The sequence below is a fragment of the Microbacterium sp. UBA1612 genome (assembly GCF_002321605.1).
Classification (GTDB): domain Bacteria; phylum Actinomycetota; class Actinomycetes; order Actinomycetales; family Microbacteriaceae; genus Microbacterium; species Microbacterium luteum.
On record NZ_DCMW01000011.1, the window covers coordinates 23,151 to 79,530 of the forward strand.

The following is a 56,380-nucleotide window of genomic DNA, read 5'->3' on the forward strand; positions in this document are numbered from 1 at the left end:
GAGCCCGCGCCTCTCGGCACCGTCCTCGCGATGCACCACCCGCCGGTTCCCGCGGTGCTCGATCTCGCCGCCAGTGTGGAGCTGCGCGAACAGCGCCGGTTGGCGAAGGTGCTGCGCGGCACCGACGTGCGGGCCGTCATCGCCGGCCACCTGCACTACTCGACCTTCGCGACCTTCGCCGGCATCCCGGTCTCCGTCGCCTCGTCGACCTGTTACGCACAGGACCTCACGGTTCCCGTCGGCGGCACCCGACCGCAGGACGGCGCACAGTCGTACAACCTGGTGCACCTCTACGATGACACCGTCGTGCACTCGGTCGTCCCCGTCGACGTGCCCCGGGTGCTCGAGTACATCGATCCGGCGGAGTCGCAGCGCCGACTCGTCGCGGCCGACGTGCGGCCGTTCAGCTCGCCGTCGCGTGCGGCGTCGCCGTCGGACCGCGTCGCCCTGAGTCGGCGCTGAGCTCGACGCGCTCCCACGGGGCGGGCACCGGGAACATCCTCTCGAGCGTGGTCCGGACCGTGTGGGCCCGCACCTCCTCGGGCACCTCGACCTCGCCGCCGTCGTTGAGGCAGAACATGTCGACCGCCTCACGGCCGGCCAGCCGCTCCATCCGACGCAGGCCGCTGCGCATCGTCGTCTGCACGTAGCGCGTGCGCGGACGGCTGGTCGGCACGGCACGGCCGGTCATCAGCGCGTAGTAGTGGTACAGGCTGTTGGTCACCGAGATGTCCGTCGCTGCGCGGAAGCGCGAGCCGGCCGTGCGGGCGAAATCTTCGGGGAACTCCTGCTCGAGCTCGGCCATGACGCTGCGACGCAGCGGGGTCGCGCAGTGCTCGAGGTCGCGTGTGATGGTGCGGCCGAAGCGCTCCTTCAGGAGGGCCCGGTTCACGCGCAGTCCGTTGTCGTGCCCACTGCGGTGCGGCTCCGGGGCGCCTGAGCCGATCCGCACGCCGCACTCGACGAACTTCGTCACCCCTGCCGGCGTGAAGAACATCTCCGGGTGCACGCGCCGTCCGAAGAACATGTCGTCGTTGGAATAGAGGAAGTGCTCGGCGAGCCCGGGGATGCGGTGCAGCTGCGCCTCGACGGCGTGCGAATTGTGCGTGGGAAGCGTCGCCGGGTCGGCGAAGAAGTCCTCGCTGCGCACGATCGTCACCTTCGGGTGGTCGAGCAGCCACGACGGCGCGGGGGAGTCGGTGGCGATGAAGATGCGACGTACCCAGGGTGCATACATGTGCACGCTCCGCAGGGCGTAGCGAAGCTCGTCGACGTGCCGGTACCGCGCCGGGCCGTCGTCGCCGGCGCCGACGACGTATCCCGCCATGCGTGCCGCACGCTGGCGCTGGAAGTCGGTCGAGGAGCCGTCCACCCAGGAGAAGACGATGTCGATCTCGTCGGTGACCTCATCCGGCTGCGGATCGAACATCCCCTCCCACGTCCGCCACGACCGGCCATGGCGCTCGACCGTCGTCGCCACGAGGTCCGTCGCCGCGGTGCGGCGGCGCGAGAAGGTGTTGTCCGACGGTGCGTCCACGACATCGCTCGCGAAGCGCCAGAACTGCACGCGGACGCCGGTGGCGGCACCGTACCGCAGCCCGCCCGTGCGAGCGATCCGCGGACGATAGACGCGCACGGCCGTCGGCGCGTCTGGGAGAGGGGCCGCATCCACCGCGAGCACCGCGGCGCTCTGCTTGAGCTTGACGTGCAGAGGCTCGTGCGCGCAGGCGCCCGCCAGGGCCGCGTGCGCCGCGGCGCGCTCGGCGAGGTCGACCACGAGGGCGAGGGTGTGACGGTCGTGCCGGATCAGCCGGACGCCGACGCCGGCATCCTCCAGCACATCGCTCACGAAGATCAGGTCCTCGGCATGCGCCTGGTCGGGTGTGAGGCGATCGTGCACGAGGTGGAGCAGCCCGCGGTCGACGACGACATCGTCACGCTGGAGCAGCGATGACCAGGGGTGCCGATCGAGCGGCAGAGAGGACACGACGGTCATGGTGGTTCCTTCACACTGATGCAGGGGCGCTCTCGCCGCCGGCGGCGCAACCCTACGAGGAAACTATTACAGCACTGTTTCCCCCGTGTTCATGCGGGATGCGCGGCGGCTTCCGTCAGACGCTGTGAACCATCCGAGCGCCGCGCGCGTCGCCGTCCGACGGCGCGCGCTAGCCTCGGATCATGAGCGACGATTCCCGCTTCCGCCCCGACATCCCCGACCTCCACCGTCCGTACGCGGCGGCGCCGGAGCGCTACGACAGACGCGGGTACCGCCAGGTCGGGGCATCGGGTCTGTACCTGCCGGCCATCTCACTCGGACTCTGGTGGAACTTCGGGGACAACATCCCCCTCGACAACCAGCGGGAGCTGCTGCGTCACGCCTTCGATCGCGGTATCACGCACTTCGATCTGGCGAACAACTACGGGCCTCCCTACGGCTCCGCGGAGAAGAACTTCGGGCGCATCTTCGCCGAAGACCTCCGCCCGTACCGCGACGAACTCATCATCTCGTCGAAGGCCGGATGGGACATGTGGCCCGGTCCCTATGGCGACTACGGTTCGCGAAAGTACATCCTCGCCAGTGCCGAGCAGTCGCTGCGGCGCATGGGACTGGACTACGTCGACATCTTCTACTCCCACCGAGCCGACCCCGTGACGCCGGTGGCCGAGACGATCGCGGCGCTGGACACCCTCGTCCGCCAGGGCAAGGCGCTCTACGTGGGCATCTCGTCGTACAGCGCCGAGCGCACCGTCGAGGCCGCGGCGGTCGCGCGCTCGCTCGGGACCCCGCTGGTGATCCACCAGCCGTCCTACTCCATGCTCAACCGATGGGTCGAAGACGGCCTCACCAGGGCGCTGACCCAGGAGGGCATGGGTGCGATCGCCTTCACCCCGCTCGCGCAGGGGCTCCTCACCGACAAGTACCTCGGCGACGGCACCGCGGATCGCGCGCAGCAGCGATCGTCGCTGCCGGGCGGGGCGCTGTCGGAGGACGGGATCGCGACGCTGCGAGGTCTCAACGTGATCGCGACCGAGCGTGGTCAGTCGCTCGCGCAGATGGCCCTGCAGTGGGTGCTGCGCGATCGCGTGGTCGCGTCGGCCCTCATCGGCGCTTCGCGCACCTCGCAGCTCGATGAGAACCTCGCCGCCCTCGACGGTCCCGCCTTCACAATGGAGGAGATCGAGCAGATCGACACCCTCGCCGGCGGGATCGACGTGGATCTCTGGGCGGACTCCGCGAAGCTGTGAGCATCATGGCCGTCTCCGATCGCGTGCACGTGCGCGCGCCGGGCAAGCTGAACCTCTTCTTCGAGGTGGGTGCGGCCCAGGATGACGGCTATCACGACGTCGCTTCCGCCTATCAGGCCGTGTCGCTCTGGGAGGACGTGTACGCCCAGCCCGCCGACGGCTTCACCCTCAGCGTCAGCGGCTCGGTCGACGTCTCGGGGGTGCCCGCCGACGACCGGAACCTCGCCCTGCGCGCGGCCCGCCTCATCGCGCGCCGGCTCGATCACGAGGGTGGCGTGCATCTCGACATCGTCAAGCACGTGCCGGTCGCCGGGGGGATGGGTGGCGGCTCGGCCGACGCCGCTGCCGCGCTCGTCGCGTGCGACGCGCTGTGGGGCGGTGATCTCGGCTCGGCCGAACTGCACCGCATGGCGGCACGTCTCGGCGCAGACGTGCCGTTCGCCCTCATGGGCGGCACGGCCGTCGGAACGGGTCGGGGCGATCAGCTCAGTCCTGCCCTCGCAAAGGGTCGCTTCGACTGGGTGCTCGTCACCGTCGACGGGGGATTGTCGACCCCGGATGTCTACGGTCGTCTCGACGAGATGCGGCGACGCCCCGACATCCGCCCCGCGCCCGGGTCGCCCGCCGTTGAGCCGGGCGTGCTCCACGCGCTTCGCGCGGGGGATCCGGTCGCGCTCGCCGAGCACGCTCGGAACGACCTGCAGGTCGCGGCTCTGAGCCTGCGCCCAGACCTTCGCGACCTGCTGGAGGACGGCGAGAGCGCGGGAGCGCTCACGGGGATGGTGTCGGGCTCCGGCCCGACCGTCGCCTTCCTCGCGGACGGGCCCGAGGCCGCGCTCGACCTGCAGGTGACGCTCTCGGCCGCCGGTCACCGCGCGCTTCATGTGCACGGTCCGGTGCACGGGGCCCGCATCGTCTGAGCGGCTCCCTAGCGCATGGGGCCGGACCGCGCAATGTTCCCGGCCGTCCGCCTTCGTGTCGTTGCCAGCCGCTACGGTGGTGAGCACGTCCTCGGGAGGAATCATGAAGGCACGACTGCACGGCTCGGTGATCGCCGAGGCCGACGAGAGCGACCTCGTCCGCATCGAAGGCAACTGGTACTGGCCGCCCGTCAGCGTCTCAGACGGTGTGCTTGCCGAGAGCCCCACCGCGTACACCTGCCCGTGGAAAGGCGCCGCGCAGTACTACAACGTGACCGCCGCGGGCCAGACGCTGGACGACGGCGCGTGGGCGTACCCGGATCTCCGCCCGGGCGCGGTGGACCGCGTCGGTGTCGACTTCGCCGGCTACATCGCCTTCGACCGGGGCATCGAGATCTCCTGACCCGCGGAGGCCGCCACCCGCGGCCGACGGTTCCCCGGGCGACCGCACGACGACAGAGAGCGACGATGGCCGACACGACTCCCGCAGCCTCGGCGGATGCCCCCGGCGGCATCGACTTCCGCGACGTGACCAAGGTCTTTCCCGACGGCACGCGTGCGGTGGGGGAGTTCCGTCTCCACGTTCCTCCGCACAAGACCACGGTCCTGGTCGGTTCGTCGGGTTCCGGCAAGACCACGCTTCTGCGCATGATCAACAGGATGGTCGAGCCCTCTTCGGGCTCGATCTCGATCGACGGCGACGACATCGCCGATCGAGACCCGGTGTCCCTGCGCCGGAGCATCGGCTACGTGATGCAGAACTCGGGCCTGATGCCCCATTTCACCGTGCTCGACAACATCACCACGGTTCCCGTGCTGCGGGGAACCCCGCGACGTGACGCTCGTGCCCGGGCGCTCGACCTCATGGATACCGTCGGCCTGGACCGCTCGATGGCCGACCGCTACCCGAGTCAGCTGTCGGGCGGGCAGCAGCAGCGCGTGGGTGTGGCGCGCGGCCTGGCGGCCGAGCCCAACATCCTCCTGATGGACGAGCCCTTCGGCGCGGTCGACCCGATCGTGCGGGCGGAGCTGCAGGAGGAGCTCCTGCGGCTTCAGCGCGAGATCGGGAAGACGATCGTGTTCGTCACGCACGACATCGACGAGGCGTTCCTGCTGGGCGACCAGGTGGTGATCCTCGAGAAGGGCGCCGAGGTCGCGCAGATCGGCACGCCGAACGAGATCACCGAGAACCCCGCGAGCGCGTTCGTGGAGAGCTTCATCGGGGCAGACAGGGGCAAGCGTGCGCTCCATCTGAAGAAGACCGACCGCGGCACCGTCGTCGTCGACGGCGAGGGGCGCGCGCAGGGGGCGCTCGTCGAGGAAGGCGGGTGACGTGGACTGGGTCCTCGACAACCTCGACCTCATCGGCGAGCTGACACTGATCCACCTGCGGCAGAGCATCCTCGCGATCGTCATCGGATTCGTGCTGTCGGTGCCGCTGGGGTGGGTGGCGTTCCGATTCCGGCTGCTGCGCAGCGGCATCATCACCGTGGTCGGGCTGCTCTACACGATCCCCTCGCTCGCGCTGCTGATGATCCTGCCCACGATCTTCGGGTACAGCGCGATCAGCGAGATCAACCTGATCGTGGCGCTCACCATCTACGCGCTCGCGATCATGGTGCGATCGGTGTCCGACGGTCTGCAGTCGGTCGACTCCGGGGTGCGGCAGGCCTCGACGGCCGTGGGGTTCGGCGGCGCGCGCAGATTCTGGGCCGTCGAGTTCCCCCTGGCCGGTCCCGTGATCCTGGCCGGCCTGCGGGTGACGGCGGTCAGCACGATCTCGCTTGCGACCGTCGGAATCCTGATCGGTGTCACCAACCTCGGGTACCTCTTCACGAACGGACTCCAGCGGCGGATCATCCCCGAGGTGCTCGCGGGGGTCGTCGCCGTGGTCGTCATCGCGCTTCTCATCGACTACCTCCTGGTGCTCACCGGTCGCGCCCTCATGCCGTGGTCACGGCAACCCTCGCGTCGTGAGCGTCGTCGGGCGCGGCGCGTGCTCGCCGGGGCGGAGGCTCCCGCGTGAACCTCATCATCAACGCCTTCGTGTGGCTGGCGAACCCCGAGCGGTGGAGCGGACCCACCGGCATACCGGTGGCACTCGCGCAGCACCTCGGGTTCACGTTCCTCTCGGTGCTCATCGCCGCCGTCGTCGCCGTCCCGGTCGGGTGGGCGATCGGCCATACCGGCCGCGGGCGCGAACTGGCTGTCGCCGTGTCGGGCGCGGCGCGCGCGATCCCGTCCTTCGGTCTCCTCGTGCTTCTCGTGCTGCTCCTCGGGGTGCTGCAGACGGGCCTCGCCGCCGTGGTGACCTTCGTGCTGCTGGGGATTCCGTCGATCCTCGCCGGCGCGTACACCGGGTTCGAGGCCGTCGACCGGCGCATCATCGACGCCGGGCGGGCCATGGGCATGACCGAGTGGCAGATCCTCTGGCGGATCGAGGTTCCGCTCGGCCTGCCGCTCCTGGTGTCCGGATTGCGTGCCGCGACCCTTCAGATCGTCGCGACGGTCACCATCGCCGCGTACGTCGGCCTCGGCGGGCTCGGCCAGTACATCATCCAGGGCATCAACCTCAATCGCTTCGACCAGGTGCTCGCCGGGGCGATCCTCGTCGCGGCGCTGGCGCTTCTGCTCGACGCGGTCTTCGCCGTTCTCGAGCGACTCGTCGTGCCGCGAGGCGTGCGCGCCGGTCGCGTGTCGAGCTCGGGTCCGACCGGCCGGCGCTCGCACGCCGCGGCGGCGCCGGCATCCTCCTGACCAACGAACCCCTACCATCCGGAGAAAAGGACAGCAGCATGTTCACAGCAAGCAAGAGATTCGCCTTCGGTGCGGCGCTCGCCACGAGCGCCGCCCTCGTGCTCGCCGCGTGCGGATCGAGCGATCCCCTCGCGGAGGACCCCGCCGACGGCGGGACTGCGGAAGGCGGCGACACGATCGTCGTCGGCTCGCAGGCCTACTACTCCAACGAGATCATCGCCGAGATCTACGCGCAGGCCCTGGAAGGGGCCGGCTTCGACGTCGAGCGCCAGTTCAACATCGGCCAGCGCGACGCGTACATGCCCGAGATCGAGTCGGGCAACATCACCGTCTTCCCGGAGTACAGCGGCAACCTGCTGCAGTACTTCGACCCTGAGACCGAGGCGCGCACGGCGGACGACGTGTACGCGGCGCTCGAGGAGGCCCTTCCGGAGAACCTCGCGGTCCTCGATCAGGCCGAGGCGAGCGACCAGGACTCCTACACCGTCACGGCGGAGTTCGCCGAGGAGAACGGACTCACCTCGATCGGTGATCTCGCCGGTGTGTCGGATGCCCTCACGCTCGGCGGACCGCCCGAGCTCGCTGAGCGTCCCTACGGCCCCGACGGACTCGCCGAGACGTACGGCGTGGAGGTCACGTTCTCGCCGACCGGCGACACCACCGTCGAGAGCCTCGTGGCCGGCCAGGTCGACGTGGCGAACGTGTTCACGGCGGATCCGCGCATCCAGACCCAGGATCTCGTCGTGCTGGAAGACCCCGAGGGGCTGTTCCTGGCTTCGAACGTCGTTCCCGTCGTGAGCGCGGATGTCGCCGACGAGATCGCCGAGACGATCGACGCGGTCAGCGCGGCGCTCACCGCCGACGCCCTCGTGGCCCTGAACGTGCAGAGCACCGAGGACCAGATGTCGCCGGAGGACATCGCGACGCAGTTCCTGTCGGAGAACGGTCTCGCCTGATCCGTCCCGCCAGAAAGGGCCTCACCGTCCGTAGACGGTGAGGCCCTTTTGTGCTCCCTCGAACCACCCCGATCTTGTCGAGACGACCCGTTGTCGCCGCGAACAGCGGGGTGGTTCGACGCGAAAGGGGTGGTTCGGTGGGGCGTCAGCGCAGGAACGCGTTCCAGAAGCCCTTCTTCGCGGGCGTGTCGTGGCCGGCGCAGCGCTGAGAGCGGGGGACGCCGGCGAGCGCCTGCTCGACGTGCTGTCCGCATCCGGCCCAGGTCGCCTTTCCGCAGGTCTTGCAGGTGGTCTGTCGGCACATGTGGTGCCCCTTTCTCGGTCGTTTCGTTCAGGCGAGGGTGAGGAAGAGCTTCTCGAGCTCGTCGGTGGTCAGCCCTTCGGCCGCCTCCGCCCCTTCGGGGTCGACGACGCAATCGCGCATCGCGGTCGAGACGATCGCGAATCCGGCGCGATCGAGTGCGCTGGTGACCGCGGCGAGCTGCGTGACGACCTCGCGGCAGCCCGCATCTGATTCGACCGCGGTGATGACCGCGTTCAGCTGACCCTGGGCCCGCCGCAGCCGGTTGAGGATCCTCTTGCGGGCCGCGGCCTGCTCCTCGGGGGTGCCGGTGATCATCATGCGAGTACTCCTTCGGTGACGAGGACGCGATCGACGTCGGCGCCGAACCACTGACGCAGCGTGCGGGTCCCACCGGAGAGCGACGAGGAGTCGAACCCGTGCGAGACCAGCACGCGGTGGGCGATGTTCGAGCGCACGCCCGCCGCGCAGAGCACCCGCACCGGTCGTCCCGCGGCGGCGTCCCGCACCTCTTCGATGCGATCGCGCAGCTCGGTGTGAGGGATGTTCACGGCGTTGCGCAGGTGCCCGGTGACGAATTCGCCGGGGGTGCGCACATCCACGACGAGCACGTCGGCGTCGTCCGTCGCGTCGGCCGCGTGCCACAGCCGGAGGCGTCCGGTGAGAAGGTTCTCGGCGATCATGCCGAGCATGTTCGCCGCGTCCTTCGCCGAGCCGTAGGGCGGGGAATAGCTGAGGTCGAGATCGATGAGGTCGGGGGCGACGAGCCCGCCGCGGATCGCGGTGGCGATCACGTCGATGCGCTTGTCCACACCTTCGACACCGGCCGCCTGGGCGCCGAGGATCGTGCCGTCGACCGGATCGATGTGCGCGATGAGGTGAATCGGCGCGGCGCCCGGGAAGTAGCCGGCGTGCTGGTTGGGATGCAGGTGGATCGTCTCGTACGCGAAACCCGCCTCGTCGAGGCTTCGCCGGTTCGCTCCGGTCATCGCCACGGTGAGGGATCCGACGCGCACGATCGCGGTGCCGAGGGTGCGGGGGATGCGGCGAGCGGCTTCGTCGCCCCCGACGATGTCGTCCGCGATGAGGCGTCCGGCACGGTTCGCGGGGCCGGCGAGAGCCACCGGCCGGACGGTGCCCGTGATCGCATCGACGCTGACCGTCGCGTCGCCGGCGGCCCAGATGCCGGGCGCGGAGGTGCGGCCGCGGTCGTCGACGACGATCGCACCGCGAGCCGTCTCGATGCCGGCACCTGCGGCGAACGCGGTGTCGGCACGCACGCCGACGGAGAGAACCACGAGGTCGGCGTCGATGACCGTGCCGTCGCCGAGACGAACGCGGTCGACGTCGGTGCCGGCCTCGATCGCCTCGGCGGCGACCCCGGCGTGCATCGCGATGCCGAGGGTCTGCAGCTCCTCGTGCACGAGCGTGGCGAGTTCGCGCTCGAGCGGGGGGAGGGCGTGCGGCGCGAGTTCGACGACGTCGACGGACAGTCCGGCGTGGCGCAGCGCCTCGGCTGCTTCGATCCCGATGAAGCCGGCACCGAGCACGACCGCGCGGCGAGCGCCCGAGGAGACTTCGTCGCGGAGCGCCACGGCGTCGGCGACGGTGCGGAGGGTGCGCACCCGGGCGGAGTCGAGCCCCGGCAGGGGCGGGCGGAGCGCCGCGGCACCGGGTGTGAGGACGAGAGCGTCGTAGGACAGCTCGATGACGCCGTCCGGTGTGTCGACGACGACGATCCGTGCCGCGGTGTCGATATCCGTCACCTCGTGATGCAGGCGCACGTCGAGGTCGAGTGCGGCGCGCAGCGACGACGGCGAGTGCAGCAGCAGGTCGGCTGCCTCGGAGATCTCTCCGCTGACGTGGTACGGAAGGCCGCAGTTGGCGAACGACACCTCGGAGCCCTTCTCGAGCACGATGATCTCGGCCGTCTCATCCAGGCGACGGGCGCGGGCGGCGGCGCTCATCCCCGCTGCGACGCCTCCGACGATCACGATTCGCATGACGACTCCTCTCCGATACCCCAGGGGGTATCAACATCAATATCGATCGTAACATACCCCCTGGGGTATCTCTGAAGACGCGACGGTGTCGCGGGGTCGGATGCGCGTAGCCTGGAACGCCTATGGCGCATCTGCTCGGGGCCGAGGCCCTGCACCTGGAGTTCCCGACCCGCGTGGTCTTCGACGCCGTCTCGCTCGGGATCGACGAGGGGGATCGGATCGGCATCGTCGGGCGGAACGGCGACGGCAAGTCGAGCCTGCTCGCGATGCTCGCCGGACGCCTCGAGCCGGACGGGGGACGCGTGACCGTGCGCGGCGGGGTGCGCGTGGGAGTCCTGGATCAGGCGGACACCCTCGACGACGATCTCACCATCGCCGAGGTCGTCGTCGGCTCCCGGCCCGAGCACGAGTGGGCCGGAGATGCCCGCGTTCGCGATGTCATCGGCGGGCTGCTGGGCGGGTTGTCGTGGGATGCGCCGCTGCGGGACCTCTCCGGCGGCCAGCGACGTCGCGTCGCCCTGGCGAAGCTGCTCTCCGAGGACTACGACGTGCTGTTCCTGGATGAGCCCACCAACCACCTGGACGTGGAGGCGATCTCCTGGCTCGCCGATCACGTCAAGCGACGCTGGGGGGTCGGCTCGGGCGCACTGCTGGTCGTCACGCACGACCGGTGGTTCCTCGACGAGGTGTGCACGAAGACCTGGGAGGTGCACGATCGCGTCGTCGAACCCTTCGAGGGCGGATACGCCGCCTACATCCTGCAGCGGGTCGAGCGCGACCGGCAGGCCGCCGCCATCGAGCAGCGCCGCCGCAATCTCGCGCGCAAGGAACTCGCCTGGCTGCGACGCGGCGCGCCCGCCCGCACATCCAAGCCGAAGTTCCGCATCGACGCCGCCAACGCGCTCATCGAAGACGTTCCCGAGATCCGTGACGCGCTCTCGCTGCAATCGCTGGCCGTCTCGCGCCTGGGGAAGGATGTCGTCGACCTGCTGGATGCCTCGGTGTCGTATCCCGATGTCGTGACGGGCGCCGACCGAACGGTGCTGCATCCCGTCGAGTGGCGCATCGCCCCTGGCGAGCGCACCGGGATCCTCGGTGTGAACGGCGCCGGCAAGTCGACGCTGCTCGGCCTCGTCTCCGGAGATGTCGAGGCGACCTCGGGCCGGATGAAGCGCGGCAAGACCGTTCAGGTCGCCACGCTCACCCAGCGCCTCGACGAGCTGGAGGAGTACCTCGACGAGCCCGTGCGGGTGGTCGTCGGCCGACTGCGGACGACCTACACGCTGGGCTCGGGCTCCAAGGCGCAGGAGCTCACTCCCGGCCAGCTGCTGGAGCGCATGGGCTTCTCCAGCGCACAGCTGTCGACGCCCGTGAAGGACCTCTCGGGAGGGCAGAAGCGCCGGCTGCAGCTGCTGCTGATCCTGCTCGAGCAGCCGAACGTGCTGATTCTGGACGAGCCCACGAACGATCTCGACACCGACATGCTCGCGGCCATGGAGGATCTGCTGGACACGTGGCCGGGCACGCTCCTGGTCGTCTCGCACGACCGGTACTTCCTCGAGCGCGTCACCGATCAGCAGTACGCGATCCTCGGCGGGCACCTGCGCCACCTGCCCGGGGGCGTCGACGAGTACCTGCGCCTGCGCGCGCTCGAGGAGCGCGAGGGGTCGTCGACGGGGCCCGGGTCGACGGGTGCTGCACCGGAACCCGGCCTGTCCGGTGCGCAGCTGCGTGCCGCGCAGAAGGAGATGGCGGCGCTGGAGCGGCGGCTGGAGAGGCTCGAGGGATCGATCGACGCCGCGCGCACGGGGCTGGCCGACCACGATCAGTCGGACTACGTCGGGCTGGGCGAGGAGATGGCGAAGATCACGGCGATGGAGGCCGAGCGCGACGACATCGAGCAGAAGTGGTTCGCCCTCACGGAGCAGGTGGGCTGACCGGAGCCGCGTCGAACCCGAGGCTCAGTTTGCGCAGCAACCCGGCGAGGCGGTCGCGGTCGGTGCGCGAGAGGGAATCGAGCAGGAGCGCCTCCGCGTCGACGAGCCGGGTGATGGCGGCGTCGACCCGGGTGCGCCCGTCGTCGGTGAGGGTGACGAGGATGCTGCGCCCGTCCGCCGGGTCGGACTCGCGATGCACGAGCCGGCGACCGACCAGCCGGTCGATGCGATTGGTCATCGTGCCGCTGGAGACGAGTGTCTGCTGCAGCAGCTGCTTGGGGCTGAGCTGGAAGGGCTCGCCCGCGCGGCGCAGCGCCGACAGCACATCCCACTCCCACGGTTCCAGCTCGCTGCGCCGGAATGCCTCGCGGCGAGCACGGTCCAGGTGGCGGGAGAGCCGATCGACGCGAGACAGCACCTCGAGGGGGGAGAAGTCCAGGTCGGGGCGCTGGACGCCCCACGCGCCGACGATGCGATCGACTTCGTCGGCGGCGGTGGTCATCGTTCCATTATCACCGGTCTTCTCGCCGCGCCACGAGATCCGTCACGCGCTCTCGCGGACGATGAGCTTCGTGGGGAGGATCATGGTCCGAGGCTCTCCGCCGGCGATCGCCTCCAGGAGCAGGCTCACCATGTGCTCGCTGAGCTCCCGCCATGGCTGGCGCATCGTGGTCAGGGGTGGATCGTGCTCCTCGGCGAGTCCGGAGTCGTCGAAGCCCGCCACCGCGATGTCGTCGGGCACGCGCAATCCCTCCTTCTTCAGCGTCGCCACCGCACCGGCGGCCATGAGGTCGGATGCGGCGAAGACGGCGTCGATGTCGCGCGTGCGCCCGAGCAGCGTCGACATCGCCACGGCGCCGGATTCTCGTGTGTAGTCGCCGGCGACGACGAGATCGGGATCGAACAGGTCGTCCATCTCGCTCCGGAATCCGCGCAGGCGGTAGCGCCCGCCGGGGGTGTCGTCGGGACCCGCGATCATCGCGATGCGGCGGTACCCTCGGGAGAGGAGGTAGCGCGTCATCTCGCGCGCCGATCCCTCCTCGTCCACGGCGACGGCCGGAAGGTTGCCGGCGAGCCCCAGCGGGTCGCCCGAGCACACGACCGGTACTCCGGCCGCGCGCAGGGAGCCGACGAGCGGGTCCTGCTCGTGCGAGGAGATCAGGAGGACGCCGTCGACGTGGCCGGCGCTCACGAACGAGGCGATGTTGGCGCGCTCCTGGGGTGTGCCGGCCACGAGCAGGACGAGGGTCATCGATCTCTGGGTGAGAGCTTCGGCCGCCCCGCGCAGCAGCAGGGCGTAGGTGGGGTCGGAGAAGAGGAGGTGCTGCGGCTCGGTGAGGAGGAACGCGAGTGAGTTGGCACGCCCTGTCGCCAAGCTCCGGGCGTGGTGGTTCGCCGTGTAGCCCGTCTCGGCGATGGCCCTCTCGACCGCGTCGCGCGCCTCGGGGGAGACCCAGTGGCCGCCGTTGATCACCCGCGACACCGTGCCGCGAGAGACCCCTGCCGTCGCAGCGACGTCGCGGATCGTCGGCTTGCGCATCGAGATCGGTGCCGTGTCCACGATTCCAGACTCTACTCTGGGACCGGTCACAGTCCGGTAACGGATCGCGGTCGGTCTTGACGGATCCCGCGGGTGCGGGGTGATACTGGGACCGGTCACAGTCGCCGGATCGATTCCCGGCAGCCGACGCGCGCGCTTCGGCCACGCGCTTCGGCAGACAGCATCGGTGACCGAGACGCGACGGAGGGTCATGGCGGGCGACATCGAGTGGCCGAAAGTGGACGGCATCGCCTACGGCGGTGATTACTCGCCCGAGCAGTGGCCGCGCGAGATCTGGCACGAGGACGTCGCGCTCATGCGCACCGCCGGCGTGAATCTCGTCAGCATCGGCATCTTCTCGTGGGCGCTGCTGGAGACATCCGAGGGGGTCTTCGACTTCGCCTGGCTCGACGACGTCATCGACCTGCTGCACGAAAACGGGATCCGCGTCGACCTGGGAACCCCGACCGCGGCACCGCCGGCGTGGTTCTACGCCGCCCATCCCGATGCTCGCGTCGTCACGCGGGACGGTGTCACCCTCACGCACGGCTCCCGGGGCATGGCCTCGCACTCGGCGCCGGCCTACCGTGAGGCGATCGTGCGGATCACCGACGCGCTGGCGGAGCGTTACGCGAACCACCCGGCCGTCGTCATGTGGCACGTCCACAACGAGTACGGCACGCCCGTCGGGGAGGACTACTCGGCGCACGCCGTCGCCGCGTTCCGTGTGTGGCTGCAGGAGCGCTACGGTTCCCTCGCCGCCCTGAACGCCGCCTGGGGGACCGCCTTCTGGGGCCAGTGGTACCACGCCTGGGAGGAGATCTCCGCCCCGGCGGCATCCGCATCCGTCGTCAACCCGGCCCAGCGGCTCGACTACGCCCGGTTCACCGACGACCAGCTGCGCGAATGCTTCATCCTCGAGCGCGACACCATCCGGCGGCACGCCACCCAGCCGGTCACGACCAACTTCATGGCCAACCAGAGCTGGACCACCGACCTGTGGGCGTGGGCGCGCGAGGTCGACATCGTCGCCGACGATCACTACCTCTGGGCAGCCGACCGCGAGGGCGAGATCGGACTCGCGATGGCGGCGGACCTGACCCGCTCGGTCGGCGCAGGTGCGCCGTGGATCCTCATGGAGCACTCCACCTCCGCCGTCAACTGGCAGCCGCGCAACGTCGCCAAGCGCCGCGGCGAGATGGCCCGCAACTCCCTCGCCCACCTCGGGCGCGGTGCCGACGCGATCCTCTTCTTCCAGTGGCGTGCCTCCCGTGGCGGTGCTGAGAAGTTCCACTCCGCGATGCTTCCCCACGCCGGCACGACTTCCCGGGTCTGGCGCGAAGTGACCGAACTGGGGGCGAGGCTGGCTCGACTCGGCGAGGTGCGCGGCTCGCGGGTGCGAGCCGACGTGGCGATCCTGTGGGACTTCGAGTCGTTCTGGGCGCAGGACCTCGAATGGCGGCCGTCGGTCGATGTGCGGCATGCCGAGCGCATCCGGCAGTTCTACGAGCAGTGCTGGAAGGACAACATCACCGTGGACTTCGCCCTCCCGGGCCACGACCTCGGCGGCTACCGGCTCGTCATCGCCCCGGCGCAGTACCTGCTGCGCGCGAGCGACGCCGACAATCTCACCCGCTACGTCGCCGCGGGGGGCACCCTCGTCTGGTCCTTCTTCTCGGGCATCGTCGACGAGAACGACGCCGTGCACGAGGGCGGATACGCCGCTCCGCTGCACGAGGTGCTGGGGCTGCAGATCGAAGAGTTCCTTCCGCTCCGGGAGGACGAGACGTGCCGCCTCGCCTGGAACGACGGACGCGACGGCCAGCTCGGCGCCGACGTCTGGCAGGACGCCGTGATCCCCACGACCGCCGAGGTCGTCGCCCGGTACCTCGATGGTCCCGCCGAGGGCGGCGCGGCCCTCACGCGCAATGCGCATGGCGACGGCGTGGCGTGGTATCTCAGCACCCGCCTCGACGCCGACGCGCTCGCCGCGGTCATGTCCGAGGTGTATCGCGACGCCGGCATCGAACGGAGCGACCTGCCCGATGGCGTCGAAGTGGTCACGCGTCACGGCGACGACGCCGACTACCTCGTGGCCGTCAATCACCGTGACGTCCCCGTGACCGTGCCGGCCACGGGACGCGAGATGCTCTCGGACACCGACGTCGAGTCGGCACTGACGCTGGCCGCCGGCGGCATCGCCGTCGTCCGCACTCCCACCGCCCACCGAACCCACAACTGAACAGCACCGACAACTGAAGATCCGGAGCAACGGCTCCACATCCGGTCGTGAAGACGCGATCCCCACCGGGACGACGACGACCCCGAGAAAGGAATTCACATGCGCAAGTCATGGATCACGGGTGCTTTCGCCCTCACCGCCACCGCCGCCCTGCTGGCCGGTTGCAGCGGGGGCGGAGACGCCACCACCGACGATGACGGCGGAGATGCCGTCGACGCCTCCGGCGTGGAGCTGACCGTCTGGGTGGACGAGAATCGCGAGCCCGCCGTCGCTGCGGCCGCCGAGCAGTTCGAGACCGACACCGGCGCGACCGTCACGCTGGTGCAGAAGGACTTCGCCGACCTGCGCGCAGATTTCCTCGCGCAGGTCCCCACCGGTGAGGGTCCGGACATGACCATCGGAGCTCACGACTGGCTGGGCGAGTTCGTCGCCTCGGGCGTCGTCAACACGCTCGACCTCGGCGAGAAGGCGTCGGAGTTCGAGCCGGTCGCCCTCGAGGCGATGACCTACGACGGTCAGCTCTACGCTCTGCCCTACTCGCTGGAGACCGTTGCTCTGATCCAGAACACCGAACTCGTCGGCGAGGAGGCTCCCGCGACCTGGGAGGACATGATCGCGGCGGGTGAGGAGTCCGGCGCGGAGCGCCCCTTCGTCATCAACACCGAGGGTCAGACCGGCGACGGCTACACGATGTACGGCTTCCAGACCTCCTTCGGCGCCCCCGTCTTCGTGCAGGACGAGTCGGGCTCGTACACCAGCGAGGTCGGGATGGCCGGCCCCGAAGGCGAGGCTTTCGCGCAGTGGCTGAGCGAGAACGGCGAGGACGGTGCCGGATACCTGTCGACGACGATCGACTACGACATCAACAACGAGCTGTTCAATTCCGGCGAAGCCGCGTACACCGTGCAGGGCCCGTGGGCGATCGCCTCGTTCCCCGATGTCGACGTCGCCGTCAACCCGATCCCGTCGGCCGGTGGCGAGCCCGCTGCTCCCTTCGTGGGCGTGCAGGGCTTCTACCTGAGCTCGCAGAGCGAGAACGCGCTGATCGCGCAGGAGTTCCTCGTCAACTACATCGCCACCGAGGAGGCGCAGCGCGCACTCTACGAGGCGGACCCGCGCATCCCGGCCTGGTCCACGGTGGCCGAAGAGGTCTCTTCGGACCCGATCATCGCGGGCTTCCTGGCCTCGTCGCAGAACGGCGTGCCGATGCCCTCGATCCCCGAGATGGGGTCGGTGTGGGAGTACTGGAACGCGGCTGAGGCGCAGATCATCGCCGGCGCGGACCCGGTGTCCACGTGGAACACGATGATCGAGGATCTCAACGCCACACTCGGCGGCTGATCCCCGTCGGTGGTGGGGTCGGTGACAGCCGATCCCACCACCGGTCGATTCCACAAGAGGCTCCGTCACGAGGAGGACGAGGATGTCGGTGCACCAACAGACGGGGGAGGCCGCCCCGCCCCAGGAGGAACAGCCGGACAAGCGGCCGCGCGACGCGCACGCACGGCGCTGGAACGGCCGGGGCTGGGGCTTCATCGTGAAGCTCGTCGTGATGATGATCGTCAACGCCGCGGGTCTCGCGGCGATCATCTCGGCGCTGCGGGTGGAGTCGTGGGTGATCCTGGCGGTGCTGGTCGTGCTCCTGGTCGCAGCGGACGTCGTGTACTTCTGGAAGCGCGCCATGCCGCTGAAGTACCTGCTGCCCGGGCTCGTCTTCCTCTTCGCCTTCCAGATCTTCATCTTCGGCTACACCGCCTACATCGCCTTCACGAACTACGGCACCGGCCACAACGTCACGCAGGATCAGGCGGTCGAGGCCGCCCTGATCCAGGGCGAGCGCCGGGTGGAGGGCTCGCCGACCTATCCGCTGGCTGTGGTCGAGCGCGGGCTCGGCGAGATCGGCTTCGCGATCAACGACGGCGGCGAGGTCCTCGTCGGCAGCGAGCTCGAGCCGCTCTCGGACACCGGAGCGACCGTCGCGGCCGGCGCTCCCACCGAAGTACCCGGCTGGACCCCCGTCGACCGATCGCGCCTGCTCAGCGACCAGGACCTGCAGCAGACCGTGGTCGATCTGCGTGTGCCGGTCTCCGACGATCCGAACGACGGCGCCATCCGCTCCCGCGACGGATCGAGCGGCGCGGTGTACCAATCGACCCTCGTGTGGGATGAACAGGCGCAGACCATCACCGACACGACGACGGGCACGGTCTACGACGCGACCGATGAGGGCAGCTTCGTCGCCGCCGACGGCAGCAGCCTTCCCACCGGGTGGTACGTCAACGTCGGACTCGACAACTTCCTCGAGCTCTTCACCGATCCCCGCCTCCTCGAGGCCCTGTCGATCGTGTTCGTGTGGACGCTCGTGTTCGCCACCCTCTCGGTCGTCCTCCCGTTCGGGCTCGGCCTGCTCTTCGCCCTCATCTACAACGATCCCCGGGTGCGGGGGCGCCGCGTGCTGCGCGCGATCTTCATCCTCCCGTACGCGTTCCCGATGTTCATGTCCGCGCTCGTGTATCGCGGCATGTTCAATGCGGAGTTCGGCATCATCAACGATCTGTTCTTCTTCGGCGCCGACATCAACTGGCTGGGCGACCCGTGGCTCGCCAAGATCGCGCTGCTGTGGCTGAACGTCTGGCTGAGCTATCCCTACTGGCTGCTGGTGTGCACGGGGGCGCTCCAGTCCATTCCGTCGGACGCCATCGAGGCCGCCGAGATCGACGGTGCCGGCAAGGTCCGCCGGTTCCGGTCGATCATCTTCCCGCTGCTGCTGGTCTCCACCGCGCCGCTGGCCATCTCGTCCTTCGCCGTCGGGTTCAACAACCTGCCGCTGGTCTACCTCTTCAACGAGGGTGGTCCATCCATTCCCGGAGCTCCGTATGCGCTCGGCAGCACGGACATCCTCATCACCGCGATCTACAGCATCTCGGGCGTCTCCGGCGGCGCCGCCGACTTCGGTCTCGCGAGCGCGCTGGCGATCGTCGTGTTCGTCCTCGTCGGGATCATCGCCGCGATCGCCTTCCGACAGACCCGCCGACTGGAGGAGTTCCAGTGATGTCCGAGAACCGTGTGATGCCCGAGGGGACCGTCCGCACCCGGACGGAGACCGAGTCGCTGATCGCCGTCGACCCGAGCCGCCGCGCGGTCCGTCGCAGGCGGTGGTTCGTCGACGTGGGCTGGAAGTACCTCTTCGCCCTCGTCGTCATCTTCTACGCGATCTTCCCGCTGCTGTACGCGCTGTCGGCGTCGCTCAATCCGCGGGGCAGCCTCTCCGCCGCGACCGCCCTGTTCAGCGAGTTCACGCTCGACAACTACCTCGCGCTGGGCGAGACGCGCTACTGGACGTGGATGGTGAACAGCCTCACCATCTCGGTGGCCGTCGCGATCGGATCGGTGCTCATGGGTGCGGCGGCGGCGTATGCGTTCTCGCGGTTCCGCTTCACGGGACGGCGCGTGAGCCTGTCCGCGCTCCTCATCATCCAGATGTTCCCGCAGGCGCTCGCCTTCATCGCGATCTTCCTGATGCTGCTCGCGATCGGCGAAGTCGTGCCCGCGCTCGGGCTCAACACCAAGCTCGGCCTGATCTGCGTCTACTTCGGCGGCGCGCTCGGCGCGAACACCTTCCTCATGTACGGGTTCTTCAACACCGTTCCGGTGTCGATCGACGAGTCGGCGAAGATCGACGGCGCCACCCACGCGCAGATCTACTGGCGTCTGATCTTCCCCCTCGTGGTCCCCGTTCTGGCGGTGGTCGCGATGCTCAGCTTCGTCGCCACCTTCAACGAGTTCGTCATCGCGCGTCTGGTGCTCAGCTCGCAGGACGAGTGGACGCTGGCCGTCGGGATGTACGGGTGGGTCTCCGACCTGCTGCAGTCCAACTGGGGACTGTTCACCGCCGGTGCGATCGTCGGGGCGATTCCGATCGTCGCCCTGGTGATCGCCCTGCAGCGCTGGATCGTCGGGGGCCTCACCTCGGGGGCGGTCAAGGGCTGAGCACCCGGCGGTTCCCCAGCGGAAAGGCTGGCAGACTGGGGGAGCGGCCCGAGACGGCCGCGGTCCGCCGTGGTGTAATGGCAGCACGACAGCCTTTGGAGCTGTGAGGTCTAGGTTCGAGTCCTGGCGGCGGAGCATGGTGAACACCGACACATCCCTGGCCGTCATCGTCCTCGCCGCCGGCCAGGGCACGCGGATGAGGTCGGCGACACCCAAGGTTCTGCACCGCATCGGCGGCCGCTCTCTCGTGGGCCACGTGCTCGCCACCGCGCAGGCCCTGCAGCCCGCGCGCGTGGTGACGGTGGTGCGCCACGAGCGGGACCTCGTCGCCGCCGAGATCGCCGAACAGGCCCCGGACGCGATCGTGGTCGACCAGGACGACGTGCCGGGCACGGGGCGCGCCGTCGAGGTCGCCCTCGACGCCCTCGCCGACTTCGACGGCGACGTCGTGGTCCTCAGCGGCGATGTTCCGCTGCTGCAGTCGGACACGCTCGCGGCGCTGGTCGCCGCCCACCGCGAGCGCGCCGCGGGGGTCACCGTCATGAGCGCGCTCCTCGATGACGCGACCGGATACGGTCGCGTCATCCGTGACGCGTCCGGCGACGTGCTGCGCATCGTCGAGCAGAAGGACGCCTCCGACGCCGAGTGCGGCGTCGGTGAGATCAACGCCGGCGTGTACGTGTTCCGCATCGACGCGCTGCGGGTGCACCTGGCCGAGATCGGCACCGACAACGCCCAGGGGGAGAAGTACCTCACCGACGTGATCGCCCTCGCCCGGGCCGCGCAGCGGCCGGTGGGCGCGGCGGTCGCGCCCGACACCGCGGCGGCGCTGGGGGTCAACGACCGTGTTCAGCTGTCGGAGGCCGCCCGTGCCCTCAACGCCCGCACCGTCCGGCGCTGGCAGCTCGAGGGCGTCACCGTGCTCGATCCTGCGACCACGTGGATCGACGTTGACGTCACGCTCGCCCCGGATGTCACCCTGCTCCCCGGAACGCAGGTGCTCCGTGCCACGACCGTGGGGGAGGGTGCGACCATCGGTCCCGACACCAGCCTCGTCGGCTGCGAGGTCGGTGCGGGCGCTACCGTGACCCGTACCGATGCGACGTTCGCCATCATCGGCGAGCGCGCGACCGTCGGACCGTTCGCGTACCTGCGGCCCGGCGCGGAGCTGGGTCGCAGCGGGAAGATCGGCACGTTCGTCGAGGTCAAGAACTCCACGATCGGCTCGGGCAGCAAGGTGCCGCACCTGTCGTACATCGGCGACACCGAGATCGGCGATCGCGTCAACCTCGGTGCGGGTGCGATCACCGCCAACTACGACGACCTCGCCAAGCACCGCACCGTCATCGGCGATGACGTGCACAGCGGCTCGCACAACGTCTTCGTCGCCCCCGTTAGAATCGGTGACGGCGCGAAGACCGGCGCGGGAGCCGTCATTCGCAAGGACGTGCCCTCGGGTGCCCTGGCGTTGAGCGTCGCCCCTCAGCGCAACGTCGAGGGGTGGGTCGAGAAGAACAGAGCGGGTACTGCGGCGGCGGAGGCGGCGGCGAGGTCCCGGTCGACACAGAAGGCGGACGATGGCGCGTAAGAAGAAGACGGTCGAGCTCGATCGGGAGCACGAGGTCGCACCCGGACTGGTCGCCAAGACCAAGAAGCGCCTGGTGGTGGCATCCGGCCGTTCTCACCACACGCTCGCCGAAGATGTGGCCACGGCCCTCGGCACCCAGCTGGTGCCCACCGAGTACCGCACCTTCGCCTCGGGGGAGATCCTGACCCGGTTCGAAGTCTCGATCCGCGGCTGCGACGTCTTCCTGGTGCAGTCCTTCGGTCCTCCGGTGAACGAGTGGATCATGGAGCTGCTCATCATGCTGGATGCGGCCAAGCGCGCATCCGCCAAGCGCATCACCGTCGTCGCGCCCTACTACCCGTATTCGCGCCAGGACAAGAAGGGACGCGGACGCGAGCCGATCAGCGGTCGCCTGGTCGCCGATCTGCTGAAGACCGCCGGCGCCGATCGCGTGATGAGCGTCGACCTCCACGCCGCCCAGATCCAGGGCTTCTTCGACGGCCCGGTCGACCATCTCTTCGCCAAGCCCGTGCTGCTGGAGTACTTCGAGCAGAACCTGTCGGGCGTCGATCGCTCGCAGCTCACCGTCGTCTCGCCCGACACCGGGCGCGTGCGCGTCGCGGACACCTGGTCGGACAGCCTCGGGGCGCCGTTGGCGATCATCCACAAGCGCCGCGACCCGAATGTCGCGAACCAGGTGACCGTCAATGAGATCGTCGGCGATGTCGAGGGGCGCGTGTGCCTGCTGGTCGACGACATGATCGACACCGGCGGCACGATCGTGAAGGCGGCCGAGGCGCTGAAGGCGAACGGAGCGCTCCGCGTGATCGTCGCGGCGACCCACGCGATCTTCAGCGACCCCGCGACGCAGCGGCTGCAGAGCGAGGCGATCGACGAGGTCGTCGTCACCGACACCGTGCCCATCCCCGACGACCGGCGCTTCCCGACGCTGACGGTGCTCCCCATCGCGCCGCTGCTGGCGCGGGCGATCCACGAGGTCTTCGAGGACGGCTCGGTCACGAGCATGTTCAACGGTGCCGCCTGAGCGCGATTCCCACAGGCCATTCATAGGCCGGCCAGACGCCGCGCCGTGGTGTCGCTGTCAGGGTGGAACCACGCCGCTCGATCCCCAGGAGATCTCATGACCGTCCGTGCCGTCACCCCCGTCCGTGTCACCGCCGCGAGCATCGGCGTGGTCGGCGCCGCCCTTCTGGCCGGTTGCTCGAGCGCGGGTGCCGACGCTGCGGGCTCCTCCGGAAGCGCCGCCCCCTACACCGACGGCACCTACACCGCCGAGGGATCCTATGCCACACCGGAGTCGGTGGAGGTGGTGACGGTCACCGTGACCCTGGAGGACGACGTCATCACGGCCGTCGAGGTGGTCGGCGACCCCACCAACGCCGAGTCGGAGCGCTACCAGTCCGAGTTCGTCGGCGGCATCGCCGCCGAGGTCGTCGGCAAGGACATCGACGACGTCTCGGTGACCCGGGTGGCCGGCTCGTCGCTGACCAGCGGCGGCTTCACGCAGGCCCTCGACCAGATCAAGGCCGACGCGGCGGCGTGAGGTGACCGTCGCACCCGCGATGTGGCGATTCGATGCCATCGGCGTGCCCTGGCGGGTCGAGACACCCGAACCGGTCCCGGGAGCCGACCGGGCGCGCGTCGGGCACCTCATCGAGGACTTCGACCGTTCCTGGTCCCGCTTCCGTGACGACTCGGTCGTCGCCGCTCTCGCTCGGGGTGCGGGCTCTGCTCCGGCGCCGGCGGACGCCGTGATGCTGCTCGACACGCTGTCCGCAGCGGCGGAGGCCACGGCAGACGCCGTGACGCCGCTCGCGGGAGACGCGCTGGAAGCCCTCGGCTACGACGCCGACCTCACGCTGCGTCCGGCCGGCGTCCACCCGGCGCTTCCGTGGCGCGAGGTGCTCTCGTGGACGAGACGGGAGATCACGCTCACCCGTCCGGCGACGATCGATGTCGGCGCGCTCGGCAAGGGGCGACTGGTGGATCTCGTGTTCCAGTCGTTGCATCACCTTGCCGGCCCGCTCGTGGTGGACGCCAGCGGCGACCTGCGCTCGCGGGGCGCGGTGGAGCGCGTCGGCCTCGAGCATCCGTACGACCCGGATCGGGTGATCGGCGTGTGGGAGTTTGAGGATGCGGCGCTGTGCGCCTCGGCGACGAACCGGCGTGCGTGGGGCGACGGGCTGCACCACGTGATCGACGGACGCACGGGAGAGCCGGTGCGAACGATCGTCGCGACCTGGGCGGTCGCCGACGACGCGATGACCGCGGATGCCGTCGCGACGGCCCTCTTCTTCGACGGAGGTCCACGCTTCGCCCACGACCGGGGCGTGGCGTGGGTGCGCATGACCACCGACGGTCGTGCCGAGTACTCCCCGGGGTGCGCGGCACGTCTGTTCACCGCGTGACAGCGGCCGCGATGGCGGCCCAGTGCGCCTCCGTCATCGACGACACCGGCGTGACGCCCGCGGGCATCCGTCCCTCGATCGCGGTCAGCGCGTCGCGCAGGTCGTCTGCGCTGAGCGTGCCGTCATCGTCCCAGAGTCCCACCGACAGCACCACGCGCATCGGGTCGACACCCGCTGAGGCGAGCTCGCGACCGACGAAGCCGACCTCGGCGGGCGCGCGATCCACCAGTCCGACGTAGCACCACAGGATCAGTCGATCCGCCACCGACAGCAGGGCGCGATAGTCGTGGCCGGAGTCGGCGCGTCCGGCGGCGGGGTCCTCCCAGTCGACACGCACATCCACCGCCAGTGCGACGTCGTGGCGATGCACCGCGTTCGCCACCCTCCCCACCAGCTCGGTGATCGCGTCGCTTCGCCATGCCGCGATCTCCCGGGCATCCGTGCGGATCCGTCCGTCCGCGGTCATCGGCCACGCGGTCAGCCCGGAATGCTCGCGGAAGGACGCGAGGTCGTCGGCCCCGAAGGTGTGATCGGCCAGCAGTTCCGTGATGGCGACCTCATCCGGACGGTACCGTTGCGCGATGTCCTCGGCGAGCGCGACGAGGTCTGCGCCCACGGGGCCTGCCCAGGCGGCGAGCGACGGGAAATCGTCGCTTCGTCGGCCGTCGGCCGTCGTTCCCGCGAGGTGCGGCGAAGCAGCGAGGAGCGCCGGAGCCAGCGCATCGATCGTGAGGGTCACCCGCCGCCCTCCGTCGGAGGTCCACGGCCGCAGCTGCTGGAGGGCCTCTTCGACGTAGTCCCGTCCGGACCGGATGACCTCCGAGGAGGGTTCGCCGACGAGGTCGGGGGGAAAGGCGAGCCAGTCGATGCGCCCCACCGCGAGCGAGACTTCGCCGACGTCCGCCTCTCGCAGGTGATCGACCAGGTCGGCCCAGTCGGTGTCGCCGACGAGCGTCTCGAAGCCGATCCCGATCGTCGTGACCACCGCGCGGTCGGCACCGGCGTCATCATCAGCCGGGGAAGGCGCGCAGGACGCGAGGAGGAAGGCGACCGAGAGGCCCGCGACTGCACGCGCACCGCCGCTCACGGCTCCGCTCCGACCGGACGCGGCGACCTGACGCCGGTGCGCACGAGTTTGTTCCACGCCGCCGGACGCCCTCGCGCCTCACCGGCGATGGCTGCCACCATGACGGCGCTCATCATCATCGAGTACGCCGGCCACAGCGGCAGGGCGTAGGCATGGCGCAGATCCGCCCAGGCGTCGTTGAGACAGACCGCGAGGAGGACCAGCGCTGCCGAGACCGGAAGGCCCAGCCACAGCAGCGCCCCCCAGATGTCGGCATCCACCCCCACCGCCCCCGTCATCAGGGTGATGGCCAGCAGGGGGAGGGCGGCCACCTGGACCACCGGCAGCACGACCGACGCGACCAGAAGCGGCGCGAGAGAGAGTCCGAAGAGTCCGTAGCGCGGACGCCCGATCAGGTCCGCGTGCACGCGCACCGTCTGCAGCAGCCCGCGCCCCCAGCGCACGCGCTGCCGCCAGAGCCCGCGAAGGGTGGACGGGGACTCGGCGTAGACCACCGCGCGGGGGGCGAACACGACACGTCCGTGCGCGCGGTGGATGCGCCAGGTGAGTTCGAGATCCTCCCCGATGCATCCGGCGCGCAGTGGACCCACCGCGTCGAGGATCGCGCGGCGGAAGGCGCCGGCGTTCCCGGAGACGACCGGCAGCACGCCGAAGAAGGACTGGGCTCGACGCATGAGTCCCGTTCCGACGTGCCCGATCACCGCGAGGAATCGCGTCTGCACGCGGTCGAGGTTGACGGGGCGATCGTCGCCGCACACCGCCGCGACCGTCGGATCGGCGAAGGGCCGGAGGAGCTCGGTGAAGGTCTGCGCCGTGAACACGCCGTCGGCGTCGACGAGGAGCACGATGCTGCCGCTGGTGCGTGCGATGCCGGCGTTCAGGGCCGCGGCCTTTCCCGCGTTCTCCTGCGTCATCGCGATGACCCCCGCGTACTCGCCCGCGAGCGCGCGCATCCGCGAGAACGTGCCGTCGGTCGAACCGTCGTCGACCAGCACGACCTCCAGGCCGGCCGGGGCATGGGCGATGATCGAGCGCACGCAGCCGTCGAGCACGACGCCCTCGTTGTAGGCCGGCACCACCACGCTCACCGACAGCGTCGGCGGCGGCGTCGTGGACCGGCGGACACGGTCACGGATCTCCTCGGCGATCGCGAACGGGGCGAGGAGGAGTCGCGCGACTGCGAACAGCATCCACGCGATCCCCGCGACGAGCATCACCGCCTCGATCATCAGGGCATCCCGTGCGCACGAAGCACCGATGACAGTACAGCCGGTGCGGCCGCGGACTGCGCGCCGAACCGCGCGTTCACCTCGAGGACGACGGGAAGGCCCGTGTCGTCGCGGCGGACATCGACATCGGCAGGGCCGGTCACCCCCAGGGCCGTGACCGCCGCCCACGCGATGTCTCCGACGTCGACCGCGCCCTCATCGACGACGCAGCTCACGGCGTTCCCGATCGTTCCGCCGCTCAACGCCGTCTTGCGCAGGACGACGACGGCGCCGTCATCCGCCCCGACGGGTCGATGGATCTGCACGCAGTACTCGGTGCCGGGAGCGAAGCGCTGGATGAGCGCCCCCGATGCCGGCCACGGATCGCTCGCGTGCCGCACGACCGAGACACCGCGCGCGCCGCGCGAGATCCGCGGCTTGAGCACGAGCGGGCCGCCGAGCACGCGCAGGGCCGATGCCGCGGTGTGGAATTCGCCCGCGTCGGCGAAGTCCGGAACGCCGACGCCGGCGCGTCGCAGGGTCTGCATCGTCAGGAGCTTGTCCGAGGCGAGGGCGACCGCGGCCGCCGACGCGATCACGACGGAGCGGCGTGGCGGCTCCGGTGGCAGGGCGGCTCCGGGGTGGCCGGGTATCGACGGTCGGACACCCGCCAGCAGGGGTGCCGCGACCGCGACGATCGGGAGCTCCTCCGACACCGTCGGGATCAACAGGTCGACCTCGTAGTACTCCAGCAGGTGGTGCAGCGTGGCGAGATACTCCGACGAGGTCGCGGGGGGAATGCGCAGCACGAGCCGGGCATCGGAGGAGGCGAGCTCCCGCATGTCCGCACCGATCGTGAAGACCGGATCGTCGGCGAACGCGAAGGGCCGCAGCTGCGCGGCCAGCGCTCGTCCGGCCGGTCCACCGACGCCCGTGAGCAGGACGGTCTTCACGGCTGCCTGCCGTCGACGGGCTCGAGCCGCGTCGATGCGGTGCGGATTTCGAGGGTCTCCGCGCGGTGCTCGGAGCGGACGATGCTCGGTGCGCGGTGGTCGCCCACGAGCATCCGCATCTGCTCGAATCCCTCGGCGAACTCCACGCGGCCCTGGCTGCCGCGGAAGGCGGCCATGCCGCGCAGCCGATCCGCTCCCATGTAGGGCTTGCCGGACTGGTCCCGGTGGCGATGCACGGCGGCGATCTTCGCCGGCAGGTGGGCGCTGATGTCGACGAAGGCGGTCGGCGAGAACTCGCTGGTCACCGAGGGGGATTCGAAGCACAGGATGGAGGTCGCACGGCGCGCGGCGCGCATGACCGCATCGTGCACAGCGGCGTGGTCCTGATGCGCATCGTGGTGCGAGTGGGTGATGATGATGTCGGGCTCGATGCGCCGGAGCGTGTCTTCGATGGCGAGCACCATCTCGTTCGCGTGTTCGGCCAGACACGTGTCGGGGTGGTCGAGGACGTCGATGTCGACGAGTCCCATCGCGTGAGCCCCGGCGACCGCCTCATGGATCCGTCGCTCGGCATCGCCGCCTCGCGACCCGTGGCTCATCACCAGGCCGTGAACGTGCGCGCCCTCGGAGGCCCACCTCGCCAGGGTCCCGCCGGCGGCCAGCTCGAGGTCATCCGGATGCGCGCCGATGGCGACGACCCGCAGCGGGGTCGCCGCTCCAGCTTCGGCGGTCACGCCGCGAATCCCCATGAGACCGAGGCCGACGAGGACCAGCGGCATCACGAGCGTCGCGCTGTGCAGTGCGACCGCGGCAGGGTCGCCCGCGCGGTCGGCGAGTTCGACGAGCAGGTTCAGAACGGCGATGACCAGCAGCGCAGCAGAGATGAGACAACCGCTTCGCGCTCGCTCCCGGTTCCGGTCGGAACCTCGGAGCGAGCATGCTCCGAGAACGATCACCGCACAGGAGGCGGCGACGACGGCATCGATGACGTGCATGGTGTGACCCCCAGCCCGCGGGGCCGTCTCCGGACGAACTCGCCGTCCGGGCCACTCCCCAGTGTCGCCCCGCAGGCTGACAGCATGCGTCCCGACGTGCGTCGAGACAACGGGTGGTGAGGCACCTGGGCGGATTCTTCACGATTTCTTCACGGATCCGGCGCTGTGCTTCGGGTGCTCTGGGATGTCTGCGACACGCGTGCGCCCGTCCACGGGGAGCCGGGACATGCGCCGGGAGAGTTAGCGTGGGGGAGTGATCGCCACGCTGACCTCGTTCTCGAACCGCGTGTTCGCGGTGCTCGGCCGCCTGTCGATGTATCGGGTGGTGTTCCTCGCGCTGGTCGGGCTGAGCGCCGTCGCCCTCGTGGTGTCCGTCTTCGGGCTCGTCGCGCCCGGGCCGCTCGAGCTGCTCGCGACGCTCGCCGTGCTGCTCCTGGTCAGTGCGGCGACGGATGCGATCGCCCACCGGGTGCTGCGGCTCCCGCTGCGGCTCGAGTCCGCGCTCATCACCTCGTTCATCCTGCTGTTCGTGCTGCGACCCACTCTCGATCCCGCGGCGCTCGCCGGCATCGCCCTCGCCGGGGTCGTCGCCTCGGCGTCGAAGTACCTGCTCGCGTGGCGGGGCCGTCACATCTTCAACCCCGCCGCCGTCGGGGCGACCGTCCTCACCCTCTTCGGCGCCGCCGTGCCGGCGCTCGGCGCGTCGTCGTGGTGGGTGGGCACGCCGGTGCTGGCCGCGCCGGTCATCCTCTTCGGACTGGCCGTGCTGTGGCGTACCGAGAAGGTGCGCGTGGTCGCGCTCTTCCTCGTCGTCGCCGTCGGCGTGGGCGTGCTGCGGACGGCGGTGCAGTACCAGCAGGCGGGCATCACCGTGGCAGGAGCGGAGATCGTGGGGCCGGTGATCTGGGCCTCGCCGTTCCTCTTCCTCGGCGCCTTCATGCTCTCCGAGCCGCTCACGCTGCCGCCTCGTCGCTGGCAGCAGCTGAGCGTGGCCGCCCTCGTGGGCGTTCTCGCCGGGTGGCCCATCGACCTCGGCGCGGTCAGCCTCGGGCAGGAACGCGCCCTCCTCATCGGGAACCTGCTCGCCTTCGCGTTCACGTTCCGCACAGCGGTGCGCCTGACGCTCATCGGCCGTCGCCACCTCACGCCCACGGTGCAGGAGCTGAGCTTCCGCGCCAAGCGACCGTTGCGATTCGACCCGGGCCAGTTCCTCGAGCTCGATGTTCCGCACCACCGGCCCGACGCGCGAGGAACCCGTCGCGAGTTCAGCATCGTCTCGGCGCCCGCCGACGCTCCCGAGGTTCGGGTCGCGTTCCGGGATGCGGTGACGGCGGGCAAGGCCCAGAGCAGCTACAAGAAAGCGCTCGCCGAGGTGACCGAGGGATCGTCGCTGGCTGTCACCGGCGTCTGGGGGGACTTCCTGCTCCCGTCCAGCACCACGAGCCCGGTGCTCATGGTGGCCGCTGGGATCGGCGTCACGCCGTTCGTCTCGCAGCTCCGGCAGGGGCGACTGACCGATCAGGATCGCGACGTCGTGCTCGTCTACGTCGCCGCAGAGGCGTCCGAACTGGTGTTCCGCGACGAGATCGAGGCGTCCGGCGTTCCCGTGATCGTCTTCACCCGCGACGAACCGGACCAGCTGCCGTCGCACTGGCGCTGGGCGCGCGGAGTGCGACTGGATGCCGACGGCCTGCTGCGGGTCGTGCCAGACATCGCGATGCGCCATGCCTACATCTCGGGTCCGCCACGACTGATCGCGGATCTTGCGCCCGCGCTCGATAAGGCGCGGTCGATCACGACCGACGCCTTCTCGGGCTACTGACTCGGGCTACTGAACCGACACGTCGGAATCGACGGCGCGATCCGCCGGAGCGGCCGCGGGGTCCGCGGGACGTGCGGGGATCCGCACCTCGAACGTGGTGTCGCCGGGCTCGCTCTGCACCGAGAGCCTGCCGCCGTGCGCGGCCACGATCGCCTTGGCGATCGACAGGCCCAGTCCCGTTCCGCCGCTCTTGCGGGCGCGGGAACGGTCGGCGCGGGAGAACCGCTCGAACAGCTCGTCGGCGATCGAGGGATCGACACCCGGGCCGTCGTCGTGCACGCGCAGCACCGCGTCGCCGTCCTCCCGGCTCACGCTCACGGTCACCTCGGTCCCGGCGGGGGTGTGGGTGCGGGCGTTGGCGAGCAGGTTCGCCGCCACCTGATGCAGGCGGGTGGCGTCTCCGGCGACGTAGAGCGACTCGTCCGGAACATCGAGGATCCACTCGTGCTCGGGTCCGGCCGGCCGCGCGTCGGCCACCGACTCCACCGCGACCTGGGTCAGATCGATCGGACTGTAGACGAGCTCCTGTCCCTCATCGAGCCGGGCCAGCAGCAGAAGGTCCTCCACGAGGTCGGTCATCCGCACCGACTGCGCCTGGATCCGCTCGAGGGACTGCTCGGTGGTCTCCGCGGCCTGCGGCGAGTCCGGATGGGCGCGCAGGGCTCGCAGCGACAGCTCCGAGAAGCCTCGGATCGAGGCCAGCGGGGTGCGCAGCTCGTGACTGGCGTCGGCGACGAACGACCGCATCCGCTCCTCGTTCCGCTGACGGGCGTCGAGGGAGGAGTCCACGTGGTCCAGGAGCGTGTTCAGCGCGTGGCCGACCCGGCCGATCTCGGTGTTCTCGTCGGTCTGATCCTCGGGCACCCGCTCGGTGATGGACACCTCGCCCTCGGCCAGCGGCTGGCTCGCGACGCGTGTCGCCGTCGCGGCGACGGCGCGCAGCGGCGCCAGAGAGCGGCGCACGATCCACGCCACGATCACGGCGAGGAGGACGAGTCCTCCGGTGGTCATGAGCACGACCGACGTGATGATCGGGGTGACCGTCTGCTGCACACCCGACTCCGGCATCCCCGCGTATGCGACGTAGCCGAGCGACTGATACGGGAACATCCGGTAGTCGCCGAGCCCGTCGATCGACACGGTCGTGTAATCGGGCGTCGTGACTCCGAGGAGGATGTCCTCGACCTGCTGCGCGGTGAGCACCACGATCTCTCCCGGGCCCGCGACGTATGCGCCGGTCTGGGTGCCGTCGATCCCGCCCCGCAGCACGAGGACCGTTCCCTGTGGCTGATTCCCGGCTTGAAGGACCTCCGACGCCGTGACCTGCTGCTCATCGCGCGGCACCTTGAGGTCGAGCAGGGTCCCCGCCGTCTGCTGGGCGGCGGTCTGCACCTGTGCGTTGAGGTTGTCCTGCAGCACGCGACCGAGGACGGCGCTCGTGGCGATCGCCACCATCACGAGGATGAGCGCCACGACGGCCACGATCGCGGTGATCAGGCGCGCCTGCAGGCTCCACCGGCGGCGGCCGCGCACCGAGGGACGTGAGGTCACTGCGGCGCCTTGATCATGTAGCCGACGCCGCGGACGGTGTGGATGAGCGGCTCGCGTCCGGCGTCGAGCTTCTTGCGCAGGTAGGAGATGTAGAGCTCGACGACGCTGGAGCGCCCGCCGAAATCGTAGTTCCAGACCCGATCGAGGATCTGGGCCTTGGACACCACCCGACGCTGGTTGCGCATGAGGAAGCGCAGCAGTTCGAACTCCGTCGCTGTCAGTTCGATCTCGTCGGCGCCGCGCATGACCTCGTGGCTGTCCTCGTTCAGCGACAGGTCGCCGACGCGGAGGATCGGCTCGGCCTCCGCCGACAGCGCCGTTCCCGCGCGCCGCATCAGCCCGCGCAGACGCGCGACCACCTCCTCCAGGCTGAACGGCTTGGTCACGTAGTCATCGCCCCCGGCGGTCAACCCCGCCACACGGTCGCTGACGGCATCCTTCGCGGTGAGGAAGAGCACAGGGACGTCATTGCCCGACTGGCGCAGCCGCTGCAGCACCGCCATCCCGTCGAGGTCGGGCATCATGATGTCCAGCACGAGTGCGTCCGGCGCGAAGTCCCGTGTCTCCTGGAGCGCCTGCAGACCCGACGCCGCCGTGCGCACATCCCATCCCTCCATGCGCAGCGCCATCGACAGCAGGTCCGTCAGCATCTGCTCGTCGTCGACGACGAGAACGCGCAAGGGCGATCCGTCAGGGCGGGTGAGGGCGTTCGCGGAGATCGGGGTGGTCATGACACCCATTGTGGAGATCAAGCTATGCGATTCCTATGGCGAGTTCTATGCGGATGCTGTGAAATGCCGAGACGACGATCCATAACGACCTCATAACCCGCGCAACGGACCGTCATCAGGACGGCTCATAGTCTCGCCACGGCGGACGGACCGCCGAGAGGAGACCCATGTACGCAAGGTACCTGCGGCGGGAGCTGGCCGGCCGCAAGAAGCAGACGGTGATCGTGGCCTCGGGCCTTGCGATCGCGATCGCCCTCGTGATGATCGTGAACTCGCTGGCGGCTGGAGTACGCGACGCCCAGGCTCAGGCGCTCGAGTCGGTCTACGGCGTCGGCACGGATCTGACCGTGACCGGCGCGCAGGCGGAGCCGGGCGAAGGGACCCGCGGTCAGCAGTTCGACTTCGACGAGGATGCCGGGGCGACCGACGAGGAGGGCACGACCTCGATCGAGCAGTCGCAGCTGACGACGGAGATGTTCCGCTCGACGCTGGATGCGTCTGTGCTCGACACGGTACTCGCAGCCGACGGCGTCGAGGCCGCGACCGGCACCCTGAGCCTGACGAACACGACGTTCTCCGGCGAAGTCGGCCAGGCGCCCGCCGAGAGCCCCGCCGCCGAGGAGGGCACGGCCCAGGCTCCGCCCGAAGGCGGCGCGGGCGGCGGCGGATTCGGAGGCGGCGCCTTCGGCCTGGACTCCTTCACGGTCATGGGCATCGAGCCGGATGCGGCCGCCATCGGGCCGCTCTCGTCGGTCACCGTCACCGACGGCCGCGCACTGGAGTCCGCGGATGCAGGCGCCGCTGTGGCCGTCATCGACGCCAGCTATGCGACCACGGCGGAACTCGCCGTCGGCGACACGATGGAGATCGCCGGTGAGGAGTTCGAGGTCGTCGGCGTGGTCGCATCCACCTCCGACGAGGCCGACACCGCCGCCAACGCGTACATCCCTCTCGATGTCGCGCAGGATCTCTCGGGCGTCGGAGACGTGCTCTCGACCGTGTACGTGCAGGCGTCGTCATCGGATGGGATCAGTGCCGTGCAGGCCGAGATCGAAGAGGCGCTCCCGGATGCGACCGTCAGCTCGCAGTCCGACCTCGCATCGACCGTGTCGGGCTCCCTCTCGAGCGCGTCCGCCCTCATCACGAACCTCGGCACGTGGCTGTCGGTGATCGTTCTGGCCGTCGCCCTCGCCCTCGCGGTGCTGTTCACCATCTCGGGCGTGAGCCGGCGCACACGGGAATTCGGCACGCTCAAGGCCATCGGCTGGTCCAACGGGCGTGTCGTCGGCCAGGTCGCGGGGGAGTCTGTGGTGCAGAGCCTCATCGGCGGTGCCGCGGGTCTCGTGGTCGGGCTCCTCGGCATCGGGATCATCAACATCGTCTCGCCCACGATCTCCACCACTGCCGGGGCCACCGCGGCCGCAGGACCCGGGGGTGCAGCCGGGGGAGGTCCCGGCGGCCAGGCGTTCGGTCAGGCCGCGGCGCAGACCGCGACCGAGATCGTGCTGCAGGCGCCGGTCACGCTGTGGGTCGTCGGTGCCGCCATCGGTCTGGCGATCATCGGCGGACTGCTGGCGGGCGCGTTCGGCGGCTGGCGCGCGGCGCGCCTCAGCCCGGCCGAGGCGCTGAGGTCTGTCGGATGACCCCCGCCCGGCCCCACTGGTCGCACATCTCGCATCGACCCCTGAACGGAGAGCCCTCATGACCATGATCGACACCGACGCGGACACCGCACCGGACGCCGTCCCCGCCGTGCTCTACCGCCTGACGGACGTGAGGCGCACGTACCAGCAGAAGGGGCGGATCGTGAAGGCCCTCACCGGTGTCGACCTCGAGATCGCGACGGGTGATTTCGTCACGATCCAGGGGCCGACCGGCGGGGGGAAGTCCACGCTGCTCCAGGTGCTCGGTGCCCTGGACAAGCCGACGTCGGGTCGCGTTCTCCTGGGAGACCTCGACATCGCCGCTGCTTCGCGCGGAGAGCTCGAGAGTCTGCGGGCGCGCGAGATCGGCTTCGTCTTCCAGGGGTTCAACCTGATCCCGACGCTGACAGCGGCCGAGAACGTCGACATGGCACTCGAGCCGCTGTCGGTGCCGAAGGCGGAGCGTGCCGAACGCGTGGCCGAGGCGCTCGGGCAGGTCGGGCTCGCCGAGCGCGCGGATCACCGGCCGTCGGAGCTCTCCGGGGGCCAGCAGCAGCGCGTGGCGATCGCGCGTGCGATCGTGAAGCGCCCGAGGGTCCTCCTCGCCGACGAGCCCACCGGCAACCTCGACGAGAGCATGCGCGACGAGATCCTCTCTCTCCTGGAGCGCCTGAACGCGGACGGGCTGACGCTCATCGCCGTCACGCACGACTCCGCGGTCGCACGACGGGCACGGCGCCGGTTGCGCCTCGCGAAGGGAGTCGTGACCGACATCACCCGGTGACGGCGGCCATGCGGCCGGGGCGATCAGACCCCGGCCGCATCGGCATGCGCGATCATGCGATCGAACAGCGCATCGAGGTCCGCGTCGACGCGCCGGCGCTCGGGATGTGCGTCGTGGAAGGCGATCATGCGCCGTGCGCCCTCGTCGAAGGTCACCCTTGTGCGGAACTCCGGCACGAGGGCCGTGACCTTCGCGGAGTCGAAGACCATCGCATGAGCCTTGTCGCCCAGGAGAGTGGGGCCGAGGTCGGGTGACCACCGTGCGATCGTCTCGCTGGCCACGTGCACGAATCGCGGGTCGGCGACGCCGGCCGCCTCCGCGAGCCATCCGTAGATGTCGTTCCACGTCGGTGCGTGGGTGCCGGTGATCGTGAAGGAGTCACCGATCGCCGCCGGGTGACCGAGAAGACCGGTGAACGCCACGGCGAAGTCGTCGGCGTGGGTGATGGTCCACGGCGTGGTGCCGTCGCCGTGGATGACCACCGGCTTGCCGGCGCGCATCCGGGCGATGTCGGTCCATCCGGCCAGGGTCGGCAGGAGCGTGTCGTCGTAGGTGTGCGACGGTCGCACGATGGTCATCGGCAGTCCGTCGCGCCGCGAGCGCTGCACGAGCAGATCTTCGCACGCGATCTTGTCGCGCGAGTACTGCCAGTACGGGTTGTGAAGGGGCGTGGACTCGGTCACCGGGAGTCGACGCGGCGGCTTCTGGTAGGCGGAGGCCGAGCTGATGAAGATGTACTGAGCGGGCGATCCGACGGCGGAGAGGGTCGTCTCGACGTGGTCGGGGATGAAGGAGAGGAAGTCGGCGACGACGTCGAACCGGTCGCCTCCGATCGCCCCTCTCACGGCGTCACCGTCGCGCACGTCGGCCGTCAGCTCACGGACGCCCTCGGGAAGAGGCCGGGAGCGGCTGCCGCGATTGAGGACGGCGACGTCGTGGCCGGCGGCGACCGCGGCACGCACGCACGCGGTGCTGATGACGCCGGAGCCGCCGAGGAACAGGATGCGCAGAGAGCTCATGCTCCCCGACCCTAGACCTCGGCTGCTCCGGCGATCGCGGGGCTTGACCGGCCTCAGTGGGTGTCTTCGGCCTCGATCTCCGTGCGGTCGCCCGACCACAGGGTGTGGAAGGTGCCTTCCTTGTCGACGCGCTTGTACGTGTGGGCGCCGAAGAAGTCGCGCTGTCCCTGGATGAGGGCGGCGGGGAGCCGATCCGCGCGCAGCCCGTCGTAGTACGCCAGCGACGACGAGAACGCCGGCGCGGGGATTCCTACCCTCGCGGAGGTCGCGACGACTTCGCGCCACGCCGTCTGCGCGCGCTGCAGAGCCTCGACGAAGTACGGCGCCGTCAGCAGCACGGGCAGGTCGGCCTCGGTGTCGTAGGCCTCGGCGATGCGGTTGAGGAACTGAGCGCGGATGATGCAGCCGCCGCGCCAGATCTTCGACACCGCACCCAGGTCGATGTTCCAGTCGTACTCCGCCGCGCCGGCGCGGATCTCGTCGAAGCCCTGCGAGTAGGCGACGATCTTGGACGCGTAGAGGGCGAGTCGGATCTTCTCGATGAACGCGTCGGGGTCTTCGACGGTCCAGGACTGCTGCGCGTCGTCGGCAGGCCCCGGCAGGTCGCGGGAGACCTCGCGCTGCTCGGGGTGGCTGGACAGCGAGCGCGCGAAGGTGGCTTCGGCGATGCCGGAGACCGGCACGCCGAGGGAGAGGGCCGTCTGCACGGTCCAGGCTCCGGTGCCCTTGGCACCCGCCTGGTCGAGGATGACATCGACGAGGGGCTTTCCGGTGTCGGCGTCGACCTGACGGAGCACCTCGGCGGTGATCTCTATGAGGTACGACTCCAGTTCGCCGCGGTTCCATTCCGCGAAGACATCGGCGATCTCGGCGGGGGTCTTGCCGGTGCCGCGTCGGATGAGGTCATAGGCCTCGGCGATCAGCTGCATGTCGGCGTACTCGATGCCGTTGTGCACCATCTTCACGAAGTGGCCGGCGCCGTTGTGTCCGACGTGCGTGACGCAGGGCTCGCCTTCGGCGACCGCGGCGATGGAGGTCAGGATCGGCCCCAGGGTGACCCACGACTCGTCGGAGCCGCCGGGCATGATCGAGGGCCCGAGGAGTGCGCCCTCCTCACCGCCGGACACGCCCATCCCGACGAAGTTGATGCCTGTCTCGCGCACGGCCTTCTCACGGCGGATGGTGTCGGTGAACAGCGCATTGCCGCCGTCGACGATGATGTCGCCGGGTTCGAAGACCTCGACGAGCGACTCGATCACCGCGTCGGTCGGCCTTCCGGCCTTGACCATGATGATCGCCGCACGCGGCTTCTGCAGCGACGCGGCGAACTCCTCGTAGGAGAACGCGGGGACGAAGCCGGCTTCGGGGTGCTCGGCGACGAGCTCGTCGGTCTTGGCCCGAGAGCGGTTGTACACCGCCACCGTGTTTCCTTCGCGGCTGGCGAGGTTGCGGGCCAGATTCGAGCCCATCACCGCCAGACCGACCACGCCGATGTTCGCTGAGTTCTCGCTCACGCGCGCTCCTTCTTGATCCGCTCGTCGGGTCGCCCGCGAGCCGCCGAGCGGCGTCCGGGCCGCTATACAGCCTAGGGTGTGGGTGCAACCGATACGATCGAATAAATCATATTATTGAGTGCGGGGCGACCGATGCCCCGGAAGTCACAGACGACGGACCTGGAACATGATCATTCTCGCGTTGGAATCAAGCACCACCTCGGCCAAGACGCTCCTGTTCGACTCCGAGACCGGTCACACCTCGGTGCGCAGTCGGCGCTTCGAGGTGCCGGGGCCCGACACCTCGGTCCGCGATCCCGACGCGATCTACACCCAGCTGATGGCCCTGGGTCGAGAAGCGGCTGCCGGCGTCGCGGTGGACCTCATCGTGCTCAGCGGCACCTGGCACGGCCTCACGCTTGTCGATGACGACCTGCGCGTGATCACCCCCGTGCGGGAGTGGCCCGACACGAGCGCTCAGGACCTGTCTGCGCGAGAGCGACGTGACGCCGATTTCACCTGGTGGTTCTACGAGCGCACCGGCTGCATGGTCAACGCGATCTATCCTGCGTTCAAGCTCGCATGGCTGTCGGAGCAGGGGGTCTCGCTCGACGGTCGACTCGCGCTGGACCAGGCCTCGCTGAACTTCGCCCGGATGACCGGGGAGGCATCGACCAACGTCTCCCTCGCGTCCGGCACGGGAATGCTCGGTGCCGACAGCCTGGAGTGGGACGCGGAGGTCCTCGACCGGCTCGGCATCGCCGATGTGCGCCTGCCGGCCCTGCGCGGCGCCGGCCACACCGTGCCGCTCTCGCGCGACGCGGCCGTGCTCCTCGGGCTTCGGGCCGGTATCCCGGTGCTCACGCCCGGGCCGGACGGCGGCCTCAGCCAGGTCGGGGACCGGGCCACCGAACCCGGGGACATGACGTTCTCGATGGGAACCAGCGGTGCCCTCAGGTTCGCGACGCGGCATCCCTCGTTCTCGCCGGCGATGAGCACGTGGTCGTACCGATCTCCGCTCGGCGCGCTGAGCGGGGCTGCGACCTCGGGATGCGGAAACTGCGTGGACTGGGCCAGGGAGCGGCTGTTCGGGCTGACGACCGACTACTCCGAGATCGAGCCGCTCCTGTCTGCGGACAAGACCGAGCTGCCCGTGTTCCTGCCGTTCCTGTTCGGCGAGCGCAGTCCGGGATGGCAGGACCAGCGCCGCGGCGGCTTCCTCGACCTGAAGCCCACCCACAGCCGCGCCGACATGTACCAGGGCGTGCTCGAGGGGATCGTCTTCTCGCTCTACCACTGCTTCAAGGAGCTCACCGCTCTGAACGGCATGCCCCGGCGCATCGTCCTGTCGGGGGGCGTGCTGTCGTCGCCGTTCTGGACCCAGCTGGTCGCCGACGTCTTCGGTGCCGAGATGGAGGTCTCGGCTCTCCAGCACAGCTCGGTCGTCGGCGCGGTCCGCATGGGACTGCTCGCGAGCGGCCTGCCGTCGGAGCACGCCGCCTTCGACGACGCCGCTCCGGGGCATGTGACGCCGCGCTCCGAGCGGAAGGCCCACTACGACGCGGAGTTCGGGCGGTATCTCGATCACTACTCGCAGACCCGTCCGGGATCGGATGCGACGTGACGGCCCGCTGAGCGCCGTCAGCCCGACTCGCCCCTGACCTCGCCCAGCACCGTGTCGACATAGCGCCGCGTGTGGTGCTCCGCGGCGGCGGCGTCGCCGCGCGCGATGGCCGCTGCCGTCTGCGCGTGATTGTGCAGCGCCTCGTGCTCGGGCGTCGCGGGAGTGAGACCGACGCGGGATCTCCCGGCGATGACTTCGGCGATCGGCTTCTTCACCGCGGCGAGCATGAGGTTGCCGCTGGCATCGAGGATGAGGTCGTGGAAGGCGATGTCCGCGGCGAGGTACTCCTCCGTGTCTCCGCGGCCCTGCGCGCCGAGCTCCTCGAGGAGCGTCGAGAGACGAACGATCTCCGAGCGCTGCACGTCGCTCGCACGTGACGCGGCCAGTCGTGCCGCGATGGGCTCGATCGCGGCACGGAGCTCGGTGACGACGACCAGCTGCTGCGCTCGTCGAGGGCCGGCCAGCTGCCAGGCGATCAGGCGCGGGTCCAGCGCGCTCCACGCTGTCGCCGGCTGCACGGTGACGCCGACGCGCCGACGCGAGGCGACCATCCCCATGGCCTCCAGCACGCGCACGGCCTCCCGGATGACCGTGCGGGAGACCCCGTACTCATCCTCGAGACCGGCGGCGGTCAGGACCTGCCCGGACGTCAGCTCGCCCGCGGCGATGCGGACGCCGAGGTCGTCGAGCACGTTCGTGTGCGAGGCCTGCGCCACGGCGACTCCAATAAATACGATCTTCTGGTGGTAATAATACGATCTTTGTGTAAGGATCGGGTGTCCTCGCGATGACTTGCGGAGGACGCTCGCATAGTACACGCGGACACCGCACGACTTCGTCGGTGCCCTCGGCATATCAACGGAGATTCACCGATGGAAGATTGGTCCCAGACCCTGGGCACGGCTCCGCTGCTGCTGATCGCAGCCGGCGCGATCGCGCTCATCCTGCTGCTCATCATCGTCTTCAAGGTGCACGCCTTCCTGACGCTGATCATCGTCTCGCTCCTGACGGCCTTCGCCGCGCAGATCCCCGTGAGCGCCATCGCGACGACACTCACCACGGGTCTCGGCGGCACGCTCGGCTCCGTCGCGCTGCTGGTGGCGCTGGGGGCGATGCTCGGCCGTCTGATCGAGCACTCCGGCGGGGCCAAAGCGCTCGCCGACCGGTTCGTCGACATCTTCGGCGAGAAGCGCGCGCCGTTCGCGCTGGGCATCGCCTCGTTGATCCTCGGGTTCCCGATGTTCTTCGACGCCGGCCTCGTCATGATGCTCCCGATCGTCTTCGCGGTGGCCCGCCGCGTGTCCAAGAACAACGTGCTGCTGTTCGGCATCCCGACCGCCGCGGCGTTCTCGGTCATGCACGTGTTCCTGCCCCCGCACCCGGGCCCGGTCACGGCGACCGAGCTCTACGGCGCCAACCTCGGGATCGTGCTGATCGTCGGTCTGATCATCGCCTTCCCCACCTGGTACCTCTCCGGCTACCTCTGGGGAAAGTTCGTCTCGACGCGCATCCCGCTGCCGGTCCCCACCCTCTTCGGTGACATCGACGAGGACCAGCCGGTCAACCCGCCCAAGCCCGGCACGATCGTGGGTCTGCTGCTGCTTCCGATGCTCCTCATCTTCATGAACACCGGCCTGACCACCCTCGCCAGCATCGGTGCCGTCTCGGCCGATGACCTGTGGGTGCAGGTCCTGGTGCTGCTGGGCACCTCGCCCGTCGCCCTGCTCATCACGGTCCTGGTGGCCATGGTCGTGCTCGGAACGCGCCGTGGTGAGAAGGGCACGGCGATCGAGAAGCTGCTCGACTCGGCACTCGGCCCGGTCGCCTCGGTCATCCTCATCACCGGCGCCGGCGGGATGTTCGGCGCCGTGCTGCGCGCATCGGGCATCGGTGAGGCCCTCGCCGACACGCTGAGCGACCTCGGACTGCCGGTCATCGTCGCCGCCTACCTCATCGCGGTCGTCATCCGCCTGGCCCAGGGCTCGGCCACCGTGGCTCTCGTGACCGCGGCTGGTCTGGCCGCCCCGGCGGTGCTCGCGGGTGACTTCAACCCGCTGCAGATCGCCGCGATCGTGCTCGCCACCGCCGCCGGCTCGGTCTTCGCCGGCCACGTCAACGACTCGGGGTTCTGGCTCGTGGGTCGCCTCATGGGAATGGACGTGAAGACGACGCTGAAGACCTGGACGGTTCAGCAGGCGATCGAGTCGGTCACCGCGTTCGTCTTCGTGCTCGCCGTATTCGGCGTCGCGTCGATGGTCTGATCCGCCGAACGCACCCACCCCGACGACCGGAGGAAATCCATGTCCGACATCTTCGACATCTCGGGCCGGCTCGCGCTGGTCACCGGTTCGACGCGCGGCCTCGGACGCTCGCTCGCCGAAGGCCTGGCGAACGCCGGTGCCCGCGTGATCGTGCACGGCCGAAACGCCGACGCGGCCGCTCGCTCAGCCTCCGAGATCGCCGACGCGTCGGGCCAGCCCGCCGCATCGGTCGCGTTCGACGTGACCGATGCGGCGGGGGTCGAGGAGGGGATCACCGGAATGATCGCCGCACACGGCGTCCCCGACATCCTCGTCAACAATGCCGGCGTGCAGCGCCGCGCTCCGATCCAGGACTTCGGGGTCTCGGACTGGGATGACATCATCGCGGCGAACCTCAACGGCGTCTTCTACGTCTCGCGCTTCGTCGCACCCGCGATGATCGAGCGGGGCTCCGGCAAGATCGTCAACGTCGCGTCGGTCCAGTCGTTCCTCGCACGGCAGACGATCGCGCCGTACTCCGCCTCCAAAGGGGGAGTGGCGCAGCTGACCAAGGGGATGGCCGCCGATCTCGCCCGCCACGGCATCCAGGTCAACGCGCTCTCGCCGGGCTACTTCGCCACCGAGATGAACCGCGACCTCGTGGACGACCCCGCCTTCAGCGGCTGGCTCGCGCAGCGCACGCCCGCCCAGCGCTGGGGCGACTTCTCGGAGCTCGACGGTGCCCTGCGGTTCCTCGTCTCGGACGCCTCGAGCTTCGTCTCGGGGCAGAACATCTTCGTCGACGGCGGAATGACCGCGGTCGTCTGATCGGAAGGAGAGCGATATGCGCGCCGCGTTCATCGACAGCAAGGAGAGCATCCGCATCGCGGAGCTCGAGACCCCGCAGCCGACCGATGATCAGGTGCGCGTGCGCATCGACTACGTCGGCATCTGCGGCAGCGACCTGCACTACTACTTCGACGGGGCCAACGGAGCGTTCGTCGTGCGCGAGCCCCTCATTCCGGGGCACGAGGTGTCCGGCCGCATCGACCACGACCCGACCGGGGAGTGGCAGCCGGGCACGCCGGTGACCGTGCACCCCGCGACCTTCGGCGAGCATCGCGACGACCTCGCAGACGCCCCGCACCTGTGGCCGGGCGGCGCCTACCTCGGGTCGGCCTCCACGTGGCCGCACACCCAGGGCGGCCTGGTGGAATGCATCCTCGTCGATCGCGAGATGGTCCGTCCGCTGCCGCCGACCCTTCCGGTGCGCCGCGCGGTGCTCGCCGAGCCGCTCGCCGTGGCCCTGCACGGACTGGGGAAGGCCGGCGACGTGCGCGGCAAGAAACTGCTCGTCACCGGCGTGGGGCCGATCGGTCTGCTCGCGGTGGCCGCCTCGGTCGCCGCGGGTGCCGAGGTGACGGTGACCGACGTGTTCGACGAACCCCTCCAGCGGGCGCTGGCCCTCGGTGCGTCCGAAGCTCTGAACGTCACCCGCGACGACGTGCCCGGAAGCGCATACGACGTCGTGCTGGAATGCTCCGGAGTCGCCGCGTCCATCAACACCGCGCTGAAGGCCGCAGCCATCGGCGGCATCGTCGTTCAGGTCGGGATGGTCCCCGATGCCGAACGCCCGCTGAACATCGCCGCCTTCATCTCGAAGGAGCTGCGCTGGTACGGCACCTTCCGCTTCAACGACGAGATCGACCACGCCATCGTGCTCCTCGACGAGAACCCGGGCATCGAAGACGTCGTCACCCACGTCATTCCCGCCGACGACGTCGTTCAGGCCTTCGCGACCGCGCGCGACTCGCGTGCATCCGGCAAGGTCGTCGTCGAGGTGTGGCCGTCGGGTCAGTCCCGGTAGGCCTGGCGCCCCATGCTGAAGAAGGCCAGCACCACGCCCACGCCGCCGATCGCGGCGATGGCTCCCACCGCCCAGAGAATGACGTGCGAGGCGAAGCCGTAGTCCATGAAGGGTCCTCCGAGAAAGCTGGATCGGGTGCGTCTTCATCGTACCGGCTGCGCTGGTAGACTCGTCGCTGAACTTCGGCGAGGGATACGCGCATGACGTTGCGGCATCCGTGATCGACGAGGGCGGACAGGCACTTCCTCACGCACTCGCGTTCGAGTCGAACACCCCATACCTCGCTCCTGACGGAGCATCGCAACGGGCCTGTGCGCCCGCAAGGAGAATCCATCATGTCGACCGAAATCGATGCGAAGGTCCACGCCGAGCTGCGTGAGAACTTCGGCAAGGGCTTCGCCCGCCGCCTGCGTGCCGCCGGCCAGATCCCGGCCGTGATCTACGGCCACGGCACCTCGCCCGTCCACGTCGCGCTGCCCGGCCACCAGGTCTCGCTGCTCGTGCGTCGCGCCAACGCGCTGCTCGAGCTCGACATCGACGGCAAGGACCAGCTGACGCTCGTCAAGGACGTCCAGCGCGACCCGGTTCGTCAGATCATCGAGCACATCGATCTGCTGGTGGTCAAGAAGGGAGAGAAGATCCACGTCGACGTGCCCGTCACGGTCGTCGGTGAGCCCTTCGCCGGCACCATCGCCAACCTCGACGCATCCACCGTGCTGCTCGAGGTCGAGGCCACCCACATCCCCGAGCACGTCGAGGTCGACGTGGAGGGACTGGAGGACGGCGCCCATGTCACCGCGGGCGAGCTGAAGCTCCCGCGTGGCGCGTCGCTGGTCACCGAGGCCGACACGCTCGTCGTCGCCATCTACGTGCCGACCGCCGCGCTGGCCGCGGAGGAGGAGATCGCCGAGGCCGACGCCGAGGTCGCCGCCGAGCAGTCCGAGGAATCCGCGGAGTAATCGCGAGCGGACACGAGGGGGATGCGCCGGTCGCATCCCCCTCGTGCTGTCTTCCGACCCGCCCCCGGACCGAGAGGAAAGCACATGGCACGCACGTGGCTCATCGTGGGGCTCGGCAACCCCGGACCGCGGTATGAGGCGACGCGTCACAACGTCGGCCAGATGGTCATCGACGAGCTGGCCGACCGACGCGGTGAGACCCTGCGTGCACACAAGGCGGGCGCGCGCGTCGCTGAGACGTGGCTGCGTCCGGGCGCGGACAAGCTGATCCTCGCGAAGCCGAACTCGTTCATGAACGTCTCCGGCGGGCCCGTGTCCTCTCTGGCGAAGTTCTACGGCATCGACTCCGAGCGCGTCGTGGTCGTGCACGACGAGCTCGACATCCCCTTCGACACGATCAAGCTCAAGTCCGGCGGCGGGCACGGCGGCCACAATGGGGTTCGCGACGTGGCGAAGGCCCTCGGCACCCCGGAGTTCCCGCGCGTGCGCGTGGGCATCGGCCGTCCGCCCGGCCGTCAGGACCCCGCCGACTGGGTGCTGGATCCCTTCGGCTCGCTCGAGCGTCAGAATCTCCCCAACCTCCTGGCCGACGCCGCTGATGCGGTGGAGCTGCTCGTCGACGAGGGTCTCGTCGCCGCGCAGCAGCGGCACCACGCCCCGCGTCCCTGACGTGCCGGGCCGCAACGCGGCATCCCGACACCTCCGGAGGATTCCCCGCTTCACGAGGACCGACGCCGCGGCTTTCGTCCTCTGTACGCGCGATCTCCTCTCCGGGTGCGCGGGAGGCGACGCGTCAGAAGGACGGGACGCTCGACAGGGCGCCGGCGGCGAGGCCGACGAAGAAGAGGATGTAGGCGAGCGTGCCGTAGACGATCGGGCCGAGCGCCGCGATCACGATCGCGGCGATGGCCCAGCCGCGGCCGCGGGCCTTCACCGCCGCGACGATGCCCTGGATGAGCGCCCCGATGCCGAGGACGGTCCCGGTCCAGAACGTGATCTCTGCGAACAGCACCAAGCCCCGCACCGGAGCGAGGATCGCGAGGTCGAAATCCGCGCTCGCCGGCATGTCGCCGAGCTCGGCACCGACGCCGTCGCCGATGGCGTACCCGGCGACCGCGCCGAGGACGGGAACGAGAATTCCGGCGACGGCGGCCACGACGAAGGCGATGATCCCGAGTGTCGCCGATCCGTTCGCGGCGGGGCGCTGGGACGGCCAGGACGGCGCGGCCTGGCCGTACGGGGGCTGCCCGTACGCGGCCGGAGGCGGGCCGTACGGACGCTGGCCGTAGGGGGCGGGAGGTTGGCCGTACGGAGGTTGGCCCGGGTACGGTGCGGTTCCGTAGGCGAGTGTGGGCTGCTCGCCGGATGCGGCGGGGGCCGCCGTGGGCGGTTGCGGCGTGCCGTACACCGGCTGCGACGGTGGTGCGTAGGGCGGCGCGGGGGCCGGCGGACGCGGTGGCGCCGGGGGTGCGGAGAAGTCGTGACCTGCCGTGTTCTCCTGCTCGCTGCCGGGGTCTGCGGGATCGCTCACGGCACTCATCCTAGGAGGCGCGTGCCGAGGTCGTGGGTCTCGATGTCGGCGAGGCGGACTAGACTCGTGCGGTGACAGTTCCCGGGATCGTGCGCGCCCTCGAACAGGATGAGTCCTTCGCGGACGCCGTCTCCTCGGCCTCCCGCGACGTCGACGTCTCCGCTCCGACCGGTCTGGATGCGCCGCTGCTCGCCGCCTTCCTGCGCCGTCGGATCGACTCCGGGCGGCCTCCCGTCCTTCTCGCGGTGGCACCGACGGGCCGCCGGGCGGAGACGCTCGGGACGGCGCTGGAAGCGCTCATCCCGAACGTGGAGGTGGTGCATTTCCCCGCTTGGGAGACGCTTCCCCACGAGCGGCTGAGCCCGAGTCCCGAGACGGTGGGGCGTCGCCTCGACGTGCTGCGGCGACTCGCCGAGCACGATGGCACGACCCCGTTCGTCGTCACGGCGTCGGTGCGCGGTGCCGTGCAGCCGCTCGCCGCGGGGCTCACCGACGTGCCGGCGATCACGCTGCGTCCGGGCGACCGCGGTCACGAGCTGGATGACGTCGTCGCGGGGCTGGTGGAGCGCGCCTACCACCGCGTCGACATGGTGTCGCGCCGCGGCGAATTCGCCGTGCGCGGCGGCATCCTCGATGTCTTCCCGCCGGTCGCCGACCATCCCTACCGGGTCGAGTTCTTCGGCGACGAGGTGGACCAGATCCGCGCGTTCTCCGTCGCCGACCAGCGGTCGCTGCCGGGAGAGGTCGCCCTCGTGACACTCGTCGCGAGCCGGGAGCTGCTGCTCACCCCCGCGGTGCGCGAGCGCGCCCGGGCACGCCGAGACGCCCTGCCCGGCGTGCGGGGCATGCTGGAGAAGATGGCCGAAGGCATCCCGGTGGAAGGGATGGAATCGCTCCTGCCTGTCCTCGTGGATGATCTCGTGACCCTCGCCGACTACCTCCCGGAAGGCTCCGCGCTCGCACTCGCCGATCCGGAACGGTCGGTCACGCGTGCGATCACCCTGAGTGAGACGAACCGCGAATTCCTGGATGCGGCGTGGTCGGCCGCGACCGCCGGCGCCCAGACGCCGGTCGACCTCGGCGCCGGCGATTTCGTCACCCTCCCGACCCTGCGCGAGCGGATCACCGAGCGCGGCGGCGTGTGGTGGACCCTCAGCGGGTTCGACTCGGGCGCGGCCGACGCGTCGGCGGAAGGGCTCATCGACGTGGATGCCGCCCTCGAAGCCGCCGCCACCGTCAAGGTCGCCGCGGCAGCGGTGCCGAGCTTCCAGGGCAACGTCGACGGCGCGACCGAGCACGTGCGGGGTCTGCTCTCGGACGGCTGGCGCGTCGTGGTGACCGCATCCGGTCCCGGACTGGTCGAGCGGGCGCGCGACGTGCTGAGCGAGCGGGGGATCGCCGCGCGGATCGTGGACGGCATCGATGGCGACGTGCCCACGGGCACCGCGCAACTCACCTGCGCCGTGCTCGAACGGGGTTTCCAGTCCGACGGTGCGAAGTTCGCGGTGCTCACCGAGACGGAGTTCTACGGCCGCACCATCGGCGGCGACGCGCGGGTGGTGAAGAAGCTCGCCTCGCGGCGCCGGAACGTCGTCGACCCGCTGCAGCTCAAGCCCGGCGACTTCGTCGTGCATGCCACGCACGGCATCGGCAAGTTCGTCGAGCTGGTGCAGCGGGAGGTGTCCTCGGGCGGCCGCAACGCCGTGAAGAGCCAGCGGGAGTACCTGGTGCTCGAGTACGCGCCCTCCAAGCGCGGCTATCCCGGCGACAAGCTGTTCGTGCCCACCGATCAGCTCGACCTCCTGTCGCGGTACGTCGGGGGAGAGGCACCCTCGCTGTCGAAGATGGGCGGGAGCGACTGGGCGCAGGCGAAGGGGCGCGCCCGCAAGGCGGTGCGCGACATCGCGGTGGAGCTCGTGAAGCTCTATTCCGCGCGCATGGCCGCGAAGGGATACGCCTTCGGGCAGGACACGCCGTGGCAGCGCGAGCTCGAAGAAGCCTTCCCGTTCGCCGAGACGGCCGACCAGCTGCAGACGATCGACGAGATCAAGGCCGACATGGAGAAGTCCATCCCGATGGATCGACTCCTCTCCGGCGACGTCGGGTTCGGCAAGACCGAGGTCGCCGTGCGCGCGGCGTTCAAGGCGATCCAGGACGGCAAGCAGGTCGCGATGCTCGTTCCCACCACGCTCCTGGTCAAGCAGCATCTCGAGACCTTCGCCGAGCGCTTCGCCGGCTTCCCCGTCAAGGTGCGTGCGCTGTCGCGCTTCCAGACCGACAAGGAGGCGCGACAGGTCGTCGCCGGCCTCGCCGACGGGTCGATCGACATGGTGATCGGCACCCACCGCATCCTCACCGAGAAGGTCGTCTTCAAGGACCTCGGGCTGATGATCATCGACGAGGAGCAGCGCTTCGGCGTCGAGCACAAGGATGCGCTGAAGAAGCTGAAGACCAACGTCGACATCCTCGCGATGAGCGCGACCCCGATCCCGCGCACGCTGGAGATGGCGGTCACCGGCATCCGCGAGATGTCGACGCTCGCGACGCCGCCGGAGGATCGTCATCCGATCCTGTCGTTCGTCGGTCCCCGCAACGACAAGCAGATCGCCGCGGCGATCCGGCGTGAGCTGCTGCGCGAGGGACAGGTCTTCTACGTGCACAATCGGGTGCAGTCCATTCAGCGCGTCGCGGCCGACCTCGCCGAGCTCGTGCCCGAGGCGCGGATCGCGGTGGCGCACGGGCAGATGGGCGAGCACCAGCTGGAGCAGGTGGTCGACGACTTCTGGGAGCGTCGAGCGGATGTGCTGGTCTCGACGACGATCATCGAGACGGGCCTGGACATCTCCAATGCGAACACGATCATCATCGATCGCGCCGACAAGTACGGTCTGAGCCAGCTCCACCAGCTGCGCGGACGCGTCGGACGCGGTCGCGAACGGGCGTACGCGTACTTCCTCTACGACGACGGCAAGCCGCTGTCGGAGACCGCGGCCGACCGGCTCGAGACCATCGCGGTGAACAACGATCTCGGTTCCGGGATGCAGGTCGCCCTCAAGGACCTCGAACTGCGCGGGGCGGGAAACCTGCTCGGCGCCGAGCAGGCCGGACACATCGCCGGCGTCGGGTTCGACCTCTACCTCCGGATGATCGGCGAGGCCGTCTCGCAGTTCCGCGGCGAGGAGACCGAGGGCCCGACGGAGCTGCGTCTGGAACTGCCCGTGCAGGCGCGCATCCCCGAGTCCTACATCGACAGCGAGCGGCTGCGCCTCGAGGCCTACCAGAAGCTGTCGGCGGCCGCGGCCGCCACGGCGGCAGACGACGCCATCGACCTCGTTCTCGAGGAGCTCGCCGATCGCTACGGCACGCCCCCGGAGGAGGTCGCGGGGCTCATCTCCGTGGCGCGGTTGCGGCGCCGGGCGGCGCGTTCCGGGCTCGCCGATGTCGTCGCGATGGGTCCGAACCTCCGGATCGCGCCGGCGCACCTGCCCGACTCGATGCGTGTGCGCCTGCAGCGCCTGTATCCGAAAGCGAAGCTCGTCGCGAACGGCGACGCGCTCGTCGTGCCGCTGCCGACCGCCGGCGGTGCGGCCCTGGCCGATGCCGATCTCCTGTCGTGGGTCGGCCAGCTGCTCGACCAGCTCTGGCCGCTCGCCGCCGAGACCGAGAAGGCCGCGGTGTCCTGAGGCTCGTCTCCGCGCGAGCGGCAGGATGTCGTTGCCGCGCGCGACCGGCGCATCGGGCCTGTGTCAAGCTAATTGCCATGCAGAGCGTGCATGTCAGCCGGGTGATCGCTGCCGACCCGCGACGGGTCTACGAGTTCGCAGCGGATGCGCGTCATCTTCCGCTCTGGGCCGCCGGTCTCGCTCAGGGCGACCTGGTGATCGACGGGGACCGGGTGCACCTCGACTCGCCCATGGGTCGTGTCGAGGTGCGTTTCGTCGCCCGGAACACGCTCGGGGTGATCGATCACGACGTGACCCTGCCTTCAGGCACCACCGTGACGAACCCGATGCGCGTGCTCGCGCATCCTCAGGGGGCGGAGATCGTCTTCACCGTGCGTCAGGTCGAACTGACCGACGCGGACTTCGCCCGCGATGTCGCCGCGGTTTGCGCAGACCTGGATCGTCTCGCGGCGCTCATCGAAGCGGATCGCGGAGCCCGAGGATGATCACTCGCTGACCGATCGCCTCTCGCGGATCGCGACGAGGAGGATCCCCGTCCAGAAGAGCGCGAGCATGGTCGACGCGACGGCCAGGAACATCCGCCACCCGTCGGGATCCACAACGACGGCCCAGACCCAGACGGCGGCCATCCCGAGCCAGACGACCGTCTGCAGGACGACGAGTGCGAACTGACGCGTCGTCAATGAATGGACGAAGGAACTCCACCACGCGCTCACGCGTCGACGCTAACACCCCGGCACGGGATCATTAGGCTCGAGGGATGAGCGATCCGATGCAGGTACCTCCGTTCGTCGCGATCGACGGTCTGGACGGACTCCCCGGTGACGTGGTCCTCGCCGACGTGCGCTGGTACCTCGACGGTCGATCGGGCAGAGAGGCCTACGACCGCGGTCATCTCCCCGGGGCGGTCTTCGTCGATCTCGAGACCTGGCTCTCGGCGCCCGCGTCACCCGAGGGTGGTCGGCACCCGCTTCCTCCGCCGGAGGTCTTCGCCGAGGGGATGCGCACACTCGGCATCTCGGATGACGACACCGTCGTCGCCTACGACGATCAGGGCGGGGTGATCGCCGCGCGGCTGGTCTGGATGCTGCGCGCCAGCGGTCATCGCGCCGCGCTGCTCGACGGCGGACTCGGTGCCTACCCCGGAGACCTGTCGACGCAGTCGCCGGTGCGGGAGCGGTCGCACTTCTCGGTGCGGGAGTGGCCTGCGGATCTGCTGCTCGCCGCTGACGACCTCCTCCGCGACGGTGTCATCGCCGTCGATGCACGCCCCCGGGAGCGCTTCGCCGGCGACGAGGATCCGGTCGACCCACGCCCTGGACACGTCCCGGGTGCGCGGAGCGTGCCCTGCCGCGAGAACGTGGCTGCCGACGGACGGCTGCTCGCCGCTGACCGCATCCGGGAGAACTTCGCAGCCGTCGGGGTCGACGCGAACAGCGTCGCCAATGTCGCGGCGTACTGCGGCTCGGGCGTCACCGCGTGCCACAACCTGCTGACGATGGAGCACGTCGGGATCGGTCGTGCGCGTCTGTATGTGGGCGGCTGGTCGGCCTACAGCGCCGACCCCTCCCGCGCGGTCGAGACCGGCGCCTGACCGCGGTCCGCGTCGGGTGAGCAGCGTCCATTCGGCGGTCACAACTCCTCCCTTTCGAGCCGTTCGAGCCCGGTTTCGACCGGTCCCGCTTCGATTGCCTCGAAACTTGAGGAGTTGTGGACATCGCCGCGCTGGGAGCCGGCCGGCGTAACCGGCCGACGGGGAGGCCCGCGCTCAGCGGGTGACGGGGCGGCTCAGCGGGTGGAGGCCCGCGCTCAGCGGGTGAAGGGGCGGTCGTCCGAGGGCCCGACGTGCTCGACGATCCATCGCCGCAGCGGCTCGATCTGCTGCCAGGCGTGCTGGATGTCGTCGACAGTCGCCTCCCGAGGCAGCGGCCGCAGCGCGGCGTAGTGGGTCAGACGAAGGCGCACGATGCGAGGGTGCTCCCGGTCGTAGCCGCGCGGCGCGGTCTTCAGCGGCGGCCCGGCGAACGTGAAGCCCGCCGCCTCGATGTCATCGGCGATGCGCTCGAAGGTCGATCCGGTGGCATCGTCCTCGATGGCCTCGCGGCCGCGTCGCAGTTGTCCCCGCGAGGGCTGATAGAGCCCGCCGCCGACTTCGATGCCGCCCGCCGACACCGACAGGTAGATGCTCGCGATCGTGCCGGCGACCATGGCGGCGTTCGTCTTGTACGGCGACTTGTCGGCGCTGAAGCGCACATCTCGATTCGGCCGGAACACCTTCGCCGAGCCGTACCCCGCCTCGGCGATCTCGCAGAGCATCTCCAGAGGCTCCCGGATGAGTCCGTCATATTCCTCGCGGTGCGCGGTGAACCACTCCCGGGTGTTGTCCGCCGCCAGACGCTCGTAGAATCCGAACGCCTCGGGCTCGAACAATCGCCCTGCCGCGTGCTCGCCCATTCCGTCCTCCTCGCGCCGCAATCGTATCGAGGCGTCGCGCCGGCCGGATGCTGGCTACGATGGCGCTGACCGCCGTCGACGAGGAGGCGCCATGCGATTCGCACATCTGGGAGCAGTTCCGCGCATCCACCCCGACGCCGTCGTCGCCCCGACGGCGGTGATCAGCGGAGACGTGACGATCGGCGCCGGTTGTCAGGTTCTGCACGGTGCGGTGATCACGGCTGAGGGGGGAGCGGTCACGCTCGCGGAGAACGTCATCGTCATGGAGAACGCACTGGTGCGGGCGACGGCCACCAACCCGGTGCATGTCGGTTCCCATGTGCTCGTCGGACCCATGGCCAGCATCTCCGGAGCGGTCATCGATGACGAGGTCTTCCTCGCGACCGGAACCCGCGTGTTCAACGGAGCGCACATCGGCGCGCGCAGCGAGGTGCGCATCAATGCGGTGGTTCACCTGCGCACGGTGCTCCCGGCGGACACCGTCGTGCCCATCGGCTGGGTCGCCGTCGGTCAGCCCCCGCAGATCCTCCCGCCCGAGCGCGACGAGCAGATCCGGCGGGCCCAGCGTGAACTGGACTTTCCCGGATACGTCTTCGGACTCGACCGGGAGACCCCAGACCTCATGGTGCAACTCACCGAGAGGTACGGGCGCTCCCTCGCCCGTCACGCGGACGACGAGGCTCTCTGACGCAGATCAGCCGGTGTTCTGCAGACCCGCCGAGACACCGTTGACCGACAACAGCAGCAGGCGCTGCTGGTCGGGGTCGAGGTCGCGGCCGTTCGCGGCGTCGTCGCGCAGGGTGCGCAGCGCCCGCAGCTGGAGCAGGGACAGCGCGTCGACGTACGGGCTGCGCAGCTTGACCGCGCGCTGCAGCACGGGCTTGTTCGCCAGCAGCTCGTCGCCGTCGGTGATGCGTACGACCCACGCGCGGGTGAGCGCCATCTCCTCGCGGACCAGCGTTGCGAGCTCCTCGCGGTCGCCGAGGTCCAGGTAGCGCATCGCGATGCGGTCGTCGGTCTTCGCGAGACTCATCGCCACGTTGTCGATGAGGGTGCGGAACAGCGGCCACTGCTCGTAGGCTCGTCGAAGCTGACCCTCGTCGCCGACCGCCTCGAGGGCCGTTCCCAGACCGAACCAGCCGGCGAGGTTGATGCGGGCCTGCGACCACGCGAACACCCACGGGATGGCACGCAGGTCGGCCAGGGACTCGACCGACAGCCCGCGTCGCGCCGGGCGGGATCCCAGCGCCAGCAGCCCGATCTCCTCCATCGGCGTCACCTGCGCGAACCACGGCGCGAAGCCCGGTGCGTTCACGAGCGCGGCGAAGCGGTCGCGGCTGGCGGCATCCATCGTCGCGCCGATCGCGTGGAATCGCTCGGCGGCGTGGCGATTGGTGCGCTCCACGGATGGCGAGGAGGCCAGGAGCATGGCGGCGGCGACCTGGTCGATATGGCGCTTGGCGATCGCCGGCTCGCCGTAGCGGGCGAAGATCACCTCGCCCTGTTCGGTGAGCTTGAACCGGCCGTCGACGGAGTGCGGCGGCTGCGCGAGGATCGCCGAGTTCGCCGGTCCGCCGCCGCGCCCGAGAGCGCCGCCGCGGCCGTGGAACAGCGTCAGCTCGATACCGGACTCCTTCGCCCAGTCCGCGATCGCCGCCTGGGCCTCGTACAGCGCAAGAGTCGCCGCGACCGGGCCCACGTCCTTCGACGAATCCGAGTACCCGAGCATGACCTCGAGCCGGTTTCCGGTTTCGCCGAGACGGGCCGCGAACGCCGGATGCTGCACGATCTCGCGCAGGATGCCGGGCGCGGCCTGGAGATCTGCGAACGTCTCGAACAGGGGGATGACATCGAGGACGGGCGGGGTGGCGCCCTCGCCGACGGCGTAGCGGGCGAGGCGGTGCACGTTCGCGAGGTCCTCAGCCGACTGCGTGAACGACACGATGTAGCGACCTGCCGCACGCGGACCGTAGCGGTCCTGCAGGAACTTCACCACGCGGAAGACCTCGAGCACCTCCTCGGCGAGCTCGGACCGCTCGCCGCCGGCATCGAGTTCGTCGAGCACCTTGCGGTGCACCGCGGAGTGCTGGCGCACCTCGAGTTCGGCGAGGTGGAAACCGAAGGTCTCGACCTGCCAGATCAGCTGCTGCAGCTGGCCGTAGGCCTGCCGCGGTGCGCTGGCACTGACCAGGGAGTCCTGCACCACGCGAAGGTCGGCCAGCAGCTCGTCCGGCGTCGCGTAGGCCAGATCAGCGTCACGGGTGCGGGTCGCGGCGATCTTCCGTGCCGCCAGCAGCACGACGCTGCGGTGCAGCTCGCCGGGGGAGCGCTTGGCGATGTCGCGCGCCGCATCTTCGTCAGCAGAGCGGAGCCGATGCCACAGCGACGTGACGGCGTCGCTCGGCGGCGTCGTGTCGACGTCGAGGGTGAGGGTGCGTCCGATGCGGAGGGCCGCGCGCTCGAGACCGAGCAGCACATGCTCGCTGGCGATCTTCGCCGCCTTGCGTGTCACCGACGCCGTCACGAACGGGTTGCCGTCACGGTCGCCGCCGACCCAGGATCCGATCCTCACGAACGGGCGCACCACGGGGGAGCGGCTTCCGGCGGCCGGTCCCTGCAGCGCATCGTCGACGCGACGGTAGACCTCCGGGATCGACGTGAACAGGGTGTCGTCGAAGACCGCCATCACGGCGCGCACCTCGTCGGTGGGCGACGGCTTCTCGGCCCGAAGCGGGCCGGTGCGCCACAGCGTGTCGATCTCCTCGAGCATCTGCCGCTCGGTCCGCCCCTCGTCGGCGCCGTTGCGCAGCGTCGCGTCGCGTTCCTCCAGCAGCTCGGCCAGACGGCGGATGCCCGTGGAGATCGCTCGCCGGCGTGCTTCGGTCGGGTGGGCGGTGAAGACAGGGTGGAAGCGCAGCGCCTGCAGACGCTCGAGGGCTGAATCGTCGCCGATCTCGGCGGCCAGGCGCACGAAGGCCGCAGCGACCGAGTCGGTGGCGTCCTCGCGGTCGGGGCGGCCGTCGCGCTGGCGCAGCACCCGCACGCGCTGGTGCTCCTCGGCGAGGTTGACGAGGTGGAAGTAGCAGGTGAAGGCGCGGGCGACCTCTTCGGCGCGGTCGATGCTGAAGGAGTCGGCGATCGCCTCTGCCCGGGCGAAGGCCTCCGGGGTCGCATCCGTGTATGCCTGGATCGTCGCCGCGCGCAGTCGCTCGACATCCTCGAACAGCCCGGGTGAACCGCTCTCGCGGAGCACCCGTCCCAGCAATCCGCCCAGCAGGCGCACGTCGGCGCGCATCGTGTCGGGGATCTCCTGGCCGGCTTCGTAGCGGCCGACGAGGTCGATCGCCTCGGTGTTCGTCAGTTCGCGCATGCGTTCAACGCTAGCGGCGTCGACGGTGTGCTCCGGACACGGGGAGGGTCGTCGGGTCCTCGCTCCCGGCGCCGGTAGACTGGGAGCTTGGTGTGCCGGGAAGTCTGGTCGGCGTCGTTCAGCGCATCCCACCAGACGAAAGGACCCGATGTCCCAGTCTCCTCAGTCGCCCCCGTTCCTGTCACTGTTCCGGTCCGAGCGCTTCCCCGCGATCGTCCTGCTCGTCGCCGCTGCGGCAGGCCTCGCCGTGGCCAACTCTCCCGCTGGGCCCGCCGTCGATGACTTCATGCACGTGTACATCGGCATCCCGGAGTTCTTCGAGCTGTCGGTGTCGCACTGGATCAAGGACGGCCTCCTCGCCCTCTTCTTCTTCGTCGTCGCCGTCGAGCTGCAGTTCGAACTCACCAGCGGCCAGCTGAACTCGGCCAAGAAGGCGTTGCAGCCGGCGATCGCCGCCGCGGGCGGCGTGATCGTCCCGATCGTCATCTACCTCGTCATCGCCAACGGCTCCGACGCGGTCAACGGCTGGCCCATCCCCACCGCGACCGACATCGCCTTCGCCCTCGGCGTGCTCGCGGTGTTCGGCAAGGGGCTCCCCTCCGCCCTCCGCGTCTTCCTGCTCGCTCTCGCGATCCTCGACGACATCGTGGGCATCGTCTTCATCGCCGTGCTGTTCACGAGTGACGTCAACTACGGCATGCTCCTGGGGGCGGCGGGGCTGGTCGTGCTGTTCGGCATCCTCTCCCGCCGCGTCGACACCCGCGCCCGCATCCCGATCACGATCGCCTTGATCGTCATCGGCGTCGTGACGTGGGCGCTCGTGTACAAGTCGGGCGTGCACGCCACGATCGCCGGCGTCGCGCTCGGCCTCGCGATGAGCCAGCAGCCCGCCCTCCACGCTCGACACGTGCTGGAGCCCTGGGTGAACGGCCTCGTCCTCCCCGTCTTCGCGTTCTCCGCCGCGCTCGTGGTCATCCCCCAGGTGAGCGCGGGCGAGCTCTCACCCGCCTTCTGGGGTGTGCTCGTCGCTCTGCCGGTCGGCAAGATCATCGGCATCTCGATCTTCGGATGGATCTCCCTCCGCGTCGGTCGTCGCGAAGGCCCGCCGGCGCTCACCTTCACCGACCTTCTGGCGGCGGGCTCGCTCGGTGGGATCGGGTTCACCGTCTCGCTGCTGCTGTCGGAGCTCGCCTTCGCCGAGCATCCGGAGATCCGCGATCAGGCGACGCTCGGTGTTCTCGCCGGGTCGATGGTCTCGCTCGTGCTCGCCGGTGTTCTCGTATCGTGGCGGGCATGGCACTATCGCCGTCTCGAGCAGAAGACCCCCGCGACGACCGCCTGAGCGATCCGCTCCGACAGGCCGCCGACACGATGCGCGCGGTGCGTGACCGGTGCGTCTGGACGCAGCAGATCGACCATCGCGCACTCGTGCCGTATCTCGTGGAGGAGAGCGCCGAGCTCATCGACGCGATCGAGGC

At 69.8% G+C, this 56,380-nt stretch carries 49 protein-coding genes, 1 tRNA gene and 1 pseudogene; 32 read left to right on the forward strand and 19 right to left on the reverse strand.

Going from position 1 to position 56,380, the window contains the following annotated elements:
* Positions 1-462, forward strand: a pseudogene (locus B3S45_RS04920) (phosphodiesterase); the annotation flags it as partial.
* Here the strand turns inward: B3S45_RS04920 and B3S45_RS04925 are convergent.
* Positions 404-1,996: a stealth family protein gene (locus B3S45_RS04925; RefSeq protein ID WP_286717716.1), complete on the reverse strand. Its 1,593-nt coding sequence runs from the start codon at positions 1,994-1,996 to the stop codon at positions 404-406. The pseudogene B3S45_RS04920 and the gene B3S45_RS04925 sit on opposite strands and share 59 nt — an antisense overlap.
* Positions 1,997-2,178: 182 nt before the next feature.
* Here B3S45_RS04925 and B3S45_RS04930 point away from each other — a divergent pair, with 182 nt between their 5' ends.
* From B3S45_RS04930 to B3S45_RS04960, 7 genes are all read left to right on the forward strand, one after another.
* Positions 2,179-3,246 carry an aldo/keto reductase gene (locus B3S45_RS04930; protein ID WP_286717718.1) on the forward strand — a complete coding sequence of 356 codons (1,068 nt, stop codon included), beginning with the start codon at positions 2,179-2,181 and terminating at the stop codon, positions 3,244-3,246.
* A 5-nt stretch (positions 3,247-3,251) separates the two neighbouring features.
* Complete coding sequence (locus B3S45_RS04935; protein ID WP_071043342.1) at positions 3,252-4,166, forward strand: 4-(cytidine 5'-diphospho)-2-C-methyl-D-erythritol kinase; 915 nt, start codon at positions 3,252-3,254, stop codon at positions 4,164-4,166.
* A gap of 103 nt (positions 4,167-4,269) precedes the next feature.
* Positions 4,270-4,569 (forward strand): DUF427 domain-containing protein, encoded by a 300-nt coding sequence (locus tag B3S45_RS04940; RefSeq protein WP_071042826.1) that lies wholly within the window; start codon positions 4,270-4,272, stop codon positions 4,567-4,569.
* A gap of 65 nt (positions 4,570-4,634) precedes the next feature.
* Entirely contained in the window at positions 4,635-5,498 is an 864-nt protein-coding gene (locus B3S45_RS04945; protein ID WP_071042827.1) for an ABC transporter ATP-binding protein, read from the forward strand.
* Position 5,499: 1 nt separating this feature from the next.
* Entirely contained in the window at positions 5,500-6,192 is a 693-nt protein-coding gene (locus B3S45_RS04950; RefSeq protein ID WP_071042828.1) for an ABC transporter permease, read from the forward strand.
* Positions 6,189-6,923, forward strand: coding sequence for an ABC transporter permease (locus tag B3S45_RS04955; protein ID WP_071042829.1), 735 nt, complete (start codon positions 6,189-6,191; stop codon positions 6,921-6,923). The genes B3S45_RS04950 and B3S45_RS04955 overlap by 4 nt, the downstream gene beginning before the upstream one ends.
* Before the next feature lie 38 nt (positions 6,924-6,961).
* Entirely contained in the window at positions 6,962-7,879 is a 918-nt protein-coding gene (locus tag B3S45_RS04960; protein WP_071042830.1) for a glycine betaine ABC transporter substrate-binding protein, read from the forward strand.
* A gap of 145 nt (positions 7,880-8,024) precedes the next feature.
* On the opposite strand, the gene B3S45_RS04965 is transcribed toward B3S45_RS04960, so the two are convergent.
* The 3 genes from B3S45_RS04965 to B3S45_RS04975 are packed head-to-tail and all read right to left on the reverse strand — an operon-like array spanning position 8,025 to position 10,183.
* Positions 8,025-8,183, reverse strand: coding sequence for a hypothetical protein (locus B3S45_RS04965; protein ID WP_176759351.1), 159 nt, complete (start codon positions 8,181-8,183; stop codon positions 8,025-8,027).
* A 27-nt stretch (positions 8,184-8,210) separates the two neighbouring features.
* A complete protein-coding gene (locus B3S45_RS04970; protein WP_075807062.1) occupies positions 8,211-8,501 on the reverse strand; it encodes a metal-sensitive transcriptional regulator in 291 nt (96 codons plus the stop codon).
* On the reverse strand, positions 8,498-10,183 hold the full coding sequence (locus B3S45_RS04975) for an FAD-dependent oxidoreductase (RefSeq protein ID WP_071042831.1): 1,686 nt from the start codon (positions 10,181-10,183) through the stop codon (positions 8,498-8,500). Before B3S45_RS04975 ends, B3S45_RS04970 begins: the two co-directional genes overlap by 4 nt.
* 122 nt (positions 10,184-10,305) lie before the next feature.
* On the opposite strand from B3S45_RS04975, the gene B3S45_RS04980 reads away from it, so the two are divergent.
* Entirely contained in the window at positions 10,306-12,120 is a 1,815-nt protein-coding gene (locus tag B3S45_RS04980) for an ABC-F family ATP-binding cassette domain-containing protein (protein ID WP_286717723.1), read from the forward strand.
* Here the strand turns inward: B3S45_RS04980 and B3S45_RS04985 are convergent.
* Positions 12,101-12,622 carry a MarR family winged helix-turn-helix transcriptional regulator gene (locus tag B3S45_RS04985; RefSeq protein ID WP_071042833.1) on the reverse strand — a complete coding sequence of 174 codons (522 nt, stop codon included), beginning with the start codon at positions 12,620-12,622 and terminating at the stop codon, positions 12,101-12,103. The two genes, B3S45_RS04980 and B3S45_RS04985, sit on opposite strands and share 20 nt — an antisense overlap.
* 42 nt (positions 12,623-12,664) lie before the next feature.
* The gene (locus B3S45_RS04990; protein ID WP_071043344.1) at positions 12,665-13,660 is read right to left on the reverse strand and encodes a LacI family DNA-binding transcriptional regulator; all 996 of its coding nucleotides are present in this window, start codon (positions 13,658-13,660) and stop codon (positions 12,665-12,667) included.
* A 211-nt stretch (positions 13,661-13,871) separates the two neighbouring features.
* Between B3S45_RS04990 and B3S45_RS04995 the strand changes: the two genes are divergently transcribed.
* The 9 genes from B3S45_RS04995 to B3S45_RS05035 all read left to right on the forward strand — a co-directional run bounded on the left by B3S45_RS04995 (position 13,872) and on the right by B3S45_RS05035 (position 23,888).
* Complete coding sequence (locus B3S45_RS04995) at positions 13,872-15,902, forward strand: beta-galactosidase (RefSeq protein WP_194385464.1); 2,031 nt, start codon at positions 13,872-13,874, stop codon at positions 15,900-15,902.
* 99 nt (positions 15,903-16,001) lie between these two features.
* The gene (locus B3S45_RS05000; protein WP_071042835.1) at positions 16,002-17,243 is read left to right on the forward strand and encodes a sugar ABC transporter substrate-binding protein; all 1,242 of its coding nucleotides are present in this window, start codon (positions 16,002-16,004) and stop codon (positions 17,241-17,243) included.
* Between the two features lie 82 nt (positions 17,244-17,325).
* Positions 17,326-18,954 carry an ABC transporter permease subunit gene (locus B3S45_RS05005; RefSeq protein ID WP_286717727.1) on the forward strand — a complete coding sequence of 543 codons (1,629 nt, stop codon included), beginning with the start codon at positions 17,326-17,328 and terminating at the stop codon, positions 18,952-18,954.
* Positions 18,954-19,892, forward strand: a complete 939-nt coding sequence (locus B3S45_RS05010) for a sugar ABC transporter permease (protein ID WP_228480971.1) — start codon at positions 18,954-18,956, stop codon at positions 19,890-19,892. Before B3S45_RS05005 ends, B3S45_RS05010 begins: the two co-directional genes overlap by 1 nt.
* A 63-nt stretch (positions 19,893-19,955) precedes the next feature.
* Positions 19,956-20,027: transfer RNA gene (locus tag B3S45_RS05015), tRNA-Gln, on the forward strand.
* Between the two features lies 1 nt (position 20,028).
* A complete protein-coding gene (gene glmU, locus B3S45_RS05020) occupies positions 20,029-21,480 on the forward strand; it encodes a bifunctional UDP-N-acetylglucosamine diphosphorylase/glucosamine-1-phosphate N-acetyltransferase GlmU (protein ID WP_194384933.1) in 1,452 nt (483 codons plus the stop codon).
* Positions 21,470-22,504 carry a ribose-phosphate diphosphokinase gene (locus B3S45_RS05025; RefSeq protein ID WP_194384934.1) on the forward strand — a complete coding sequence of 345 codons (1,035 nt, stop codon included), beginning with the start codon at positions 21,470-21,472 and terminating at the stop codon, positions 22,502-22,504. The genes glmU and B3S45_RS05025 overlap by 11 nt, the downstream gene beginning before the upstream one ends.
* A 96-nt stretch (positions 22,505-22,600) precedes the next feature.
* Positions 22,601-23,023 carry a hypothetical protein gene (locus B3S45_RS05030; protein WP_194384935.1) on the forward strand — a complete coding sequence of 141 codons (423 nt, stop codon included), beginning with the start codon at positions 22,601-22,603 and terminating at the stop codon, positions 23,021-23,023.
* Between the two features lies 1 nt (position 23,024).
* The gene (locus B3S45_RS05035) at positions 23,025-23,888 is read left to right on the forward strand and encodes an FAD:protein FMN transferase (protein ID WP_336510687.1); all 864 of its coding nucleotides are present in this window, start codon (positions 23,025-23,027) and stop codon (positions 23,886-23,888) included.
* On the opposite strand, the gene B3S45_RS05040 is transcribed toward B3S45_RS05035, so the two are convergent.
* The 4 genes from B3S45_RS05040 to B3S45_RS05055 are packed head-to-tail and all read right to left on the reverse strand — an operon-like array spanning position 23,878 to position 28,131.
* Positions 23,878-24,975, reverse strand: coding sequence for a hypothetical protein (locus B3S45_RS05040; protein WP_194384936.1), 1,098 nt, complete (start codon positions 24,973-24,975; stop codon positions 23,878-23,880). The two genes, B3S45_RS05035 and B3S45_RS05040, sit on opposite strands and share 11 nt — an antisense overlap.
* A complete protein-coding gene (locus B3S45_RS05045) occupies positions 24,972-26,204 on the reverse strand; it encodes a glycosyltransferase (RefSeq protein WP_286717730.1) in 1,233 nt (410 codons plus the stop codon). The genes B3S45_RS05040 and B3S45_RS05045 overlap by 4 nt, the downstream gene beginning before the upstream one ends.
* Entirely contained in the window at positions 26,204-27,136 is a 933-nt protein-coding gene (locus B3S45_RS05050) for an ATP-grasp domain-containing protein (protein ID WP_194384938.1), read from the reverse strand. The genes B3S45_RS05045 and B3S45_RS05050 overlap by 1 nt, the downstream gene beginning before the upstream one ends.
* The gene (locus tag B3S45_RS05055; RefSeq protein WP_194384939.1) at positions 27,133-28,131 is read right to left on the reverse strand and encodes a PIG-L deacetylase family protein; all 999 of its coding nucleotides are present in this window, start codon (positions 28,129-28,131) and stop codon (positions 27,133-27,135) included. Before B3S45_RS05055 ends, B3S45_RS05050 begins: the two co-directional genes overlap by 4 nt.
* 253 nt (positions 28,132-28,384) lie before the next feature.
* On the opposite strand from B3S45_RS05055, the gene B3S45_RS05060 reads away from it, so the two are divergent.
* Complete coding sequence (locus tag B3S45_RS05060) at positions 28,385-29,953, forward strand: FAD-dependent oxidoreductase (protein WP_228480972.1); 1,569 nt, start codon at positions 28,385-28,387, stop codon at positions 29,951-29,953.
* A 6-nt stretch (positions 29,954-29,959) separates the two neighbouring features.
* On the opposite strand, the gene B3S45_RS05065 is transcribed toward B3S45_RS05060, so the two are convergent.
* Entirely contained in the window at positions 29,960-31,504 is a 1,545-nt protein-coding gene (locus B3S45_RS05065; RefSeq protein ID WP_071042846.1) for a sensor histidine kinase, read from the reverse strand.
* Positions 31,501-32,235, reverse strand: a complete 735-nt coding sequence (locus B3S45_RS05070; protein WP_071043346.1) for a response regulator transcription factor — start codon at positions 32,233-32,235, stop codon at positions 31,501-31,503. The genes B3S45_RS05065 and B3S45_RS05070 overlap by 4 nt, the downstream gene beginning before the upstream one ends.
* A 167-nt stretch (positions 32,236-32,402) precedes the next feature.
* Between B3S45_RS05070 and B3S45_RS05075 the strand changes: the two genes are divergently transcribed.
* Positions 32,403-33,878: an ABC transporter permease gene (locus B3S45_RS05075; protein WP_194384940.1), complete on the forward strand. Its 1,476-nt coding sequence runs from the start codon at positions 32,403-32,405 to the stop codon at positions 33,876-33,878.
* A 58-nt stretch (positions 33,879-33,936) separates the two neighbouring features.
* A complete protein-coding gene (locus B3S45_RS05080; protein WP_194384941.1) occupies positions 33,937-34,662 on the forward strand; it encodes an ABC transporter ATP-binding protein in 726 nt (241 codons plus the stop codon).
* 23 nt (positions 34,663-34,685) lie between these two features.
* Here the strand turns inward: B3S45_RS05080 and B3S45_RS05085 are convergent, their stop codons facing one another.
* Together B3S45_RS05085 and gndA are read right to left on the reverse strand one after the other, a co-directional pair.
* The gene (locus B3S45_RS05085) at positions 34,686-35,681 is read right to left on the reverse strand and encodes an NAD-dependent epimerase/dehydratase family protein (RefSeq protein ID WP_194384942.1); all 996 of its coding nucleotides are present in this window, start codon (positions 35,679-35,681) and stop codon (positions 34,686-34,688) included.
* 53 nt (positions 35,682-35,734) lie between these two features.
* Positions 35,735-37,195 (reverse strand): NADP-dependent phosphogluconate dehydrogenase, encoded by a 1,461-nt coding sequence (gene gndA, locus B3S45_RS05090; RefSeq protein WP_194384943.1) that lies wholly within the window; start codon positions 37,193-37,195, stop codon positions 35,735-35,737.
* Positions 37,196-37,376: 181 nt separating this feature from the next.
* Between gndA and B3S45_RS05095 the strand changes: the two genes are divergently transcribed.
* Entirely contained in the window at positions 37,377-38,798 is a 1,422-nt protein-coding gene (locus tag B3S45_RS05095) for a gluconokinase (RefSeq protein WP_176759352.1), read from the forward strand.
* Positions 38,799-38,815: 17 nt separating this feature from the next.
* Here B3S45_RS05095 and B3S45_RS05100 read toward each other — a convergent pair whose 3' ends face one another.
* Positions 38,816-39,514: a FadR/GntR family transcriptional regulator gene (locus B3S45_RS05100; RefSeq protein ID WP_286717735.1), complete on the reverse strand. Its 699-nt coding sequence runs from the start codon at positions 39,512-39,514 to the stop codon at positions 38,816-38,818.
* 156 nt (positions 39,515-39,670) lie between these two features.
* Here B3S45_RS05100 and B3S45_RS05105 point away from each other — a divergent pair, with 156 nt between their 5' ends.
* The 5 genes from B3S45_RS05105 (at position 39,671) to pth (ending at position 44,533) form a co-directional block, all read left to right on the forward strand.
* Positions 39,671-41,059 carry a GntP family permease gene (locus tag B3S45_RS05105; protein ID WP_071042852.1) on the forward strand — a complete coding sequence of 463 codons (1,389 nt, stop codon included), beginning with the start codon at positions 39,671-39,673 and terminating at the stop codon, positions 41,057-41,059.
* Positions 41,060-41,098: 39 nt separating this feature from the next.
* Positions 41,099-41,866 (forward strand): SDR family oxidoreductase, encoded by a 768-nt coding sequence (locus tag B3S45_RS05110; protein WP_286717737.1) that lies wholly within the window; start codon positions 41,099-41,101, stop codon positions 41,864-41,866.
* 16 nt (positions 41,867-41,882) lie between these two features.
* Complete coding sequence (locus B3S45_RS05115; RefSeq protein ID WP_286717738.1) at positions 41,883-42,905, forward strand: zinc-binding dehydrogenase; 1,023 nt, start codon at positions 41,883-41,885, stop codon at positions 42,903-42,905.
* 335 nt (positions 42,906-43,240) lie between these two features.
* Entirely contained in the window at positions 43,241-43,864 is a 624-nt protein-coding gene (locus B3S45_RS05120) for a 50S ribosomal protein L25/general stress protein Ctc (protein ID WP_071042855.1), read from the forward strand.
* Positions 43,865-43,948: 84 nt separating this feature from the next.
* Positions 43,949-44,533: an aminoacyl-tRNA hydrolase gene (gene pth / locus B3S45_RS05125; RefSeq protein ID WP_071042856.1), complete on the forward strand. Its 585-nt coding sequence runs from the start codon at positions 43,949-43,951 to the stop codon at positions 44,531-44,533.
* Between the two features lie 124 nt (positions 44,534-44,657).
* On the opposite strand, the gene B3S45_RS05130 is transcribed toward pth, so the two are convergent.
* Positions 44,658-45,395 (reverse strand): hypothetical protein, encoded by a 738-nt coding sequence (locus B3S45_RS05130; RefSeq protein ID WP_083336348.1) that lies wholly within the window; start codon positions 45,393-45,395, stop codon positions 44,658-44,660.
* Positions 45,396-45,466: 71 nt separating this feature from the next.
* On the opposite strand from B3S45_RS05130, the gene mfd reads away from it, so the two are divergent.
* Both mfd and B3S45_RS05140 read left to right on the forward strand, forming a co-directional pair.
* A complete protein-coding gene (gene mfd, locus B3S45_RS05135; RefSeq protein ID WP_286717742.1) occupies positions 45,467-49,078 on the forward strand; it encodes a transcription-repair coupling factor in 3,612 nt (1,203 codons plus the stop codon).
* Positions 49,079-49,155: 77 nt separating this feature from the next.
* On the forward strand, positions 49,156-49,563 hold the full coding sequence (locus tag B3S45_RS05140) for an SRPBCC family protein (protein WP_286717743.1): 408 nt from the start codon (positions 49,156-49,158) through the stop codon (positions 49,561-49,563).
* On the opposite strand, the gene B3S45_RS05145 is transcribed toward B3S45_RS05140, so the two are convergent.
* Positions 49,564-49,794, reverse strand: coding sequence for a hypothetical protein (locus B3S45_RS05145; RefSeq protein ID WP_143003614.1), 231 nt, complete (start codon positions 49,792-49,794; stop codon positions 49,564-49,566). It lies immediately after the preceding gene.
* Between the two features lie 44 nt (positions 49,795-49,838).
* Between B3S45_RS05145 and B3S45_RS05150 the strand changes: the two genes are divergently transcribed.
* Positions 49,839-50,672: a sulfurtransferase gene (locus B3S45_RS05150; RefSeq protein WP_286717746.1), complete on the forward strand. Its 834-nt coding sequence runs from the start codon at positions 49,839-49,841 to the stop codon at positions 50,670-50,672.
* Positions 50,673-50,887: 215 nt separating this feature from the next.
* Here the strand turns inward: B3S45_RS05150 and B3S45_RS05155 are convergent, their stop codons facing one another.
* Positions 50,888-51,532: a DUF2461 domain-containing protein gene (locus tag B3S45_RS05155; protein ID WP_286717747.1), complete on the reverse strand. Its 645-nt coding sequence runs from the start codon at positions 51,530-51,532 to the stop codon at positions 50,888-50,890.
* A gap of 91 nt (positions 51,533-51,623) precedes the next feature.
* Between B3S45_RS05155 and B3S45_RS05160 the strand changes: the two genes are divergently transcribed.
* Positions 51,624-52,220 carry a gamma carbonic anhydrase family protein gene (locus B3S45_RS05160; RefSeq protein WP_071042861.1) on the forward strand — a complete coding sequence of 199 codons (597 nt, stop codon included), beginning with the start codon at positions 51,624-51,626 and terminating at the stop codon, positions 52,218-52,220.
* Positions 52,221-52,226: 6 nt separating this feature from the next.
* Here the strand turns inward: B3S45_RS05160 and B3S45_RS05165 are convergent, their stop codons facing one another.
* Complete coding sequence (locus B3S45_RS05165) at positions 52,227-54,902, reverse strand: phosphoenolpyruvate carboxylase (protein ID WP_071042862.1); 2,676 nt, start codon at positions 54,900-54,902, stop codon at positions 52,227-52,229.
* A 148-nt stretch (positions 54,903-55,050) separates the two neighbouring features.
* Here B3S45_RS05165 and nhaA point away from each other — a divergent pair, with 148 nt between their 5' ends.
* Complete coding sequence (gene nhaA / locus B3S45_RS05170; protein ID WP_349675982.1) at positions 55,051-56,244, forward strand: Na+/H+ antiporter NhaA; 1,194 nt, start codon at positions 55,051-55,053, stop codon at positions 56,242-56,244.
* Positions 56,245-56,380: the final 136 nt, after the last annotated feature.

Coding starts and splice junctions, on each gene's coding strand:
- B3S45_RS04925 (WP_286717716.1), bottom strand. CDS start 1,996: ATGACCGTCGTGTCCTCTCTGCCGCTCGATCGGCACCCCTGGTCATCG.
- B3S45_RS04930 (WP_286717718.1), top strand. CDS start 2,179: ATGAGCGACGATTCCCGCTTCCGCCCCGACATCCCCGACCTCCACCGT.
- B3S45_RS04935 (WP_071043342.1), top strand. CDS start 3,252: ATGGCCGTCTCCGATCGCGTGCACGTGCGCGCGCCGGGCAAGCTGAAC.
- B3S45_RS04940 (WP_071042826.1), top strand. CDS start 4,270: ATGAAGGCACGACTGCACGGCTCGGTGATCGCCGAGGCCGACGAGAGC.
- B3S45_RS04945 (WP_071042827.1), top strand. CDS start 4,635: ATGGCCGACACGACTCCCGCAGCCTCGGCGGATGCCCCCGGCGGCATC.
- B3S45_RS04960 (WP_071042830.1), top strand. CDS start 6,962: ATGTTCACAGCAAGCAAGAGATTCGCCTTCGGTGCGGCGCTCGCCACG.
- B3S45_RS04965 (WP_176759351.1), bottom strand. CDS start 8,183: ATGTGCCGACAGACCACCTGCAAGACCTGCGGAAAGGCGACCTGGGCC.
- B3S45_RS04970 (WP_075807062.1), bottom strand. CDS start 8,501: ATGATGATCACCGGCACCCCCGAGGAGCAGGCCGCGGCCCGCAAGAGG.
- B3S45_RS04975 (WP_071042831.1), bottom strand. CDS start 10,183: ATGCGAATCGTGATCGTCGGAGGCGTCGCAGCGGGGATGAGCGCCGCC.
- B3S45_RS04980 (WP_286717723.1), top strand. CDS start 10,306: ATGGCGCATCTGCTCGGGGCCGAGGCCCTGCACCTGGAGTTCCCGACC.
- B3S45_RS04985 (WP_071042833.1), bottom strand. CDS start 12,622: ATGACCACCGCCGCCGACGAAGTCGATCGCATCGTCGGCGCGTGGGGC.
- B3S45_RS04990 (WP_071043344.1), bottom strand. CDS start 13,660: ATGCGCAAGCCGACGATCCGCGACGTCGCTGCGACGGCAGGGGTCTCT.
- B3S45_RS04995 (WP_194385464.1), top strand. CDS start 13,872: ATGGCGGGCGACATCGAGTGGCCGAAAGTGGACGGCATCGCCTACGGC.
- B3S45_RS05000 (WP_071042835.1), top strand. CDS start 16,002: ATGCGCAAGTCATGGATCACGGGTGCTTTCGCCCTCACCGCCACCGCC.
- B3S45_RS05005 (WP_286717727.1), top strand. CDS start 17,326: ATGTCGGTGCACCAACAGACGGGGGAGGCCGCCCCGCCCCAGGAGGAA.
- B3S45_RS05010 (WP_228480971.1), top strand. CDS start 18,954: ATGTCCGAGAACCGTGTGATGCCCGAGGGGACCGTCCGCACCCGGACG.
- glmU (WP_194384933.1), top strand. CDS start 20,029: ATGGTGAACACCGACACATCCCTGGCCGTCATCGTCCTCGCCGCCGGC.
- B3S45_RS05025 (WP_194384934.1), top strand. CDS start 21,470: ATGGCGCGTAAGAAGAAGACGGTCGAGCTCGATCGGGAGCACGAGGTC.
- B3S45_RS05030 (WP_194384935.1), top strand. CDS start 22,601: ATGACCGTCCGTGCCGTCACCCCCGTCCGTGTCACCGCCGCGAGCATC.
- B3S45_RS05045 (WP_286717730.1), bottom strand. CDS start 26,204: ATGATCGAGGCGGTGATGCTCGTCGCGGGGATCGCGTGGATGCTGTTC.
- B3S45_RS05055 (WP_194384939.1), bottom strand. CDS start 28,131: ATGCACGTCATCGATGCCGTCGTCGCCGCCTCCTGTGCGGTGATCGTT.
- B3S45_RS05070 (WP_071043346.1), bottom strand. CDS start 32,235: ATGACCACCCCGATCTCCGCGAACGCCCTCACCCGCCCTGACGGATCG.
- B3S45_RS05075 (WP_194384940.1), top strand. CDS start 32,403: ATGTACGCAAGGTACCTGCGGCGGGAGCTGGCCGGCCGCAAGAAGCAG.
- B3S45_RS05080 (WP_194384941.1), top strand. CDS start 33,937: ATGACCATGATCGACACCGACGCGGACACCGCACCGGACGCCGTCCCC.
- B3S45_RS05085 (WP_194384942.1), bottom strand. CDS start 35,681: ATGAGCTCTCTGCGCATCCTGTTCCTCGGCGGCTCCGGCGTCATCAGC.
- B3S45_RS05105 (WP_071042852.1), top strand. CDS start 39,671: ATGGAAGATTGGTCCCAGACCCTGGGCACGGCTCCGCTGCTGCTGATC.
- B3S45_RS05110 (WP_286717737.1), top strand. CDS start 41,099: ATGTCCGACATCTTCGACATCTCGGGCCGGCTCGCGCTGGTCACCGGT.
- B3S45_RS05115 (WP_286717738.1), top strand. CDS start 41,883: ATGCGCGCCGCGTTCATCGACAGCAAGGAGAGCATCCGCATCGCGGAG.
- B3S45_RS05120 (WP_071042855.1), top strand. CDS start 43,241: ATGTCGACCGAAATCGATGCGAAGGTCCACGCCGAGCTGCGTGAGAAC.
- pth (WP_071042856.1), top strand. CDS start 43,949: ATGGCACGCACGTGGCTCATCGTGGGGCTCGGCAACCCCGGACCGCGG.
- B3S45_RS05140 (WP_286717743.1), top strand. CDS start 49,156: ATGCAGAGCGTGCATGTCAGCCGGGTGATCGCTGCCGACCCGCGACGG.
- B3S45_RS05150 (WP_286717746.1), top strand. CDS start 49,839: ATGAGCGATCCGATGCAGGTACCTCCGTTCGTCGCGATCGACGGTCTG.
- B3S45_RS05155 (WP_286717747.1), bottom strand. CDS start 51,532: ATGGGCGAGCACGCGGCAGGGCGATTGTTCGAGCCCGAGGCGTTCGGA.
- B3S45_RS05160 (WP_071042861.1), top strand. CDS start 51,624: ATGCGATTCGCACATCTGGGAGCAGTTCCGCGCATCCACCCCGACGCC.
- B3S45_RS05165 (WP_071042862.1), bottom strand. CDS start 54,902: ATGCGCGAACTGACGAACACCGAGGCGATCGACCTCGTCGGCCGCTAC.
- nhaA (WP_349675982.1), top strand. CDS start 55,051: ATGTCCCAGTCTCCTCAGTCGCCCCCGTTCCTGTCACTGTTCCGGTCC.